This is a genomic window from Streptomyces sp. NPDC041108 (genome assembly GCF_055592645.1).
Genome location: NZ_JBVIYK010000002.1, coordinates 1 through 57,671, shown reverse-complemented (window position 1 = coordinate 57,671; position 57,671 = coordinate 1). Strand labels below are relative to the sequence as shown.

General features: G+C 72.0%; 42 protein-coding genes and 1 rRNA gene (1 of these 43 running past the window's edge). 26 read left to right on the top strand and 17 right to left on the bottom strand.

All coding sequences use genetic code 11. The features are described from left to right. From ACZ6BB_RS06220 to ACZ6BB_RS06190, 7 genes are all read left to right on the top strand, one after another. A protein-coding gene (locus tag ACZ6BB_RS06220; RefSeq protein ID WP_471614164.1) for an ABC transporter substrate-binding protein crosses the window boundary here: on the top strand, positions 1–183 show its final stretch. It extends 1,278 nt beyond the left edge of the window; 183 of the gene's 1,461 nt are visible here — the last part of the coding sequence; its start codon lies beyond the left edge, outside the window; its stop codon occupies positions 181–183. A gap of 10 nt (positions 184–193) precedes the next feature. Continuing rightward, positions 194–1,558, top strand: a complete 1,365-nt coding sequence (locus ACZ6BB_RS06215; protein WP_471614163.1) for a carbohydrate ABC transporter permease — start codon at positions 194–196, stop codon at positions 1,556–1,558. 20 nt (positions 1,559–1,578) lie between these two features. Further along, on the top strand, positions 1,579–2,442 hold the full coding sequence (locus ACZ6BB_RS06210) for a carbohydrate ABC transporter permease (protein ID WP_471614162.1): 864 nt from the start codon (positions 1,579–1,581) through the stop codon (positions 2,440–2,442). Positions 2,443–2,753: 311 nt separating this feature from the next. Further along, positions 2,754–4,994 (top strand): bifunctional glycosyltransferase/CDP-glycerol:glycerophosphate glycerophosphotransferase, encoded by a 2,241-nt coding sequence (locus tag ACZ6BB_RS06205; RefSeq protein WP_471614161.1) that lies wholly within the window; start codon positions 2,754–2,756, stop codon positions 4,992–4,994. Positions 4,995–5,105: 111 nt separating this feature from the next. Beyond that, positions 5,106–7,286, top strand: a complete 2,181-nt coding sequence (locus ACZ6BB_RS06200; protein WP_471614160.1) for a bifunctional glycosyltransferase/CDP-glycerol:glycerophosphate glycerophosphotransferase — start codon at positions 5,106–5,108, stop codon at positions 7,284–7,286. A gap of 5 nt (positions 7,287–7,291) precedes the next feature. Continuing rightward, complete coding sequence (locus tag ACZ6BB_RS06195) at positions 7,292–9,514, top strand: bifunctional glycosyltransferase/CDP-glycerol:glycerophosphate glycerophosphotransferase (protein ID WP_471614159.1); 2,223 nt, start codon at positions 7,292–7,294, stop codon at positions 9,512–9,514. Then, complete coding sequence (locus ACZ6BB_RS06190; protein WP_471614158.1) at positions 9,511–10,791, top strand: hypothetical protein; 1,281 nt, start codon at positions 9,511–9,513, stop codon at positions 10,789–10,791. Before ACZ6BB_RS06195 ends, ACZ6BB_RS06190 begins: the two co-directional genes overlap by 4 nt. Positions 10,792–10,934: 143 nt before the next feature. On the opposite strand, the gene ACZ6BB_RS06185 is transcribed toward ACZ6BB_RS06190, so the two are convergent. Next, positions 10,935–11,348, bottom strand: coding sequence for an organic hydroperoxide resistance protein (locus ACZ6BB_RS06185; RefSeq protein WP_471614157.1), 414 nt, complete (start codon positions 11,346–11,348; stop codon positions 10,935–10,937). A gap of 129 nt (positions 11,349–11,477) precedes the next feature. Here ACZ6BB_RS06185 and ACZ6BB_RS06180 point away from each other — a divergent pair, with 129 nt between their 5' ends. From ACZ6BB_RS06180 to ACZ6BB_RS06155, 6 genes are all read left to right on the top strand, one after another. After that, positions 11,478–11,993, top strand: a complete 516-nt coding sequence (locus ACZ6BB_RS06180) for a MarR family winged helix-turn-helix transcriptional regulator (RefSeq protein WP_471614156.1) — start codon at positions 11,478–11,480, stop codon at positions 11,991–11,993. 325 nt (positions 11,994–12,318) lie between these two features. Further along, entirely contained in the window at positions 12,319–13,911 is a 1,593-nt protein-coding gene (locus ACZ6BB_RS06175) for a glycosyltransferase (protein WP_471614155.1), read from the top strand. A 73-nt stretch (positions 13,912–13,984) separates the two neighbouring features. Then, positions 13,985–14,956, top strand: a complete 972-nt coding sequence (galE, locus tag ACZ6BB_RS06170; RefSeq protein ID WP_471614154.1) for a UDP-glucose 4-epimerase GalE — start codon at positions 13,985–13,987, stop codon at positions 14,954–14,956. A gap of 189 nt (positions 14,957–15,145) precedes the next feature. After that, positions 15,146–15,580, top strand: coding sequence for a DUF6507 family protein (locus ACZ6BB_RS06165; RefSeq protein ID WP_471614153.1), 435 nt, complete (start codon positions 15,146–15,148; stop codon positions 15,578–15,580). Further along, positions 15,577–18,060 carry a hypothetical protein gene (locus ACZ6BB_RS06160; RefSeq protein WP_471614152.1) on the top strand — a complete coding sequence of 828 codons (2,484 nt, stop codon included), beginning with the start codon at positions 15,577–15,579 and terminating at the stop codon, positions 18,058–18,060. Before ACZ6BB_RS06165 ends, ACZ6BB_RS06160 begins: the two co-directional genes overlap by 4 nt. 20 nt (positions 18,061–18,080) lie before the next feature. Continuing rightward, on the top strand, positions 18,081–18,710 hold the full coding sequence (locus ACZ6BB_RS06155; protein WP_471614701.1) for a hypothetical protein: 630 nt from the start codon (positions 18,081–18,083) through the stop codon (positions 18,708–18,710). A gap of 100 nt (positions 18,711–18,810) precedes the next feature. Here ACZ6BB_RS06155 and ACZ6BB_RS06150 read toward each other — a convergent pair whose 3' ends face one another. Together ACZ6BB_RS06150 and ACZ6BB_RS06145 are read right to left on the bottom strand one after the other, a co-directional pair. Beyond that, positions 18,811–19,311, bottom strand: a complete 501-nt coding sequence (locus ACZ6BB_RS06150; RefSeq protein ID WP_471614151.1) for a DUF6174 domain-containing protein — start codon at positions 19,309–19,311, stop codon at positions 18,811–18,813. 113 nt (positions 19,312–19,424) lie between these two features. Then, entirely contained in the window at positions 19,425–20,063 is a 639-nt protein-coding gene (locus ACZ6BB_RS06145; protein ID WP_319366677.1) for a TetR/AcrR family transcriptional regulator, read from the bottom strand. Between the two features lie 178 nt (positions 20,064–20,241). Between ACZ6BB_RS06145 and ACZ6BB_RS06140 the strand changes: the two genes are divergently transcribed. Both ACZ6BB_RS06140 and ACZ6BB_RS06135 read left to right on the top strand, forming a co-directional pair. Next, positions 20,242–21,189, top strand: coding sequence for an ABC transporter permease (locus ACZ6BB_RS06140; RefSeq protein WP_471614150.1), 948 nt, complete (start codon positions 20,242–20,244; stop codon positions 21,187–21,189). 16 nt (positions 21,190–21,205) lie between these two features. After that, on the top strand, positions 21,206–22,027 hold the full coding sequence (locus tag ACZ6BB_RS06135; protein ID WP_471614700.1) for an ABC transporter ATP-binding protein: 822 nt from the start codon (positions 21,206–21,208) through the stop codon (positions 22,025–22,027). A 26-nt stretch (positions 22,028–22,053) separates the two neighbouring features. On the opposite strand, the gene ACZ6BB_RS06130 is transcribed toward ACZ6BB_RS06135, so the two are convergent. Both ACZ6BB_RS06130 and ACZ6BB_RS06125 read right to left on the bottom strand, forming a co-directional pair. Next, positions 22,054–23,172, bottom strand: coding sequence for a glycosyltransferase (locus ACZ6BB_RS06130; protein ID WP_471614149.1), 1,119 nt, complete (start codon positions 23,170–23,172; stop codon positions 22,054–22,056). After that, positions 23,169–26,066, bottom strand: a complete 2,898-nt coding sequence (locus ACZ6BB_RS06125) for a bifunctional glycosyltransferase/CDP-glycerol:glycerophosphate glycerophosphotransferase (protein ID WP_471614148.1) — start codon at positions 26,064–26,066, stop codon at positions 23,169–23,171. Before ACZ6BB_RS06125 ends, ACZ6BB_RS06130 begins: the two co-directional genes overlap by 4 nt. Before the next feature lie 156 nt (positions 26,067–26,222). Here ACZ6BB_RS06125 and ACZ6BB_RS06120 point away from each other — a divergent pair, with 156 nt between their 5' ends. Together ACZ6BB_RS06120 and ACZ6BB_RS06115 are read left to right on the top strand one after the other, a co-directional pair. Continuing rightward, the gene (locus ACZ6BB_RS06120; RefSeq protein WP_471614147.1) at positions 26,223–27,272 is read left to right on the top strand and encodes a serine/threonine-protein kinase; all 1,050 of its coding nucleotides are present in this window, start codon (positions 26,223–26,225) and stop codon (positions 27,270–27,272) included. A gap of 220 nt (positions 27,273–27,492) precedes the next feature. Further along, a complete protein-coding gene (locus tag ACZ6BB_RS06115) occupies positions 27,493–29,403 on the top strand; it encodes a serine/threonine-protein kinase (RefSeq protein ID WP_471614146.1) in 1,911 nt (636 codons plus the stop codon). A gap of 58 nt (positions 29,404–29,461) precedes the next feature. Here ACZ6BB_RS06115 and ACZ6BB_RS06110 read toward each other — a convergent pair whose 3' ends face one another. Further along, entirely contained in the window at positions 29,462–34,435 is a 4,974-nt protein-coding gene (locus ACZ6BB_RS06110) for an NAD-glutamate dehydrogenase (protein ID WP_471614145.1), read from the bottom strand. A gap of 595 nt (positions 34,436–35,030) precedes the next feature. On the opposite strand from ACZ6BB_RS06110, the gene ACZ6BB_RS06105 reads away from it, so the two are divergent. After that, entirely contained in the window at positions 35,031–35,597 is a 567-nt protein-coding gene (locus ACZ6BB_RS06105; protein WP_471614144.1) for a DJ-1/PfpI family protein, read from the top strand. Positions 35,598–35,653: 56 nt separating this feature from the next. Here the strand turns inward: ACZ6BB_RS06105 and ACZ6BB_RS06100 are convergent, their stop codons facing one another. After that, positions 35,654–36,322, bottom strand: coding sequence for an HAD family hydrolase (locus tag ACZ6BB_RS06100; protein ID WP_471614143.1), 669 nt, complete (start codon positions 36,320–36,322; stop codon positions 35,654–35,656). A 91-nt stretch (positions 36,323–36,413) separates the two neighbouring features. Next, positions 36,414–36,929: a DUF6912 family protein gene (locus ACZ6BB_RS06095; protein ID WP_471614142.1), complete on the bottom strand. Its 516-nt coding sequence runs from the start codon at positions 36,927–36,929 to the stop codon at positions 36,414–36,416. 471 nt (positions 36,930–37,400) lie between these two features. On the opposite strand from ACZ6BB_RS06095, the gene ACZ6BB_RS06090 reads away from it, so the two are divergent. Then, positions 37,401–37,958, top strand: a complete 558-nt coding sequence (locus ACZ6BB_RS06090) for an Rv3235 family protein (protein ID WP_471614141.1) — start codon at positions 37,401–37,403, stop codon at positions 37,956–37,958. Between the two features lie 113 nt (positions 37,959–38,071). Here the strand turns inward: ACZ6BB_RS06090 and secA are convergent, their stop codons facing one another. Then, positions 38,072–40,918, bottom strand: coding sequence for a preprotein translocase subunit SecA (secA, locus tag ACZ6BB_RS06085; RefSeq protein WP_471614140.1), 2,847 nt, complete (start codon positions 40,916–40,918; stop codon positions 38,072–38,074). A gap of 315 nt (positions 40,919–41,233) precedes the next feature. Between secA and ACZ6BB_RS06080 the strand changes: the two genes are divergently transcribed. Together ACZ6BB_RS06080 and ACZ6BB_RS06075 are read left to right on the top strand one after the other, a co-directional pair. Then, on the top strand, positions 41,234–41,803 hold the full coding sequence (locus tag ACZ6BB_RS06080; RefSeq protein WP_471614139.1) for a GNAT family N-acetyltransferase: 570 nt from the start codon (positions 41,234–41,236) through the stop codon (positions 41,801–41,803). Between the two features lie 121 nt (positions 41,804–41,924). Continuing rightward, positions 41,925–43,088 carry a winged helix-turn-helix domain-containing protein gene (locus tag ACZ6BB_RS06075; protein ID WP_471614138.1) on the top strand — a complete coding sequence of 388 codons (1,164 nt, stop codon included), beginning with the start codon at positions 41,925–41,927 and terminating at the stop codon, positions 43,086–43,088. Positions 43,089–43,126: 38 nt separating this feature from the next. Here the strand turns inward: ACZ6BB_RS06075 and ACZ6BB_RS06070 are convergent, their stop codons facing one another. The 7 genes from ACZ6BB_RS06070 to mtnA all read right to left on the bottom strand — a co-directional run bounded on the left by ACZ6BB_RS06070 (position 43,127) and on the right by mtnA (position 51,791). Then, the gene (locus ACZ6BB_RS06070) at positions 43,127–43,876 is read right to left on the bottom strand and encodes a response regulator (RefSeq protein WP_471614137.1); all 750 of its coding nucleotides are present in this window, start codon (positions 43,874–43,876) and stop codon (positions 43,127–43,129) included. A gap of 205 nt (positions 43,877–44,081) precedes the next feature. Continuing rightward, entirely contained in the window at positions 44,082–44,774 is a 693-nt protein-coding gene (gene hpf, locus ACZ6BB_RS06065) for a ribosome hibernation-promoting factor, HPF/YfiA family (RefSeq protein ID WP_374194914.1), read from the bottom strand. 314 nt (positions 44,775–45,088) lie between these two features. Continuing rightward, complete coding sequence (locus ACZ6BB_RS06060) at positions 45,089–45,892, bottom strand: ComF family protein (protein ID WP_471614136.1); 804 nt, start codon at positions 45,890–45,892, stop codon at positions 45,089–45,091. Between the two features lie 138 nt (positions 45,893–46,030). Then, positions 46,031–47,866: an LpqB family beta-propeller domain-containing protein gene (locus tag ACZ6BB_RS06055; RefSeq protein WP_471614135.1), complete on the bottom strand. Its 1,836-nt coding sequence runs from the start codon at positions 47,864–47,866 to the stop codon at positions 46,031–46,033. Next, a complete protein-coding gene (gene mtrB, locus ACZ6BB_RS06050) occupies positions 47,856–49,946 on the bottom strand; it encodes an MtrAB system histidine kinase MtrB (protein ID WP_471614134.1) in 2,091 nt (696 codons plus the stop codon). Before mtrB ends, ACZ6BB_RS06055 begins: the two co-directional genes overlap by 11 nt. Before the next feature lies 1 nt (position 49,947). Then, positions 49,948–50,637 carry a two-component system response regulator MtrA gene (mtrA, locus tag ACZ6BB_RS06045; RefSeq protein ID WP_189823911.1) on the bottom strand — a complete coding sequence of 230 codons (690 nt, stop codon included), beginning with the start codon at positions 50,635–50,637 and terminating at the stop codon, positions 49,948–49,950. A gap of 8 nt (positions 50,638–50,645) precedes the next feature. Continuing rightward, positions 50,646–51,791, bottom strand: a complete 1,146-nt coding sequence (gene mtnA / locus ACZ6BB_RS06040) for an S-methyl-5-thioribose-1-phosphate isomerase (protein WP_471614133.1) — start codon at positions 51,789–51,791, stop codon at positions 50,646–50,648. Between the two features lie 140 nt (positions 51,792–51,931). Here mtnA and ACZ6BB_RS06035 point away from each other — a divergent pair, with 140 nt between their 5' ends. The 5 genes from ACZ6BB_RS06035 to ACZ6BB_RS06015 are packed head-to-tail and all read left to right on the top strand — an operon-like array spanning position 51,932 to position 57,515. Continuing rightward, positions 51,932–53,299: a DUF7847 domain-containing protein gene (locus ACZ6BB_RS06035; protein ID WP_471614132.1), complete on the top strand. Its 1,368-nt coding sequence runs from the start codon at positions 51,932–51,934 to the stop codon at positions 53,297–53,299. Positions 53,300–53,339: 40 nt separating this feature from the next. Then, complete coding sequence (locus ACZ6BB_RS06030) at positions 53,340–54,029, top strand: DUF4129 domain-containing protein (protein ID WP_471614699.1); 690 nt, start codon at positions 53,340–53,342, stop codon at positions 54,027–54,029. Then, positions 54,026–55,216, top strand: coding sequence for a DUF4350 domain-containing protein (locus tag ACZ6BB_RS06025; protein WP_471614131.1), 1,191 nt, complete (start codon positions 54,026–54,028; stop codon positions 55,214–55,216). Before ACZ6BB_RS06030 ends, ACZ6BB_RS06025 begins: the two co-directional genes overlap by 4 nt. Next, positions 55,216–56,205 (top strand): AAA family ATPase, encoded by a 990-nt coding sequence (locus ACZ6BB_RS06020; protein ID WP_471614698.1) that lies wholly within the window; start codon positions 55,216–55,218, stop codon positions 56,203–56,205. The genes ACZ6BB_RS06025 and ACZ6BB_RS06020 overlap by 1 nt, the downstream gene beginning before the upstream one ends. Further along, complete coding sequence (locus ACZ6BB_RS06015) at positions 56,205–57,515, top strand: DUF58 domain-containing protein (RefSeq protein ID WP_471614130.1); 1,311 nt, start codon at positions 56,205–56,207, stop codon at positions 57,513–57,515. The genes ACZ6BB_RS06020 and ACZ6BB_RS06015 overlap by 1 nt, the downstream gene beginning before the upstream one ends. Positions 57,516–57,584: 69 nt before the next feature. On the opposite strand, the gene rrf is transcribed toward ACZ6BB_RS06015, so the two are convergent. Continuing rightward, positions 57,585–57,671: ribosomal RNA gene (gene rrf / locus ACZ6BB_RS06010) — 5S ribosomal RNA — on the bottom strand; the annotation flags it as partial.

Sequence of the window (57,671 nt, the reverse complement as noted above, 5' to 3'; positions counted from 1 at the left end):
CTGCTCGCGGCGGGCGACGACTTCCGCTTCGACATGTCGGACCAGGCCCCGGCCGCCTTCGGCGGCACCCAGGGCGTCGGTGAGTGGAAGGACCTGCAGGACTTCCTGAAGGACCCCGACGACGTGGCCGGTGCCCAGAAGCAGTTGGAGACCGACGCGGCGAAGGCCTACGGGAACGGCTGACGACGACCTCATGCCGTCTGCCGTGACGAAGACGGCGGGGGGCGCCGGCGCGCTGCCGACGCCCCCCGCCGCATCGCGCAAGAGCGTGACGGGCACCCGGCTGTGGGTGGCGGTGCTGTTTCTGCTGCCCGCGCTGGTGCTGCTCGGCGCGCTCGTGGTCTACCCGATCGGGTACTCGGTCTGGCGGAGCCTGTTCGACGCGGACGGCTCGGGCTTCGTCGGCCTCGACAACTACGCGGAGATCTTCTCCGACGACTCCACCCTCGTCGCCGTACGCAACACCGCGATCTGGGTCGCGGTGGCCCCCGCGCTGGTCACCGCGCTCGGGCTGATCTTCGCGGTGCTGACCGAACGCGTCCGCTGGGGAACGGCGTTCAAGCTGATCGTCTTCATGCCGATGGCGATCTCGATGCTCGCGGCGGGCATCATCTTCCGGCTGGTGTACGAGCAGGACCCGGACCAGGGTGTCGCCAACGCGGTCGTGACGTCCGTGCACGACGTCTTCGTCGACGAGTCCGTGTATCCGAAGGCCCGGCCGAACGCCCAGGTCAGCGATCTGCGGGCGTCCGGCGGCGGTTCGTTCACCACGGAGGGCACCGTGCGGGCGGGCACGCCGGCGCTCCTCCCGCTCGTCGGTATCGCGCCCAACCGGCTGCCCGGCGACGCCCAGGACGCCAAGGCCGCCGGGCCCGGGAAGGGCGACGGCATCACCGGCACCGTCTGGCTGGACTTCCGGCTCGGCGGTGGCGGCGAGAAGGGGGCCGTCGATCCGGGCGAGAAGGCGCTGAAGGGCGTCGAGGTCGAGGCGGTGAAGGGCGGCGAGGTCGTCGCCACCGCGACCAGCGGCTCCGACGGCACCTTCAGCCTGCCGGAGTCCGCCGACGGGTCCCGGCTCAGGCTGCCCGGCTCGAACTTCGCGGCGCCCTACAACGGCATCGACTGGCTGGGCCCCACGCTCGTCACCCCCGCCGTCATCGGGTCGTACGTCTGGATGTGGGCCGGCTTCGCGATGGTGCTGATCGCGGCGGGCCTCGCCGGGGTCGACCGCAATCTGCTCGAAGCGGCCCGGGTGGACGGGGCGAACGAGTGGCAGGTGTTCCGGAAGGTCACCGTGCCGCTGCTCGCACCGGTGCTGGTCGTCGTCCTCGTCACACTGATGATCAACGTGATGAAGGTGTTCGACCTCGTCTACATCATCGCCCCCCAGCCCACCCAGGACGAGGCCAACGTGCTGGCCCTGCAGCTGTATCTGGTGTCGTACGGCGGCGGGGGCGACTTCGGTCTCGGCAGCGCGATCGGTGTGGTCCTGCTGCTGCTCGTGCTGCCGGTGATGTGGGTCAACATCCGGCGCCTCAGGAAGGAGCGCCAGCGGTGACGACTGTCGAGGAGCGCTCCATGACTGCCGAAAAACGCTCCGTCGCCGCCCGGCTCGCGAGCGGCGCGGCGGGCGGCGTGCTGCGTGTGTTCCTGCTGCTGGTGGCGCTGTTCTGGCTGGTGCCGACCTTCGGGCTGCTGGTCTCGTCGTTCCGCGACCCGACCGACATCTCCGCCTCCGGCTGGTGGACGGTGTTCTCGGCTCCGGCCCAACTCACCACCCGGAGCTACCGGTCGCTGCTGGAGAACGACGGCATCACGGACGCCCTGTTCAACACGGTCTGGATCACGGTCCCGGCGACGCTGCTGGTCGTGATGATCGGCGCGATGGCCGGATACGCCTTCGCCTGGCTGGACTTCAAGGGCCGCGACTGGTGGTTCATGGCCGTCGTGGGGCTGCTCGTGGTGCCGGTGCAGGTGGCGCTGATCCCGCTGTCCGGGCTCTTCCGCGACCTCGGGATCTTCGGCGACATCATCGGTGTCGTCCTCTTCCACGTCGGCTTCGGACTGCCGTTCGCGATCTTCCTGTTGCGGAACTTCTTCGCGGAGATCCCGCGTGAGCTGCTGGAGGCGGCGCGGCTGGACGGGGCGGGTGAGGTGCGGCTGTTCGTGACGGTCGTCCTGCCGCTGGCCGCACCGGCGTTGGCGTCCCTCGGGATCTTCCAGTTCCTGTGGGTGTGGAACGACATGCTGGTCGCGCTGGTGTTCTCCAGCTCCGACTCCCAGCCGCTGACGGTCGCGCTCCAGCAGCAGGTACGGCAGTTCGGCAGCAACATCGAGGTGCTGGCGCCGGGTGCGTTCATCTCGATGGTGATCCCGCTGGCCGTGTTCTTCGCGTTCCAGCGGCAGTTCGTGTCGGGGGTGATGGCGGGGGCCGTGAAGTAGGCACGGCCGCACGGGAGTTCGGCGGCGACGGCCGCGGTCCGGCGGGCGCGGGTGCGGGATCGGGGGCGGGCGCGGTCCGGCGGGCGCGGGTTCGGGTGCGGGATCGGGGGGCGGGTGCGGTCCGGCGGGCGCGGGATCGGGGGCGGGTGCGGGATGAGGTGCGGGGGCTGGTCGCGCAACTCACCACCGCCCGCACCCGATACACACCCGCGCGCCCCCAACTCCCCCTGAAATCCCCCGTATGGAACACGCGCCGTAACCAAATCATCCCATCGGCCGTTTCCGGGCAGTATGCCCGCGCCGACCCATGGATGTCCCTCTTGCCCAGGTTCAGTGTCATCGTTCCCGCGTACAAGGTTCAGGCGTACCTGCAGGAATGCCTGGATTCCGTGCTCTCCCAGTCCTTCACCGATCTCGAACTGATCGTCGTCGACGACGCCTCCCCCGACAACTGCGGCGCGATCGCCGACGAGACCGCGGCCCGCGACCCCCGGGTGCGGCGCACCGTGCGCCTGCGGGAGAACGCCGGCCCGGGCACCGCCCGCAACAAGGGGATGGAGTACGCGAGGGGGGACTACCTCCTCTTCCTCGACGGGGACGACACGTTCACACCGGGAGCGCTCCAGGCGATCGCCGACCGCGTCAAGGAGACCGGAGAACCGGACGTCCTCGTCCACGACTTCGCCCGCGTCTCCTGGTCGGGCGAGTCCGTCCGCGACGAACACGCCCCCCAGCTCACCGAGCGGGGCCCCGCCCCCTTCCGCCTGGGCGACCGTCCGGGCCTGCTGAACGTCCGCCCGGTGGTGTGGAACAAGGCGTACAAGCGGGAGTTCGTCGAGGACCACGACTTCCGCCTGCCGCCCGGCGTGTACGAGGACACGGCGTGGACCTACCCCGTCCTGATGACCGCCGAGTCCGTCGCCACCCTCGACCGGGTCTGTGTCCACCACCGTCGGCGCCGCCACGGCAGCCTGCTCGGGGCGACCACCCGCGCCCACTTCGACGTGTTCGAACAGTACGACCGAGTGTTCGAGTACGTCGACGGGCGACCGGAGTTGGCGCAGTGGCGTCCGATCCTGTTCCGGCTCATGGTCGACCACCTCACCTCCGTGCTGTCCGAGCGCCACCGGCTGCCGCGCGAGGCTCGCGCCGAGTTCGTGCGCACGGTCCGCGCGCACTGCGCCCGCTACCGCACCCCGGGCGCCCCCGTCCGCGCCCGCGCCCGGCTCCGGCACGCGCTCCTGCGGCTCGGCGGTCAGCGCCTCCACCGCGCCCTGTGGGCCGGGGCGCGGCTGGGCCGGGGCGCCGGACGCCTCGTGCGGGGCCTCGCCGGGCTGTTCCGCACGGCCGGGCTGCGTCTGCACTACCGCCTCCAGCGCCTCCTTCCGCTGCGTGCCGACCGGGCGGTGTTCGCCGCGTACGACGGCCGGGGCTACGAGTGCAGTCCGGCCGCGCTGGAGAACGCCTTCCGTACGTACGTCCCCCGGATGCGCACCTCCTGGGCCGCGCGCCCGGAGCACCACCACACGCTCCCGGTGGCGACCCGGCGGGTGCTCCCCGGCTCGATGGCGTACTGGACGGCGCTGGCGCGCTCCAAGTACCTGGTGAGCAACGTGGACTTCGACCGGAGCCTGGTGAAGCGCCGCGGCCAGGTCCTGCTGCAGACCCGGCACGGCACACCGCTCAAGCGCATGGGGCTCGACCTCCAGGACCGGCCGGCGGCGGCGCGCGGCACGGACTTCGGCGCCGCGCTGCGCGGCAGCGACCGGTGGGACTACGTGCTGTCCGGCAACCGCCACTCCACGCTCGTCTGGGAACGGGTCCACCCGTCCCCGTACACGACCCTCGAATACGGCTCACCCCGCAACGACGTGTTCCTGCGGGCGAATTCGACGGACGTGGCCCGGGTGCGCGAGCACCTCGGCATCCCCGAGGGCGCGGTCGCCGTCCTGTACGCCCCCACGCACCGCGACTACCGCCACTCGCAGCGCGCCCATCTGGACCTGGAGCGGGTGCTGCGCAAGCTCGGGCCGCGGTTCGTGGTCCTCGCCCGGGCCCACCACGGGTACGGCTCGCCGCTGACGGACCTGGCGCACGGCCGGCTGCTGGACGTCACCGGATACCCGAGCGTGGAGAACCTGTGCCTCGCCTCGGACGCGCTGGTCACCGACTACTCCTCCCTGATGTTCGACTACGCCAACCTCGACCGCCCGATCGTGATCCACGCGGAGGACTGGGAGGCGTACGAGGCGGCGCGGGGCACGTACTTCGATCTGCGCTCCTTCCCGCCGGGAGCGGTGGCACGCAGCGAGGACGAGCTGATCGACATCTTCGCCACGGGGCACTGGCGGGGGTCGCGGTCGGCGCAGTTGCGGGCGGCGTTCCGGGAGCGCTTCTGTCCGTACGACGACGGGCGGGCGGCCGAGCGGGTGGTGCGGCGGGTGGTGCTGGGGGACGCCGCGCCGACGGACTTCGTCCCCCTCGCCGAGCGGCACCCCGTTCCGTCGGCCGCGGCCGCCCGTCCGGCGGTGGACGGGGCGCTCGGCACATAGGCGCACCCCCTCGCGAGGAATTGCGCGACCAGCCCCACGCACCCGCACACGCCGGCGCACTTGCACCCGCACCCGCACCCGCACCCGACGAACTCGCCTTGAAAGGACAGAATGCCCCGCTTCAGCATCATCGTCCCCACGCACGGTGTCGAAGGGCGGCTGCCGCTCGCCCTGGACTCGGTCCTCACGCAACCGTTCGGCGACTTCGAGCTGATCCCGGTCCATGACGCACCGGACTCCCCGGCGGGAGCCGTCGGCGCCGCGTACGCCGACAGGGACACCCGGGTGGTCCCCGTCGAGTCACCGCCCTCGGGCGGGCTGAGCGCCGCGCGCAACGCGGGGATCGCGGCGGCGCACGGCACGTACGTGCTGTTCCTGGACGGGGACGACACGCTTGCGCCGGGCGCGCTGCGGGCGGTCACGGACCGGCTGGGCGAGGCCGGCGACCCCGACGTCCTGTACTTCGCGCACGAGCGCGCGCACTGGTGGGAGGGCGGGACGGCCGTCGTGCGTCCGGCCGGCCCGCAGACCCCGGCGTGGAGCGCGGCCTACCGCCGGGACTTCCTCGCCGAGCGCCAGCTCATGTTCCCCATCGGCCACTACACCGATCTCGGCTGGAGCGGCCTGGTCGCGCTGGCCGCCGAACGTACGGCCGAGCTGCGGGAGACGGTGTGCGTACGCCATCTGCTGCGCCGGCAGGGCAGCCGGCTGCACGAGCCGGGCGAGCACCAGCTCGAACTGCTCGACCAGGTGGAACTGGTGCTCGCCAGGGCCACGGCCGAACAGGGCGTGCCGGATGCGTTGTTCGCGCAGCTGTTCGCGGCGGTGCTGCGGAGCGCCGCGCACCCGGAGCGGCTGCCCGTCCACCACCGCCGCGCGTTCTTCCGCCGCGCCACGCACCTCTACCGCCACTACGTCCCGGCCGGGTTCCGGCCTCCCGGCGGCAGCCTCGGGGTCCAGCACCGGCTGCTCGCGTCCGGCTCGTACGCCGGTTTCCGGGCACTGAGCGCCGCCGACCGGGCGGCCGCCGGAGCGCTGGCCGCGCTTCCCCGCCCCCGCGCGCCCCTGAACCGCGCCGTGTGCGCCGTCCAGCGCCGTCTGCCGCCGGACAGGAATCTCGTCGCGTACCGCACGCACCAGGGCGGTGACATCGGCTGCGACCTCGTGGCCGTCCACGCCAAGGCCCGTGAACTCGCCCCGCGGCTGCGTTCGGTGTTCCTCGTCGAACCCGATGCGGTGGACACCGTGCCGGAGGGCGCCGAATACGCCGTTCTCGGCGGTCCGGGTCACCGGCGGGCCCTCGCCCGCGCGCGGTACGTCCTCGACGGCTCCGACGTCGAGGCGGCGGGCGCGGAGGCGGAAGCGGCCGTCGCACGGCCCGGCGGTGTCCACGTCCGGACCCAGCGGGGCACCCCGGTGACGACGACGGGCACGGACCGGGCCCCGTACCCGGTGGCGGCCGCAGCGACCGGCGGCCTCACCGGCCTCGTCGCGCACCTGGACCGCTGGGACTTCGTGCTCTCCGCCAACCGGCACTCCACGGAGACCTGGGAGCGGGCCTTCCCGGGCACGTACGAACAGCTGGAGTACGGCTCTCCCCGCAACGACGTCTACTACACGGCGACGGCCGAGGACGTGACGCGCGCCCGGCGCGTACTGGGCGTACCCGAGGGCAGGAAGGCCCTCCTCTACGCCCCCGCGCACCGCGACACCCCCTACGACCGGGTCACCGGCCCCGGCACCCGGCTCGATCCGGAGGCGTTCTGCGAGGCGGTCGGCGAGGAGTACGTGGTGCTGCTGCGGGCCCGCGACGGCCGGGGCGGCGCCCCCGCGCGCGGGAAGGGCGGCCGGATCATCGACGTCACCGCGCACCGCTCGGTCGCGGACGTCTGTCTCGCCGCCGACGCGCTGATCACCGACCACTCGTCCCTGATGTTCGACTACGCCCACCTCGACCGGCCGATCGTGCTCCACACGGCGGGCTGGGACCTCCTGCGGGAGACCCGGGGCGTCTGCCTCGACCTGCCTGCCGCGCCGCCCGGTCATGTGGCGCGCACCGAGCGGGAGTTGGCGGACCTGTTCCGCGACGGGTCGTACGCGGACATGGAGGCCGACGCCCTGCGGGCCGTCTTCCGGGAGCGGTTCTGCCAGTTCGACGACGGGCGGGCGGCCGAGCGGGTCGTCCGGCGGGTGTTCCTGGGCGAGGAGCCCCGGGCGCTGCCGCCCCTCGTGGCGCTCGCCGACCGGACCCCGGCCCCCGCGCCCGCCGCCGCGACCCTCGTGAGGAGCTGACGGTCATGCCCCGTTTCAGTGTCATCGTCCCCGTGTTCGAGGTGCGGGGCTTTCAGCGCGCGTGCCTCGACTCGGTCCTGGAGCAGTCGTACCGGGATCTGGAGGTGATCGCCGTGAACGACTGCTCGCCCGACGGCAGCGGCGCGATCCTCGACGCGTACGCCGCCCGCGACCCGCGGGTACGGGTGCTGCACCTGCCCGCGAACGTGGGCCCGGGCCGTGCCCGCAACGCCGGACTGCCGTACGCCACAGGGGACTTCGTGCTCTTCCTCGACGGCGACGACACTCTCGTACCGGGAGCGCTGCGTGCGCTGGCGGACCGCCTCGACGAGGCGGGGGACCCCGATGTGCTGGTCTTCGACCACGTCCGCGCGCACTGGTGGGGCGAGACACGGCACGCCGGCCCCGCACCCCTGCTGTCCGAGGACGGCCGGGGCACCTTCACGGTCGCGGACCGCCCGCGGGTCCTCGACCTGCCGACGGTCGTGTGGAACAAGGCCTACCGGCGGGAGTTCGTCGAGACGCACGGCTTCCGGTTCCCGCCGGGTCACTACGAGGACACGCCCTGGACGTTCCCGGTGCTGTTCGGCGCCGGGCGGATCGCCACGCTGGACCGGATCTGTGTGGCCCACCGGCAGCGGCGGCACTGCGGCCTCCTGTCCACCACGAGCCGCGGGCACTTCGACCTGCACGACCAGTACGAGCGTGTCTTCCGTCATCTGAACTCCCGCCCCGGGCCGGCGGGGTGGCGTGCCCTCGTGCGGAACCGGATGGCCGAACACTGCCTGTCCGTCCTCGCCGAGCCGGACCGGGTGCCGTCGGGCGACCGGGCCGAGTTCTTCCGGCGGACGGCCGCGCTGTACCGGAAGTACCGGTCGGACGACGGTCCGGCGACACCCGAGCACCGCGTGCTGGAGGGCGGCTGGGCGGCCTACCGCGCCCGGCGCCGCGTGACCTTGGTCCGTACCGCGCTCGGCGTACACGGGGAGCGATGGCGAGCGGCCGGCGCCGAACTGGTCGGGCGGGGCTGGTCCCTGGCCCATGAGCGGCTGCCGCTGGACCCGGGGCTGGCGCTGTACTCGGCGTTCGCGCACCGGGGCGTGCTCGGGGACCCGGCGGCCGTGTACCAGGCCGCCCGCGATCTCGCGCCGCACATCCGCGGCGTGTGGGTGGTGCGGCCGGAGCGGGTGGCGGCGCTCCCGCCGGGGGTGGAGTACGTGACGCCGGACTCGGCCGAGTATCACCGGCTGGCCGCGCGGGCGACGTACTTCGTCGGCAACACCCCCTGGCCCGGCACCCTCACCAAGCGGCCGGGCAGCGTGCACGTCCACACCCACCGGGGGACCCCGCTGAAGTTCATGGGCGCCGACCTGCTGCACAGGCCGGGTGCCCGGCTCGGTGCGGACGTGCCGGAGACGCTGCGCCGGGCCGACCGCTGGGACCACAGCCTCGTCGCCAACCGCCACTCCGAGCTGGTGTGGAGCAGGGCGTATCCGTGCGGGTTCACCTCGCTGCGCACCGGCAGCCCGCGCAACGACGTCCTGGTGAACGCCGGGCCGGACGACGGTGCGCGGGTCCGTGCACGGCTGGGCGTCCCGGCCGGGCACACGGTCGTGCTGTACGCGCCGACGATCCGCGACCACCGGCGGGGAGGCCACGTCGAACGCCTCGACCTGGCCCGGTTCGCCACCGATCTGCGGCGCAGCCTGGGCGAGGCCCACACCCTCGTCGTACGGCTGCATCCCTCGCTCGCGGACGGCCCGGCGCGTGGTTTCGGGCTCGCCGAGCTGCACCGGCGGGGTGTCGTCGTGGACGCGACCGACGAGCCGCACGCCGAGGAGGTGATGCTGGCCGCCGACGTCCTCGTCACGGACTACTCGGCCCTGATGTTCGACTACGCCAACCTGGACCGGCCGATCGTCCTCCACGCCGACGACCATGACGCCTTCGCGGCGAGCCGGGGCATGTACCTCGACATCACCGCCGACCCGCCCGGCCATGTGTCCCGTTCCTACCGGGAGTTGGCCTGGCTGTTCGACTCCGGGCAGTGGCAGGACGCGGAGTCGGCGCGGCTGCGGGCCGGGTTCCGGGAGCGGTACTGCGAGTTCGACGACGGGCGGGCGGCCGAGCGGGTCGTCCGGCGGGTGTTCCTGGGCGAGCGGGCGGTGGCGGTGCCCGCGCCGAGGACGGCCGGGCCGGTGACGAGCTCGGGCTTCGTGTTGTCATGAGGGCGCGGGCGTGGGTGCTGCTGCTCGCCGCCGGTTTCGCGCTGCTCCAGTTCGCGAGCGTCACCGGGCGCGCCACCCCCGACACCAAGAACTACGTCGCGTACGCCCTCGCTCTCGGCGGCGCGAGTCCGCGGGAGGCGGCGGCCGGGGCCATCGACCACTACTGCGGGAGCCGGGCGGCGACGGCCGAACGGAAGCAGGGTGTGGACGTGGTGCGGTTCCGCGCGCCGAGTCCGGCCGCGCGGGTCGCCGAGGAGTGCCGCCGGGAGCTGTGGCGGAAGGTGGACCGGGGACTGGCGGCCGGGCGGACCGAGGGCTTCATCCCTCCGTTCGCCGCGGAGCGGTTCCAGCGGATCTTCGAGGCGCGGCCCGGGTATCCGGTGCTGCTGGCACCGTTCGTCGCCGTGTTCGGGGTCGTGTGGGGGGTGTGGCTGGCGAGCGTGCTGATCGCGGCGACCGGGGGCGTACTGGCCTTCCTCGTCCTGCGCGCCGTCCGCGCCCCCACTCCCGTGGCCCTCACGGGGCAGGCCCTGTACTACGTCCTCCCGTGCGGGGCGACCGCCATGCGGCCCATGACCGAGGGAGTGCTGCTGGCCCTGACGCTGGCGGCGCTGTGGGGGTGCGCGCTGGCCGCGGAGGGGCGGGTGCGGGCGGGGGTGTCGCTGGTGGGCGGGGCACTGGCGGCGCTGTTCACGGTGAAGCACTCGCAGGCGCTGTTTCTGGGGGTGTGTCTGGTGGGGGCGTGCGCGGTGGTCGCCGTACGGCGCGCACGCGGTGGTGGGCACGGTGACGAACGCGCGGGGCGCGGTGCGGTCGAGCCGTGGGTGCGGGCGGTCGGGGCCGTGTCGGCGGGCGCGGTGGTGTGCACGCCGGTGCTCGCCGGACTGCTGCGCTACCCCGCGTCCACCGAGAGTCTGCAGGACCTGCTCACCGACCACTACACCCACCCCGACCGGGTCCGGCTGTGGCCGGAGTTCCTGCGGCTGGAGTCCGCGTTCTGGGTGGAGTGGGCGCGCCGGCAGCTGACCCAGCCACTGTTCCTGGCCGCGCTGGCGGCGGGCGCGTGGGGCGCGGTGCGGCAGCGGCCGGTGTTCGGGTGGTTCGTGATCGCCGGCGCGTGCACGGGGATCCTGAACCAGGCCGGGCACCCGGACATCACCATCTGGGGCGACCGGCTGATCGTGGTGGCGTGGCTGCTGCCGGTGCTGGGGCTGCCTCTGCTGCTGGAGCGCGTCACGGCCCCGCGTGGCTCGCTCGACGTGGTGACGGCGAGCTGAGCCGGGGCCCACCGGGGGCCGTTCCTCGTGGTGTGCGCCGGCGCGGATCGCTGCGGGTGCACCGCCGCGGATCGCTCCGCGGCGAGGTGGCCCGGAGCGATCCGCGCCCGGTGATGCCGGGGGGGTTGCCGGAGGTGCCGGACCTACTCGACGACCAGCTCGACGGGGATGTTGTTGCGGGTGGCGTTGGAGTAGGGGCAGACCTGGTGGGCCTGCTCGACGAGCTTGCGGCCGGTGGCCTCGTCGACGGAGTCGGGGAGTTCGACGCGGAGGGTGACCTTGAGGGCGAAGCCCTCGCCCTGCTTGCCTATGCCGACCTCGGCGGTCACGGCGGCGTCGCTGACGTCGACCTTCGCGGCGCGGCCGACGAGGCCGAGGGCGCTGGCGAAACAGGCGGAGTAGCCGGCGGCGAAGAGCTGCTCGGGGTTGGTGCCCTGGCCGTGGCCGCCCAGCTCCACCGGGAGGGCCAGGTCGAGGTCGAGCTTGCCGTCGTTGCTGACGGCGCGACCGTCACGGCCGTGGGTGGCGGTGGCGACAGCGGTGTAGAGCGCGTCCATGGGAGAACCATCCCTTTCACAGGTCATCTCACGTCCGGCGGTCCGGTCCGACCGCCGTTCACGGGCTCCAGTAGAGCACACAATTCAATTGCCCACAACTAAATGGCGGACAGGAGTTACGCTGGATCCATGACCACGAGTGCCGTTCCCACGCCCGAGGGGGTCTCCGAGGAGATCTCCGGGCAGATCTCCGAGGAGGAGTTCCTCCGTCTCGACCGGCAGATCTGCTTCTCCCTGCACGCCGCCTCACGCGCCTTCAACGGCGTCTACCGGGTGATCCTGAAGGACCTGGGGATCACCTACCCCCAGTACCTGGTGATGCTGGTGCTGTGGGAGCGGGGCGAACTGCCCGTGAAGAAGCTGGGCGAGCATCTGCGGCTCGACTCCGGCACCCTCTCGCCGCTGCTCAAGCGCCTGGAGACGGCCGGTCTGGTACGCCGGGAACGCAGCGCGCGCGACGAGCGGTCGGTGGTGGTGCGGCCGACCGAGGCGGGCACCGCACTGCGCGAGCGCGCCCTGGCGGTACCGCGCCGGATCGTCTCGGCGACCACCTTCGACCTCGACGAGATCCGCGACCTGCGCGACCGCCTGGACCACCTGACGGCCGCCCTGGACGCGGCGGCACTGCAGCAGCCGGAGAACTGACCGCCGGCCCGGCCGGGACCGGCAGAGGGGCCACGAAGGTCCGACCGAGGGGCCGCCCCATCACCCGACCGAGCCGGTCGAAAACCCGGCGACAAGCCCACCCCGAAGCCCATCCCGAAGCCCGACCGAGCCCACCCGAAGGCTCCGCGGAAGGCCCCAGCACAGGCCCCGCATGAGGGACCGTCGGAGCATCAGCCCTGGACGTACCGCCCGAATTCGACCATCTCGCACGGAACCCCAGCCCCGAGCCCCTCTTCCCCACCGGGCCACAAAGCCTCTCTTAAGGGAAGATTGCGCATATATCCCTCACAGGTGCGGGGCAACCATGGCTCTCCAGCAGGCACAGGTCTCCGTCGTCGTCATCGGGTACGACGACGCCGCCCATGTGGCGGACGCCGTCCGCTCGGCGCTCGCGCAGGGGCCGGCCGTCCGTGAGGTGATCGCGGTCGACGACGGTTCGACGGACGGCAGCGCGGAGTTGCTGGAGCGGCTGGCCGAGGCCGAGCCCCGGCTGCGGACACTGCGGCGCCGGGCCAACAGCGGCGGCTGCGGCACCCCGCGCAACGACGGAGTGGACGCCGCGGCCGCGCCGTACGTGATGTTCCTGGACAGCGACGACGTGCTGCCGCCCGGTGCCGTGGACGCGCTGCTGGGCGCCGCCCTGGAGCACGACGCGCCGGTCGCGTCGGGGCTGTGCGTGCGCAAGGAGCTGCCGTCCGGCCGGGAGACCCCGTGGCACCCCGAGCTGTACGCCCGGCGCACGCTCGTACCCCATCCCGCCCAGCGCGTACGCCTGGCGCACGACACCCTCTGCGTCAACAAGCTCTACCGCACCGCCTTCCTGCGTGACCACGCGATCCGCTTCCCCGAGGGCCGCTTCCCGTACGAGGACTTCGTCTTCGGCGCGCGCGTGCTGGCCGCGGCGCCGCGGGTCGCGCTCGTCCCCGACCGGGTGTACGTCTGGCACGTGCGCCGCTCGGCCGCCCGGCTGTCCATCTCCCTCGACCGCTCGGGCACAGCCAACTGGCGCGCCCGGACGGAGGCCGACCGCCTGTCGTACGACATCCTGCTGGGCGCCGGCGAGAAGCGGCTGGCGCGGGCGACGCGGACGCGCTTCCTCGACCACTCGCTGCGGATGTACGCGCGCGAGCTGGACCTGCGCGGCGCGGAGTACCGGCGCGCCTGGTGGGCCGTGACCCGCGCGCACCTGACCTCCTTCGACGAGGGCGACTTCGCGGCGGCGCCCGCGCCCGGCCGGGTCGTCGCCCGGGTGATCCTCGCCGCCGAGGAGCCGCGCGACCTGGCCCGCCTCAAGGAGCTCGCGGCCCGCCCGGCCCGGCTGACCCCGCCCTACGCGCGCGCGGCCGACGGTACGCCCGTCTGGTCCGCGGAGCTGCCCCAGGTGGAGCTGGAGCATCTCCTCGTCCGCCCCGTGCACCTGCTGCCGGCCGCCGTCGACGCGGAACTGCGGCCACGCGCGCGCGGGACGAGGCTCCGGCTGCGGCTCCACGAGCTGTACGGGCGGATGGCGGAGGCGGGTCCGCTGAGCGTGCGGGCGGAGTTCACCGCGCGGGAGGACGGGCGGGTGGGGTTCGCCGGCACGGCCCCCCTCGTGGCCGAGGCGGACTTCGACAGCTGGACGGCGGACATCCCGCTGGACCTGGCCGCGCTGGGCGGCGGGACCTGGGACCTCCGGCTGCGGCTGCGCTTCGCGGACGGCACCCACCGGGACACCACCGCGCACGCCGTCGCGGGCGCCGGGCTGCTGCGCCGGAGCGTACTGCCAAGCACACGCCACGGCGTGCTCCTCGCACAGCCGTACGCGACGCACGCGGGGGCGCTCGCGCTGCGCCTCGCGCCCGGTCGGCGAGGCGCGACCGACGTGGTGCTGCGTCGCCTCAGGCGCCTGCTTCACTGAGAACCGACTGATTGCACCTGCATCATCACCATGGCGTCACGCATCGCCATGGCCTACGAGGGGACGGTCGTCCATGACCTGGCTGATCACCGGTGGCGCCGGATACATCGGGGCGCACGTGGTGCGCGCGATGCTCGACGCGGGCGAGGAGACCGTCGTCTACGACGACCTGTCCACGGGGGTCGCCGAACGGGTGCCCGACGGCGTGCCGTTGGAGATCGGCTCCACCCTCGACGCGGAACGGCTGGCCCGCGTGGTCCGGGACCGGCGCATCACCGGCGTCGTCCATCTGGCGGCGAAGAAGCAGGTCGGCGAGTCCGTCGAACTGCCGCTGCACTACTACCGGGAGAACGTCGAGGGCCTGCGCACCCTGCTGTCGGCCGTCACGGACGCCGGGGTCGCGTCCTTCGTGTTCTCCTCCTCGGCCGCCGTGTACGGCATGCCCGACGTGGACCTCGTCACCGAGGAGACGCCGTGCGTGCCGATGAGCCCCTACGGCGAGACCAAGCTGGCCGGCGAGTGGCTGGTACGGGCCACGGGCCGGGCGACGGGCCTGTCGACGGCCTCCCTGCGCTACTTCAACGTGGCGGGGGCCGCGAGCCCCCGCCTGGCCGACACCGGTGTCTTCAACCTCGTCCCCATGGTCTTCGAGAAGCTCTCCGAGGGCGCCCAGCCGCGGATCTTCGGCACCGACTACCCGACCCCCGACGGGACCTGCGTCCGGGACTACATCCATGTCGTCGACCTGGCCGAGGCCCATGTGGCGACCGCGCGGCGGCTGCGCGAGGCCCCGGGCACCGACCTCACCCTCGACATCGGGCGCGGGGAAGGCGTTTCGGTGCGGGAGATGATCGACCGGATCACCGCGCTCACCGGCCACGACGTGTCTCCCGTGGCCGTCGGGCGGCGGCCCGGCGACCCCGCGCGCGTCGTCGCCTCGGCGGACCGGATCGCCGCCGAACTGGGCTGGAAGGCGCGGTACGGCGTCGACGACATGATCTCGTCGGCGTGGGCGGGCTGGCAGGTGAACCACCCCACACGGTGAGAAATCCGGGGAGAACCGTGACGGGATCGTCGTACCGTGGGAACTGTCCGGTGCCGTTTGCGCGTGTGTACTGAGGGAAGCGAACAGGGATCCGACGCACGAGCGCGCGAAGCATGCGTGAGCACGACGGGCAGCGACGGGCGAGCGACGTAAGACGTATCCGACAGGGGCGTTACGGGGGTAGCGGCGATGCCGGCATGGGACATCGATCCGATCAACGTGCAGACCACGCTGAAGTCGACCGGTGAGGCGGCGGGCGGCCTGGAGAAGGCCGCCAACTCGCTGGTGTCGAACATGGCGAGCGCGGCCGAGTCGGCCGGAACGGCCGTGCCGGGCGGGCAGTTCAGCGGGCCCATGGTGGGGCCGGTGGCGGCGGGCACCCCCCGGGTGCCGGTCGGTCCGGTCGCGGCGGCCCTGAGCAAGTACCTGCAGGAGCGGCAGCAGAAGCTGGCGTACATGGCGCAGCGGACCATCGATTCCGTGCAGGGCGCGGCCAACGCGACCAACGCCTATGTCACGGGCGACCTGGACATGGCCGCCGAGCAGCAGGCCAACGCCCTCAAGGCGACGGTGGTCCCACCGCCGCCGGGTGTCGACGGCAACGGCGGGCAGGGGCCGAAGTGAGCGACGACATCCCCGTCATCCCGGAGGAGGTCCCCGAGTTCACCGGCAACCTGGAGCTGCTCGACCAGAACATCGCGGGCGTCCGTTCGGCCGGCACCTCCCTGAAGGACTCGGGCGCGGCGATCCACACCCGCTTCGGCGGTCTCTCCGCGTACTACAAGGCCCCCGAGGCGGAGGCGCTGTTCGCGACGACGGCGCCGGTGGCCGCCAAGGGCGACGAGTTCGCCACCGAACTGGAGACCGTGGCCTCGGCGCTGGACACGTACGCCGCCGCCGTCGGCCCGCTGAAGCAGAAGTTCGACCAGCTCCGCCAGGACGCCGTCGCCTTCCGCGCGAAGATCGCGGACGACGACGAGTGGCGCGCCGACGGTGACCTCGTCGAGGAGAACAACAACCGCCGCTCGGACATCAACGCCGCGTACGCCGCGTTCCAGGCGGCCGAGCGCGACTGCTACAACAAGATCGTCGCGCTGGTCGGGGGCGAGGCGCTCGTCGTCAACGACGGCTCGAACAAAGAGAACATGTACGGCTACCGGGGCGAGGACCTGAACAACGCCGGCGGGCTGCCGTGGGGCGACCCGGTCGAGGAGTCCAACCCCTGGTACTACATCCACGAGCACGTCTGGGACTTCGCGGTCGGCTTCGTGGTCGACGGGGTGTGGGGCACGATCAAGGGCCTGGGCACGCTGGTCGGCTTCAACGGCTGGGACGCGGCGGGGCAGGCATGGGTCGGCCTCGGCAAGCTGGCGACGGGCATCGTCATCATGTCCAACCCGGTGACGGCCGCCGCGTTCTGGCTCACTCCCGACGACAAGCTGCCCTCCTGGATCCGCGATTCCCGTACGGCCGTCGTGGAGACCGGCAAGGCGCTCATCGCGTACGACGAATGGGGCAAGAACCCGTCCCGCGCGGCCGGGGCCGTCACCTTCAACGTCCTGACCACGGTCTTCACGGGCGGTGCGGGCGGCGCTGTCTCCGGCGCGGGCAAGGCGGGCGCCATCGCCAGGGCCATCTCCTTCGCGGGCAAGGCCGGCAGAATCGTCGATCCGATGACGTACATCACCAAGGGCGTCGGCGCGACGGCGGTGAAGATCAGTGACGTCATGGCGAGCCTGCGCGGCATCACCGACGGCACGCACATCAAGCTCGGCGAGGGCACGTACCAGATCGCCGATCCGCCGAACATCGCCGACGAACTGCCGTCGGGGCTCACCCCCGAGAACTCCGTCCGCATGGAGACGCCCACGGGCGAGGTCGTCTACCTCGACACCGACACGCTGATCGTGCACAACGCCGACGGCACGGTCCGGGAGTCCCTGGACGGCATCAAGCACGAGGGGACGGCCACCGAGCGGGGCGTCGATGTGGGGTCCCGGCAGCCCGAGTTGGTGGGCGCGGGGGCCAAGGTGGGCGACGGCGGCTCCGTCGTCGGACGCGACGGCGACGATCTGGGCGGGACCGGACGGGCCGGGGAAACCGGCCTGCCCGGCGGTCGCGCGGGCGATCTTCCGGGAGGCCGCGCCGACCATCTGCCCGGCGGTCGCGCCGACGACCTGGGCCGCGGGCCGTCCGGGAGCCACGAGACACCGACCGGTGGCGGCGGCCCACGGGGCGGAGAGGGCCCGACGGGCGGCGGACACGGTGAGCGCCCCGCGGGTGGGCACGGCGAGACGCCCGGCGGCGGCCACGGGGAAGGCCCCGGTGGCGGCGGGCACGGCGAAGGACCCGGTGGCGGCGGCCACGGGGACGGACCCGGCGCAGGAGGTGACGGACCCGGCGGTGGTGACGGCCCCGGCGGCGACGGAGCCGGCGGTGGAGACGGCCCCGACAGGCCCGACTTCAGCGAGGGCGACGCGACGCCCACGCCTCCCACCGGACCCATGCGGCCCGACCAGCAGGCCGACGTCGTGAACGCGCTCAACAGCGACAAGCTCAAGCTCAAGTCGCAGGACCTGGAGCGCATGCTCACCCAGCTGAACAAGAGCCCGTACGGAGCCGGTATCGCGGCGCACATCACCCGTGGGGACCTCGCGGACATGCCCGGCTACAAGGACCTCCTCCTCCAGGTCAAGCAGGGTGACATGACGCCCTCGGTGCACATGGCCATGGAGCACGCGGCGGATCTGAGCGCCCGGGGTGCCAAGGACGTGGCCTTCGAGTTCAAGGCGCCCGGCGACAAGCTGGACCTGGATGTGCTGGTCAGGGCGGGTGACAGGATCGAGTACGGCGTCCAGCTCAAGGACGTGCAGTCGGTCTCCGGCATCAACTCCGCCGCCAAGAAGATCGCCATCAAGCAGCTCGCCGGTGAGATCGCGGGCCAGAAGGTCGCCATCCTCGACATCCACGACGTGAAGGGCGCGGTCACCGATGACATCCTGAGGTCTGTCGAGAAGCACGCCAAAAGGATCAACGCCACCTTCGAACTGCGTTTCCAGGACGGCTCGATCACCATCCCGGCCAACGGCCCGACCTATCCGTGAGGAATTCCGTGTCCCTTCTCATGCGCGCCCCGAAGGAATGTGCGTCGTGGACGTGGGAGCTCGACGAGTTCGCACCCCCGGGCCTGGACTCCGCGCTGTCCGTGGCGGCCCGGATGTGCGCCGTGCTGCGCGAGCACGAACTGCTGGTACCCGACAGCCTCGAATGGGACTGGTTCGTGTACGGCAGCGGCGGCACCGGGCTCATCACCCGGATGGCGCTCCAGGGCCCCATGGACGACGAGGACGTGCCCCGGCGCATCGAGCGCAGCCGCCCCGTCGGCTTCCCCGACGCGTCGGTCGGGAGCGTGCTCGTGGTGGGTTCCGGGACCTGGATCGACGCGACGGGCGAGAAGCGCGGGGAACACCGACTGGTCGAGCTGACGGTGGCCCCCGACGCACCCGGCATCTGGGCGGAGCTGGCCCTCTTCCACGACGTCTGGGGCCCGTTCGACTTCCGGGGCGAGCCGCATCCCGAGGTGCAGAGGCAGAACGCTCCGCGCCTCGCGGCGGCCCTCCGGTCGCTCGACGCCGTCCTGGGCACCCCCGCCGAGCCCGGCGAGCCGACCTACTTCGGCTCCGCCGAGGGCCACGGCATCAAGCCCCCGGACGTCGTCGACGGCCGGGGCCCGGACCTGACCGACCTCTTCTGACCCGCGCCCGCACCAGCGCCCGCGCCCGCGCCCACCCCCGCTCTCACCCCCACAGCCCGCGCCCCGCGTCGCCGCCGAAGCCGCACCTGACGCGGGGCGCTCAGCCGGCGCCCGCCTCGAGGGCCCCGATGAGGTACTCGGCCTCGTCGTCGATCGCGTTCTCGGCCGGGTCCAGGATGATCCGCGAGGGGTGGCCGTCGGGGGCGTACTCCGCCTCCGCCGTGTCCGCCCCCTCCTGCCAGGCGGTCTCCAGCCTGTCGATCAGGTCGCCGATGCTGGGGACCCGGCCGGGCCCGTCCGCCAGCGCCTTCCTGCCGTCGCTGTCGAGACCGACGGCCCCGGCGACCTCGCCGTCCCGGACCGTCACACGGAAACGCCCGGTCAGGACCTGCGAGGTCGAGGTGAGCGTGTAGACGTACGAGGCGGGCTCCTGCCACATGACCTTGTTCGCCGCCGTGGTACCTCCCGGCGACGTGCTCTCGGTCGACTTGGGGGAGGTGATCCCACCGTCGCAGGCGGCCGTCACCCCCGTCGTGCCCGCGACCAGCGCGGCGGCGAGGAGCACGGAACGAGCACGGAAGCGTAAGCGTACGAGAGTCACGGCGACCCCATTCCTGAGCGACTGTGACCAAGACGCCGCCCGCACGGAAAACGTTCAGCCGGGCCGGCTCCCCGCGCACCCGGTGCCGCTCCCGCCCGGCCCCCTGCCCGCCCCTACAGGGCCCGCAGCGCCGCGGCCGTGGCCCGCGTCAGGCTCTCCAGATACCCCTTCGGCAGCTTCGGCGACCGCACCACCACCGACCGCCAGTACAGCGGCCCGAACATCACGTCCAGGGCGAGATCCTCGTCGGCGTCCGCCCCGACCTCGCCGCGCGCGACCGCCGCCGCGACGATCCCCGTGGCCACGCCCTGCTGGCCCTCCCGCAGCGCCTTCCGCATCGCCTCGGCGATCTCGGGGTTGCGGGCGGCCTCGGCCTGGAGGTCGGGGATGATCTGGCCGGCGACCGGGTGGCGCAGGGCTCGGGACGTGACCTCGTAGAGCAGCCGGAGGTCGCCCTCCAGCGAGCCCGTGTCGGGCATCGGCAGGCCCTGGACGGCGACCGCCGAGACGAGGTCCAGCACCAGGTGCAGCTTGGAGCGCCAGCGCCGGTACACCGCCGTCTTGCCGACGCCCGCCCGGCGCGCGATCCCCTCGATGGACATCCGGGCATAGCCGACGGCGGCCAGTTCCTCGAAGACCGCGGCCCGGATCGCCTCGGTCACGTCCTCCCGGAGCACGGCCGCCCCGGCCGGGGCCCGGCGGCGCGGCCGTGGCGGCGGCTGCGCTGCGGAGGGGCCGGCGTTCGTCGTCATGCCCCCCAGCATAGGGCGCCACGACGAAACGGTTGCGTTCCGACGTCGAATCGGCTTACTCTCGCGTTGCGACGATACGGTCCCGTCCCGACGTAAGAGCCGGGCAAGGACGGCGCAGGAAGCCCGAGCGCCCGGCAGCCGAACACGGCGGACGCCCCCACTAGCGAAAGCAGCGGATGTGAGCCAGGTCCTCCACACCCCGCCACCTCCCACGGCGGCCAACCCCCCGGCCGCCCCGGGCGGCCGGAGCACCCCCGCCGAGACCCCGGCCCAGCTCGCCGAGCGGTACGGCCTCAGCGTCAGCGGGGCCCGCCCCTCCCTCGGCGCGTACGTACGGCAGCTGTGGGCCAGGCGGCACTTCATCACCGCCTTCGCCACGGCCAAGCTGACCGCGCAGTACAGCCAGGCGAAGCTCGGCCAGGTCTGGCAGATCGCGAACCCCCTGCTGAACGCGGCGGTCTACTACCTGATCTTCGGCCTGCTCATGGGCACCAAGAAGGGTGTGCCGGACTACGTCCCGTTCCTCGTGACCGGCGTGTTCGTGTGGACCTTCACCCAGAGCTCGATCATGGCGGGCACCCGCGCCATGTCCGGCAGCCTGGGCCTCGTCCGGGCGCTGCACTTCCCCCGGGCCTCGCTGCCCCTGTCGTACTGCCTTCAGCAGCTCCAGCAGCTGCTGTTCTCCATGGCCGCGCTGGTCGTGATCCTGCTGGCCTTCGGGGTGCCGGTGGCCATGTCGTGGCTGCTGATCGTGCCCGCGCTGGCGCTGCAGTTCGTGTTCAACGCCGGCATCGCGATGGCGATGGCGCGGATCGGCGCCAGGACCCCCGACATCTCGCAGCTGATGCCTTTCGTCCTGCGCACCTGGATGTACGCCTCGGGCGTGATGTTCAGCATCGACCACAAACTCGCCGACCGGGACATCCCGGCCTTCGTGCATCTGCTGCTGGAGTGCAATCCGGCCGCCGTCTACATCGACCTCATGAGGTTCGCGCTGATCGACAGCTTCCACGCGAGCCAACTCCCGCCGCACGTCTGGGCGATCGCCGCGGGCTGGGCGCTCCTCGCGGGCGTCGGCGGGTTCATCTACTTCTGGAAGGCTGAGGAGACGTACGGCCGTGGCTGACACGATCACCCCCACCATCACCGTTCCGGACGCGCGGCACGCACCCGGGCCGGACACCGCCACCGAGCCGGTCCCCACCGTCGTCGTCGACGGCGTCGACATCGTCTACCGGGTCAACGGCACCGGTGCCGGGCGCGGCACCGCCACCGCCGCCCTCAACCGCATCCTGCGGCGGAAGAAGTCCGAGAAGGCGGCAGGCGTACGCACCGTGCACGCCGTGCGGAACGTGTCGTTCACCGCGTACCGGGGCGAGGCCATCGGGCTCATCGGCACCAACGGCTCCGGCAAGTCGACCCTCCTCAAGGCCGTCGCCGGGCTGCTCCCCGTGGAGAACGGCCGCATCTACACCGACGGCCAGCCCTCCCTGCTCGGCGTCAACGCGGCCCTGATGAACGACCTGACGGGTGAACGGAACGTCCACCTCGGCGGGCTCGCCATGGGCATGTCCCGTGAGCAGGTGAAGGAGCGGTACGAGGAGATCGTCGACTTCTCGGGCATCAACGAGAAGGGGGATTTCATCACCCTCCCCATGCGCACCTACTCCTCCGGCATGGCGGCCCGGCTGCGGTTCTCCATCGCCGCCGCCAAGGACCACGACGTGCTGCTCATCGACGAGGCCCTGGCCACCGGCGACCGCTCCTTCCAGAAGCGCTCCGAGGCGCGGATCCGCGAGCTGCGCAAGCACGCGGGCACGGTCTTCCTCGTCAGCCACAACAACAAGTCGATCCGGGACACGTGCGACCGGGTGCTGTGGCTGGAGCGCGGTGAACTCCGCCTGGACGGGCCGACGGACGAGGTGCTGAAGGAGTACGAGAGGTTCACCGGCGGCAAGAAGTAGGCGCAGTGGGCGTCGCCGCCCTCACCTCACCTCTCCAGGAAGGTGAACAGCGCCTCCCACCGGTCCAGGATCTCCTCCGTCCCGTACCGCCGGATGTTCCTTCTCGCCGTGTCGCCCATCCGGTCCCGCAGGCTCTTGTCGGTCATCAACAGATCCAGCTTGCGGGCCAGTTCACCGGTGTTGCCGGGGGCGGCGAGGAGGCCGTCCTCGCCGTCGCGGACGATCTCGTGGACGCCGGGGGCGCAGTCGAAGGCGACGCAGGGCACGCCCATCGCCATGGCCTCCATCAGCGTGAGGGGGAAGCCCTCGCCCCGGGAGGACAGCGCGAAGACCGAGCCGGCGCGCAGGGCCCCGGGCACATCGTCCGTACGGCCCCTCCAGGACACCGAGTCGTCGAGGCCGAGGGCCGTGCACTGCTTGCGGAGCAGTTCCTCGTCCTCGCCGGAGCCGTGGACGAGCAGGGTCCAGTCGGGGTGGCGGGGTGCCACCTCGGCCCAGGTGTCGAGGAGCATGTCGACACCCTTCTCGTCGCTGAGCCGGCCGATGCTGACCACGGCCTTCCCGGTGCGCGGCGAGGGCGTCCGCGGCAGCCAGGGCACGGCGTTGGGCAGGTACGAGACGTTGTTGAGGCCCTCACCGATCCACAGGTCGGCGTCCTCGCGGGTGAGGACGAGCATCCGGTCGACGTCCCGGTAGTACGTCAGGACCCGCCGGAAGCGCGAGGAGCGCCGCGAGGCCGCGAAGGACTCGTGACTCATCCCGATGACGGTCAGACCGGTGGTGTCGGCGAGCCTCACCCACTCCATCGCCCACACCTGGGTCACGATGACCACCCCGCCGGGCCGCGCGGCCCGGAAGAGCCCGGTGAGCTGGGCCGCCCTGTCCCGTCTGCTCGCGTCCCGCGCGCGACCGGGAGGCGGCGGCTGTCCCTCGTACAGCCTGGTGGTGGGGTAGGGGAGTTCGCCCAGGTCGTGCGGGTCCTCGGGGGTGGCGATCCCGATGACGTGCACCCGGTGTCCGCGCCCGGCGAGGAGGCGGGCCAGGTGGTGTGACCAGCTGGTCACACCACCCGTCTCGTCCACGCTGTTGGACACCAGGAAGACGTCCCGTGCCCCGGCGCCTCGTGTCCCGTCCGAACCGGTCACCCGCGCCTCCACTCGGAGAAGAACTGGTCGACGACGCTCTGGGCCGCCGTCCCCTTGTCGTACTCGCCGAAGTCGGCCGTGAACCGCTCGCGCGCGGCGGCGTACTTGAGCGTCTGGTCCTCCAGCGGCATCGACCGCAGGACGCAGTGCAGCTCGTCCTCCGTCCGCACGACCGGGCCCGGCGCCCGTTCCAGCAGGTCGAAGTAGGTGCCCCGGCCCTCGTGCACGTACTCCTCGTAGTCGTACGCGAAGAACAGCATCGGGCGGTCGAGCAGGGCGTAGTCGAACATCACCGACGAGTAGTCCGTGATCAGCGCGTCCGCGAGGGTGAGGAGCGGGGTCACGTCGTGGTGGGCCGAGACGTCGACGACCCGGCCCCGGACCGACGGGGGGAGCACGACATGGTCGAGGTAGTGGGCGCGGACGAGGAGGACGTACTCGTCGCCGAACGTGTCGGCGAAGCGCTCCACGTCGAAGGGGAGGGCGAAGCGGCGCTGCCCCTGGTGGCGGAAGGTGGGGGCGTAGAGCAGGATCTTCCTGTCCACCGGGATGCCCAACTCGGCCGCCAGTGGCGGTCGTTGTGAGGACGGCCGGGTCCCCCGGGCGCGCACGAGCGCGTCGTTGCGGGGGTAGCCCACCCGCAGCAGCACCTTCTCGCGCAGCCGGAAGGCCCTCGCCAGGGTGCGGACGTCGTGCTCGGAGCGGATCAGGAAGTGGTCGAAGCGGTCGAGTGTGCGCTGCTGTTCGGCCTGCTCGGCCCGGGTCTTGAGCTTCCAGCCGGGTTCGTCGAAGCCCATGCGCTTGAGCGCGGAGCCGTGCCAGGTCTGGAGGTAGGTCGTGCCGGGGCGCTTGGTCAGCTTCAGCGGGAAACTCTGGTTGTCGATCCAGAACCCGGCACGGGCCAGCGCCCGCAGATACGGCAGGGACCAGCGGCGGACGAGGGTGGCGTCGGCGGGGAAGCCCTCCGGGCGGCCGGTGTAGGACCACACCGCCTCGAAGTCGAGACCCTGGCGGCGCATCTCCTCGTAGATCGCCCGGGGACTGTCGCTGTACTGCCGGCCGAGGTGGCTCTCGAAGACCACCAGGCGCCGGCGCATCGGCAGACGTCGGAACACCTCCTCGTAGAGACGGATCTTGGTGTCTCCCGAGGTGGCTCTCGCGCGCAGCGTCCTCGCCCTGCGGTAGCCGGACTTGGCGAGCCGGCCGGGTGTGCCCCGCAGCCCTCGGGTGACGAGGGCGTGGGCCTTCTTGTCGGGGACCAGCCGGAAGGCGAGGTGGCCGCGGGCGGAGATCCGCGGCTCGATCCGGTCGGCGACCAGCCGGGTCAGGCGCGGGCGGACCGGCAACGAGCCCGTGACGAGGCCCGGTTCGGCGGCGGTGAGCCGGCTGGTGGTGCGCTCGCCGTCGACGTCCAGGTGGAGGCGTACGTCCCAGACGGCGTCCACGATGCCGAGCGGGCGCAGCGTCCTCGCGATGTCCGCGGTCGCCTCCCAGGTGAGGTACGGCCCCTCGTGCCGGACGGTCGGCACCGGCACCCGGAAGGTCTGGAGGCGCACACCGGGGCGGCGGGCGTAGAACTCCAGCTCGGCGGTGAGCCGGGCGCCGGGCGGAACGATCCCGAGGGGGTTGGTGACGCGCCCGGCGAGACGGACACCGCCCCCGCCTCCCGCGTCCTGCTCGTACCGCGTCAGCTCGTTGCGCAGGAACAGCTTGCCGACCGGGCGGGAGTGGTGGCCGAGTTCGGTGACGTCCAGGATGCGGCGCGCGAACTCCCCCTCCTCTCCCGGGGCGTCCAGGTGCTCGGCGCACCAGTAGACCCGCCCGTCGCGCTCGACGAGCGGCGCGGAGACCTTGTCGCGGTTGGTGAGCGTGTCCACGGCGGGCAGCAGGTTGTCCCAGTCGCCCCGCTGCAGGAGGAAGGCGCAGACGGCGTGCACGGGGTCGACCTCGTCGTACGCGGCCGGGTCGACCGACGTCAGATAGGCACGGGCCAGCCGGGCGAACTCCGCACGGTAGGCCGCGTCACGGAAGGGCAGGTCCCGCAGGTGCAGCACCAGGTCGTGCTTGAGGAACTTGACGTCCTTGTGGAACTTCAGTTCCCCCAGGCCCCGGTCGTCGAGGAGCCGGTCCACCCGGCGGTGGATCTCCATGCGGTGCGCGAAGTTGGCGATCTCGGCCCGCCGGTTGCTGATCGAGACCGCGGCCGTCCCCGGGTTCTGGACGACGTTCCAGTCGTAGACCCGGTTGGGGATCAGGGTGATCCGGCGGGCGGCCGCGTACGCCTGGGCGGAGAAGAAGAGGTCCTCGTAGTGGATGCCGACGGGGAACAGCAGGCCGCCCTCGACCAGGAAGTCCCGGCGGTAGCACTTGTTGGTGGACAGGGTGTCGTAGACCAGGAGGTCGGGCAGCTCGGCGACCGAGTCGAGGGTACGGGTGCGGGCGTACAGCCACGGGTACCACTTGACCTCCTTGCGGGTGCGCGTGTCCACGTGGACGCGGACGCAGAGGCCGGAGACGAGGTCGGCGCCGGTGGTCTCGGCGGCCTCCAGCAGGTTCCGGCAGGCGTCGCGCTCCAGGACGTCGTCGCTGTCCAGGAAGACGACGTACTCGCCGCGGGTCTCCCGGATGCCCGCGTTGCGGGGCGCGCCGCAGCCGCCGCTGTTCTCGGGCAGCCGGTAGGCGCGCACGCGGCCCGGGTGCTCGGCGGCGAGGCGTGCGGCCACCTCGTAGGAGCCGTCCGTGCTGTGGTCGTCGACGATCACGACCTCGACGCTCCGCAGCGTCTGCTCCAGCACCGAGCGGACGGCCGTGCGCAGCCTGGCCGCGTCGTTGTAGACGATCACGACGACGGATACGGCGGGTCGCTGGTCCACGTCCGCGCTCACCCCACTCATCCCGTTCTCATCGGTTCTTCTCCCCTCTATAGACCGTGGTGCGGCTGGGGGCCACTTGGGCAGATGTATCCGCCGGTGCACGGGTTGCCGCATCCGCCACCGCCACAGCCGTTGCGCGATACGCTCCGGAGAGAGGCTGAGCGGAGGGGGCGGTCGATGCGCGGGGTGGTACCTGAGCCGCTGCGGGTGGAGGATCCGCGGGAGATCGCCGGGTATCCGCTGTACGCCCGGATCGGTGAGGGCGGCATGGGCACCGTGTATCTCTCCCGCAGCCGGGGCGGCCAGCCGGTCGCGCTGAAACTGGTCCGCCCGGAGTACGCCGGCAGCCCCGCCTTCCGTGAGCGGTTCGCCCGCGAGGTGGCCGCCGGGCGCCGCGTCTCGGGCTACCACCTGGTGCCGATCGTCGACCACGACGCCGGGGCGGAGCGGCCCTGGCTCGCCACCCACTACGTGCCGGGTGTCCCCCTCGACCAGGCCCTGGAGACCCACGGCCCGCTCCCCGTCCCCACCGTCCTGCAGCTGCTGGCCTGCGCCGCGTACGCGCTGGACGCCGTGCACACCGCGGGGGTGATCCACCGGGACGTCAAGCCCGCGAACCTGCTGCTCGCGGCGGACGGGCCCTGGCTGCTCGACTTCGGCATCGCGCGGGCGGCGGGCGCGGCCACCCTCACCACCGCCGGACGTCTCATCGGCACCCCTCGCTACATGTCCCCCGAGCATGCCCTCGGCCGGCGGGTGACCTCCGCGTCGGACGTCTTCGCGCTCGGTCTGATCGCCGCGGTCGCCGCCACCGGCGCCCACCCGTACGGCCGGGGCAATCCGCTGGCCATCGCGACCCGTATCGCCGCCACCGACGTCGCCCCGCCCGCCCTGGACGGCATCGGCCGGCCGCTCCTCGACATCGTGCGCCGCTGTCTCACCGCCGACCCGGCGTCCCGTCCCTCCGCGGCCGCCCTGGCCGAGCACTGCGCGGGAGCGGCCCGCCGGGACGTGCGCGACTTCAGCGGCTGGCTCCCGGCCCCGGTCGCCACCTCGGTGACCATCATCGAGACGGCGTTCCGCACGCTGTCGCTGACAGAGGCCCCGACGACCCCGGCCCCCCGCCCCCTCCTGTCGGAGGCCCCGACGGCCCGCCCCCTGCCGGCGACGGCCCCGATCACGGTGCGGGACGAGGAATGGCGCCACCGGGTCCGCCGGGACCCGTGAGCCCTGAAGAAACAGGCCCTGCGGGCCTGAAGAGCACGGGGCGCAGCCCCTGCTCCTCAGGGGCGCGGGGAACTGTGCGAGAAGCCCCACCGGACCCGCACCCGCCGACGAAACAGACCCCCCACCACCCCCCGCGTCCCACAATCTCCCGGGAACCGCAACACCCATCCCAACTGTCATAAGTGCCGTATAAGCTTCGGACCGCTTCAAGTGCCCAGGCATGGCACAGGAGTTCGGCACCGCATCGGGGGAGGCTCCCATCAGCAGCAGCACTGGCGACATCCTGAGCCCGCTGGGGCCGCAGGACCCGAGAGAGACCGCCGGCTACCACCTGCACGCCCGGATCGGCGAGGGCGGCATGGGCACGGTCTATCTGTCGCACACCCGCGGCGGCCAGCCCGTCGCCCTGAAGGTCATCCGCCGCGAGTACGGCCAGGACGCCGACTTCCGCCGCCGCTTCGAGCAGGAGGTCCAGGCGGCCCGGCGCGTGCAGGGCTACCACATCGTCCCGGTGGTCGACCACGACACCACCGGCGAACTCCCCTGGCTGGCCTCGGCGTTCATCGCGGGTATCCCCCTGCACGACGCCCTGGTGGGCTTCGGTCCGCTGCCCCTGCCCGCCGTGTTCCAGCTCGTCGGCTGCGCGGCCCGTGCCCTGACCTCCATCCACGCGGCCGGCGTCATCCACCGCGACCTCAAGCCCAGCAACATCCTGCTGGGCTCCCAGGGCCCGTACGTCATCGACTTCGGTATCGCCCGCGCCGCCGACGCCACCCATCTGACCCAGTCCGGCGGTCTGATCGGCACCCCGCAGTACATGTCCCCGGAGCACGCCCTCGGCGAGCAGGTCACCCCGGCCACCGACGTCTTCTCGCTCGGCCTGATCGCCGCCGTCGCGGCCACCGGCCGCCACCCGTACGGCGACGGCGGCGCCATCACCATCGCCGCGCAGATCGCCAACACCGCCCAGCGGCCACCGAGGCTCGACGGGTACGACGAGCGGCTGCGCCCCCTGCTGGAACGCTGCCTGACCGCCGACCCGGCCGCCCGCGTCGGCACCGAGGAACTGGCGGCGCTCTGCCAGGAGTCGGCGGGCCGCGGCCTCAGCGACTTCACCGGCTGGCTCCCGGCACCGCTCACCGCCGAGATCGCCCGCCGCGAGCAGTCGGTCCAGAGCCCGCCGCAGCCGACGGCCCCCCAGATGCCCGCCGCACCCCCGACCACTCCCCCGACGACGGCCTCGGCGGCCCCCGCCACCCCGCCCCACGACCCGGCGGCCCACGCCCAGGGAACCACCCAGGGCGCGCCCCAGCCGGGCCAGCCCACCGGCTTCGGGCCGCCGGCCCAGACGCAGCCCCCCGGCTACGGCTACCCGCCGCCGGCGACGGACACCTACCACCTCACCCCGCAGCCCCGGGCGGGCCAGGCCCCCGCCTCGGCCAAGAAGAGCCGCCGAGGGCTGAAGGCGGCCCTCGTCGCCCTGGCCCTCGTCCTCGTGGCCGGCTCGGGCGCGGCAGCCGCGGTGTACGTGCTGAACAAGGACGACAAGGACGGCACCGAGGCGAGCGACACGAAGGGCAGCGGCAAGGGCGACGGCACGGCCGGGGACAAGGGCACCCCGACCCCCGCTCCGACTGACGACGACGGAAGCGGCGGGGGCGACGGACAGAACGTCACCGACCCCTCCGAGTCCGCCACCGTGTCCGCGGACACCAAGTTCACCCTGGCCTTCGAGAATCAGTCCTTCGTCCTGCGCACGCCCGCCGAGAACTACACCTACATCGACCTGGACCAACCGAGCATCGACATCAAGGCCGAGATGAGGGACGAGGCACGGGAGATGTCGATCCAGAACGGCCAGTGGAACTTCGAGACCACGATGGGCAAGAGCAAGGGCCGCACCCTCCAGCAGTGCCGCACGGGTGCGGACACCGACGCCCTGCCGTCCCTCGTGGGCCCCGACGACTTCGGCAAGGACGCGATCATCCCCGAGGGCTCCCTCCTCTGCACGGTGACCAAGGACGGCAACCTCGTCATGTACGAGATCACCAAGCTGACCCCGGGTGAGTACAGCTGGGAAGTACCGAGCGTCGAGGGCAAGCTGACGCTCTGGAAGAAGAGCAGCGAGTAGCCCTGCCCACGCACGGGGGCGCCCCACAGCCGTGGGGCGCCCCCGTCGCCGTATGCGCCTACGAGTGGCTGCGCAGCAGCGTCCTCATCGTCCGCATCGCCACCGACAGGTTGGCGAGGTCGAACGCGTCGGAGGTCTGGATCTCCTCCAGGGTCGTCCGCGCCCGGCCCAGCAGCGCGGCGTTCTTCTGCTCCCACACCTTGAAGCGCTGCTCGGGCGTGGAGGAGCCGTTGCCCGCGGAGAGGACCTCGGCGGTGAGGGACGCGTGCGCCGCGTACAGGTCCTCGCGGATCGCCGCGCGGGCCATGGACTGCCAGCGGTCGGCACGCGGCAGCTCGATGATGCGGTCCATCAGCTGGGTGATGCTCAGCCGGTCGGCGAGGTCGTAGTACACCTCGGCGACCTCCATCGGCGTCCGGCCGACCCGGTCCGCGACGGCGACGATGTCGAGCGTGGGGAAGGCCGAGGAGAAGCCCGCGACCCGCGTGGCCAGCTCCTCCGGGACCCCGGCGCCCGTCAGCTCGTCGTGGATCTCCTGGTACCACTCCAGGTCCGCGCCGCGCAGCAGCTTGGGCAGCTCGCCCCAGACCAGATGGACGCCCTCGGAGAAGAACGCGATGGTCTCGCTGAGCTGCAGCGGCTGGGGCCGGTTGTTGAGCAGCCAGCGCGTGCCGCGCTCGACGAGGCGGCGGGAGTGCAGGCGGATCCGGGTCTGGACGGCCGCCTCGACCTTGTTGTCCAGGCCCTCGACGGCGTCCCACACCTCGCCCGACCCGAAGATCGCGCGGGACGCGGTCTGCGCCCGGACGATCTCCTCCAGCGAGGCTCCGGTCTCCTCCCGCAGCCGGTGCAGGAAGCTCGTACCGCCCGTGTTCACCGTGTCGTTGACCAGCAGGGTCGTGATGATCTCGCGGCTCAGCGGGTGGCTGTCGATGTGCTCGGGGAACCGTTCGCCCAGCGCGGCCGGGAAGTACGCGTGCAGCAGCCTGCGCAGGTAGGCGTCGTCGGGCAGCCCGGTGTGCAGCAGTTCCTCGGCGACGGTGATCTTCGTGTAGGCGAGCAGGACGGCCGTCTCGGGGCCGGTGAGGCCCTGGCCCGCGTTGAGGCGCTCACGGATCTGCCGGTCGGTGGGCAGGAATTCGAGCGCCCGGTCGAGGTGGCCCTCCCTGGCCAGGTGGCGCATGAAGCGCTGCTGGGCGTGGAGCATGTCCGGGGACTGGGCGAGGGCGTTGGCGATCGCCGTGTTCTGCGCGTAGTTGTTGCGCAGGACCAGACGGCCGACCTCGTCGGTCATCTCGGCGAGCAGCTTGTTGCGCTGCTTGACCGTCATGTCGCCCTCGGCGACCAGGCCGTTGAGCAGGATCTTGATGTTCACCTCGTGGTCGGAGGTGTCCACGCCCGCGCTGTTGTCGATGGCGTCGGTGTTGACCCGCCCGCCGGTCTGCGCGAACTCGATCCGGCCCAGCTGGGTCAGGCCGAGGTTGCCGCCCTCGCCGACGACCTGGACCCTGAGCTCCCCTCCGTCGACCCGGATGGCGTCGTTGGCCTTGTCGCCGACGTCGGCGTGCGACTCGGTCGACGCCTTCACGTACGTGCCGATGCCGCCGTTCCACAGCAGGTCGACCGGGGCCTTGAGGATCGCCTTCATCAGGTCGGCCGGGGTCATCTTGGCGACCTTGTCCTCGATGCCGAGGACGTCCCGGATGTGGGCGTTGATCGGGATCGCCTTGGCGGTGCGCGGGAAGACGCCGCCGCCGGTGGAGATCAGGTCGGTGTCGTAGTCGGCCCAGCTGGAGCGGGGCAGTTCGAAGACCCGGCGGCGCTCGGCGTAGGAGGTGGCCGCGTCGGGGCTGGGGTCGATGAAGATGTGCCGGTGGTCGAAGGCGGCGACGAGCCGGATGTGCTCGCTGAGCAGCATGCCGTTGCCGAACACGTCACCGGACATGTCACCGATGCCGACGACCGTGAAGTCCTCGGACTGCGTGTCGACGCCCACCTCCCGGAAGTGCCGCTTGACCGACTCCCAGGCACCGCGGGCGGTGATGCCCATGCCCTTGTGGTCGTAGCCGGCCGAGCCACCGGAGGCGAAGGCGTCCCCGAGCCAGAAGTTGTAGCTCTCGGCGACCTCGTTGGCGATGTCGGAGAAGGTCGCGGTGCCCTTGTCGGCGGCGACGACCAGGTAGGTGTCGTCCTCGTCGTGCCGGACGACGTCGGCGGGCGGCGTGACCTCACCGGCGACCATGTTGTCGGTGATGTCGAGCAGCGCGGAGATGAAGGTCTTGTAGCTGCGGATGCCCTCGGCGAGCCAGGCGTCGCGGTCCACCGACGGGTCCGGGAGCTGCTTGGCGACGAAACCGCCCTTGGCGCCGACGGGCACGATGACGGTGTTCTTGACCATCTGCGCCTTGACCAGGCCCAGGATCTCGGTGCGGAAGTCCTCCCGCCGGTCCGACCAGCGCAGCCCGCCGCGGGCGACCTTCCCGAACCTGAGGTGCACACCCTCGACGCGCGGCGAGTACACCCAGATCTCGTACGCCGGGCGGGGTGCCGGCAGATCGGGGATGGCCTGCGGGTCGAACTTCATGGAGACGTAGTCGTGGGGCCTGCCGCCGGCAGCCTCCTGGAAGAAGTTCGTGCGCAGCGTCGCCTTGATGACGGTCAGGAACGACCGCAGGATGCGGTCCTCGTCGAGGCTCGCCACCTGGTCGAGCGCCGCGTCGACCTCTTCGAGGAGCGCGTCGACGATCTCCCGCCCGGCCCGCTGCCGGTCCGGCGACATCCGCGCCTCGAACAACGACACGAGCAACCGGGTGGTGTGGACGTTGTTGCGGAGGGTGTCCTCCATGTAGTCCTGGCTGAACGTGGATCCGGCCTGCCGCAGGTACTTGGCGTACGCGCGCAGCACCATGGCCTGCCGCCAGGTGAGGCCGGCGCTCAGCACGAGCGCGTTGAACCCGTCGTTCTCGGCCTGTCCGGTCCAGGTGGCGGCGAAGGCATCCTGCACCCGCTCCCGGGCGTCGTCCCCCGCGTAGTCCGCGCTGCCGGACTGCTGCCTCGGCATCCGCAGCCCGAAGTCGTAGATCCACGCGGTGGTCCGGTCCGCGCAGCGCAGCTCGTAGGGCCGCTCGTCGATGACCTCGACGCCGATGCGGTTGAGGACGGGCAGCACCGCGGAGAGCGAGACCGAGCCGCCCTTGCGGTAGATCTTGAACCGGCGCTCGTCGGGCGCGGCGCCGACCGGCTCGTACAGGCTCAGCTCGAAGTCCTCGTCCTGGTCGAGCGCTTCGAGGCGGACGAGGTCCGCGACGGCCGAGCGGGGGTTGTGGTCGGCCTTGTACCCCTCGGGGATGGCGTGGCCGTACTTGCGCAGCATCTCGGCGGCGCGCTCCTCGCCGACCTCGGCGTTGAGCGCCTCGGCGAACCCGTCCGACCAGGACCGGGCGGCCTCGACGAGCTTGGCCTCCAGGCGTTCCTTGTCGGCGTCGCTGAGGTGCGGCAGTTCGGTGCCGGGCTGGACGCGGACCACGAAGTGCAGCCGGGAGAGGATCGACTCGGTGTTCCAGGCGGTGAAGTCGACGCTGATGCCGTCCAGTTCCTCCTTCAGGATGTCGATGATCCTGAGGCGTACGCCGGTGGTGTAGCGGTCGCGCGGGAGGTAGACGAGGGCGGAGTAGTAGCGCCCGTACTCGTCCTGGCGCAGGTAGAGCCGCAGCCGGCGGCGCTCCTGGAGGTAGAGCACGGAGGTGACGATGGACCGCAGTTCGTCGGCCGAGGTCTGGAACAGCTCGTCGCGCGGGTAGGTCTCCAGGATCTGCAGGAGGTCGCGCCCGTCGTGGCTGTTGGGCGAGAATCCGGCGCCGCGCAGGACGTCGTCGACCTTGCGGCGGACGACGGGAACCCGGCGCACGGACTCGGTGTAGGCGGCCGAGGAGAACAGGCCGAGGAAGCGCCGCTCGCCGATCACGTTGCCCTCGGCGTCGAACTTCTTCACGCCCACGTAGTCGAGGTAGGACGGCCGGTGGACGGTGGCGCGGCTGTTGGCCTTCGTGAGGACGAGGATCTTGTGCTCACGGGCCTTGGCACGGGCGTCGGCGGGCAGCCGCTCGAAGGAGGAGCTGACGGGGTGCCGGTCCTGCCCGGCGTGGTGCGGGTCGGAGCGCAGGATGCCGAGCCCGGTGCCGGCGACGGCGGCGAGGGAGTCGTCCTCGCGCAGCTCGTACTCCCGGAAGCCCAGGAAAGTGAAGTGGTCGTCGGCGAGCCAGCGCAGCAGCTCGCGGGCCTCCTCCACCTCCTCCGCGCGCAGGTCGTCGGCGGTGTGTTCGGCGGGCAGCCCGTCGGCGATCCGGACCGCCGCGTCGCGCATCTTCTCCCAGTCCTCGACGGCCTCACGGACGTCGGACAGGACACGCAGCAGGTCGTTGTTGATCTGCTTGAGGTCCGCGCGGTCGGTCTCGCGGTCGATCTCGACGTGGATCCAGGACTCGATGTGCGCGTCGTGCGGCAGCGTCTCCCCGGCGGCCACGGCCGCGGCCGCCGCGGCGACGGCGGCCGGCTCGGTGACCAGCTCGACGAGCTTGCCGGTGACGTCCCGTCGCACGACGACCTGGGGGTGGATGACGACATGGATGCCGCGCCCCTGCCGTGACAGCTCGTTGGTCACGGAGTCGACGAGGAAGGGCATGTCGTCGGTGACGACCTCGACGACGGAGTGGCTGCACGTCCAGCCGTTCTCCTCGACGGTCGGGGTGTGCACCCGTACGTTGGCCGTGCCCTGGGGGCGGTTCTCGGCCAGCCGGTAGTGGGAGTGGGCGGCTCCGAAGACGTCGACCGGGTCACGGCCGCTCAGGTCCTCCGGGGCGGTGTGCAGGTAGTAGCGCTGGAGGAACGCGAGCACGGTCTCCTGGTCCGGGATGTCGGACGTACTCTCGCTCGTCGTCCCAGTCGGTAGATACCCCCCGACCGGGCTGTTCTCAGCTACCCGGGCGGCCCGTTCGAGCAGCTCGGCCTTGGCTTCGTCCAGCTTGGTCTGCATTGTCCTCTGGCTCCTGTCGCGCGCCGTTGCGTGACGTAGAAGGAAGTACGAACTCGTGCCCTCCGACGCGCCACCACGACACGGGGTGTCCGGTCTGCTTCGACGCTATGCCGCAGGGTGAGACGAGCGGGGGGTAATCAGCCATTCTCGGCACCCGACGGGGATGTGACGCTGCTCTCGGCGGCGTGCCGTCCGTGGGTGCACCCGGCGTCCCGGGAGCCCTGGTGGCTCCCTCCCGCCCGCGAGGACCAGCGACCGCCGCCCGGACACGGATGTCGTCCGTGCTCACCGGGCGCAGGGCAGGGACGACGACGTCCCCGCGAACTATCGCGCTGATCACGCCACAAGGCTATCCCTCCGGACGGGGGGCACGTCATGAGCCGTATGTGTACAAAACAGGGGGTGGAAGTTTGACGTTCTGCACAGTACCCCTCGCGCACTTTTGAGCCTACCTCCGCGCAACCGAGCCTATACGCGCTTTCGCCCGGCCCGGGAATCCGCCCACCCCCTTGGCAGATCCGCACCCCGGATGCACGTTGCCCAGGAGGCCATAGCCTGACGAAGGAAGCCCTGCGGCACCGAGGGGAGCCCCACCATGACGCCCAAGATCCTGATCGTGACCGGCGACGCGGCGGAGTCGCTGGAGGTCCTGTACCCCTACCAGCGCCTCCGCGAGGAGGGGTACGAGGTCGATATCGCGGCCCCCAGCCGCAAGAAGCTCCGGTTCGTCGTCCACGACTTCGAGCCGGGCTACGACACCTACACCGAGAAACCCGGCTACTCCTGGCCCGCCGACCTGGCCTTCTCCGAGGTCGACCCCGGCCGGTACGCCGCCGTCGTCGTCCCCGGCGGCCGGGCCCCGGAGTACCTGCGCAACGATCCCGAGCTGCGCAAGATCCTCAAGTCCTTCTTCGACACCGACAAACCGGTCGCCCAGATCTGCCACGGCCCGCTGCTGACCGCCGCCGTGGACGCGCTGTCGGGCCGCCGCGTCACCGCGTACCCCGCCCTCGAACTCGACATGCAGGCCGCCGGCGCCGCCTTCCAGGACGCCGAGACGGTCGTCGACGGCAACCTCGTCTCCGCCCGCGCCTGGCCGGACCACTCCGGCTGGATGCGCGCGTTCCTCACGGTGCTGCGGGCGAAGGCGCCGGTGACCTGAGCGGCGGGACGAGGAGGCGGGGCGGGGCGCGAGGAGTGCCGGGCCCGTGGCGGGCGCTAGGCGGCCAGCCGCTCGGCCTCGGCGACGGCCTCCTCCAGGGTGTCCACGACGGGCACCCCGACCCACTCCAGGCCGGCCCTGCTGTGGGAGCCGCCGGTGTAGAGCACGGCCTGCGCTCCCACGTGCCGGGCGGCGACGGCGTCGTCGGCTGCGTCCCCGATCACGACGGTCCGTCCCGGCTCCACGCCCACGAGCCGGCGCAGATGCCGGACCATGTGCTCGGCCTTGCTGCCCCCGGAGGGGCCGGTGCGCCCGTCGACCCGGACGAAGTGCGGCTCGATCCCGAAGCCCCGGACCAGCGGGACCAGTTCCTCGTGCACGTACATGCTGAGGATCGACTGGCTGCGGCCGGCCGAGAGCCACTGCGTGAGCAGCCCCGGCACACCGTCGGTCAGCCCGCAGGCGACCCGGTGCTCGGCGTAGTACCGGTGGAAGACCACGTCCATGGCCTCCCACTCCTCGTCCGACGGCAGCCGCCCGATCAGCCGCTCGTAGAACTTCGGCACCGGTACGCAGTACAGCTCCCGGTACCGCTCCAGCGTGATCGGCTCGATCCCCAGCTCCGCGAACGCCGCGTTGGTCGCCCCGATGATCGCCTCGTTGTCGTTCAACAAGGTCCCGTTCCAGTCCCAGACGATATGCGCCCCGGCTCCGTTCATCCCCATACCCAGAACGTACCCCTCACCACCGACAACGCATTCCCACCACCCCCGGGCGCGGCCCTGGGCGCGGCGGCGCCGGCAGGCGCCGGCCGGATCAGCCGCCCAGCCCCACGAGGTTCGGGATCTCCTGCGTCGCGTACCAGAGCAGCTCGTGGTCGTCCGCCCCGTCCACGATGAACTGCGCGTCGTCGTCCCCCTGATCCGCCGCCCCCAACGCGTCCGCGGCCTCCCCCACCTCCTCCTCGGCCTCCACCGAGTCGACATGCACAGCCGCCGCCTTGCTCAACGGCACGGGCCCGGCCACCCGCACCTCACCGAGCGCCACCGGATCGAGGCCCCGGTCGGGATCGGCCACCGCGTCCCGGTCGGCCACGTCCACCGCCACGACGACCCGCCGCCGCACGGCCCCCGGATCCACGGCCACCAGCCGCAGCGAGGCGTGCGCCGCCCGGTTCAGCGCCGCGTACTCCAACTCCTCGATGTCGTCGGACAGGTACCACTCCCGCAGAGCCGGGGTGACGGCGTACGCGACGAACGCCCCCTCCCCCAGCTCACCCGTCTTGTACGCCTCGGCGAGCCCGGGAAGGGTCAGGGGGACGTAGACGCGCATGGCAGGCCGCTTTCGTAGTCGTGATCTCGGTCGTGCTCTCGGTTCATGTTCTCGGTTCGCGCTCCGGTTCGTGCTCCGGTTCGTGCTCCGGTTCGTGCTCTCGGGCCGGTCCCGGAGCGTCCGGAGCACGCCGGCGGTCCGTCGCCACGGTCCGTTCCCGCGATGCGTCCCGGTCCGCCGCGAAGGCCCCGCGAAGCCTCCGGAGGCCCTTCAGGATACGTGCGGGCGTCCCCTTTCGAGCGCCCGCCCGGCGCTCCGGACGCGTCCACCCCAGGCCCGTCCTCTCACCCGGTACACCCGCGCCCCGCCGGGCCCGAACCCCCTCGCCGTCACCCTGATAGGTGAACATCCCCCGGCCCCCGGCAGCGGCCCACGCCTCCTTGCCACGGCCCCCTCCGGCCTCGTACAAGATCCCCATCGCCAAGTTACCGACTGGTACCCGGCGGCCTCACCGACGAACGGGGATTTCCGATGAACAAGGTCATGACCAGGACCAGGCGCACCCCCGGCACCCGCCCGCCCGTCCGCCACGACACCCGCCGCCCGGGCCGCACCCCGGCCCGTACGGCCCCGGGGGACGGCCGCCCGTCGACACCCCGCTCCACGACCGCGGCGCCCGCGATCCAGCCCCCGCCCCGCACGGCCCCCACGCGCCCCGCCACGGCCACCGGGCTCACCCCTCACCCTCGCCCCACCGACCGCTTCGCCGACCTCCTCCTCGCCGTACTCAGCGGCCGGCGCCCGGTCCACAGCATGCTGCGCCACACCGCCGGGCGGGCCTACGACGAACTGGCCTGGCTGGCCGAGCACGGCACGCTGCGCATCCCCCACGGCACCGACCCGGTCGTCCGCGACATCGGCTACTACGTGGCCGGACCGGGCGCCCTGGAGGTCTTCGCCCGCATCGGCGCCGGCGACCGTCTCCGCGCCATGGCCTTCCGCCTGGAACACGGCCCCGACCACCGCTGGCGCTGCACCGCGGTGGAACTCGGCGGCCCGAGGTTCCCCCACCCGGACGACGTGGACTGAACGGCGGCCACGACGCGCGAAGGGCCGGGCACCCGAAGGTGCCCGGCCCTCACAGCCTCACGGCCCGCGTCCCACCACCGCGCCCGGCGCAGCGGTGTCGCGCCGCGCGCCCCCTACTTCTTGCGGCGGCGGCTGGTCTTCGCCTGCTGCTTGCGGCGCTCCGCGCGGGTGAGACCGTCCGCCTCGGAGCGGACGGGCTCGTCGTCGGGGAGGTCGCCCTCCACGATGCCGCCCTCGCCGTCGACGGTGGGCGCGGAGAAGTGCAGGCGGTCACGGCGCTGCGGGGCCTCCAGGCCCTTGGCGCGGATCTCCGGCCGGGACGCGCCCGCCTGGGCCGGCACGGCGTCGCCCTTGTCCAGGGACGGCTTCGTGTCCTCGACCGGGACCTCCTCGACCTGCTGCTCGACCTGGACCTCCAGGTTGAACAGGTAGCCGACGGACTCCTCCTTGATGCCCTCCATCATGGCGGTGAACATGTCGAAGCCCTCGCGCTGGTACTCCACCAGCGGGTCCTTCTGCGCCATCGCGCGCAGGCCGATGCCCTCCTGGAGATAGTCCATCTCGTAGAGGTGCTCGCGCCACTTGCGGTCCAGCACCGACAGCACCACCCGGCGCTCCAGCTCGCGCATGATCTCGGGGCCGAGCTGCGTCTCACGCGCCTGGTACTGCTCGGTGATGTCGTCCTTGATGGACTCGGCGATGAACTCGGCGGTCAGCCCGGCCCGGTCCCCGGCGGCCTCCTCCAGCTCCTCGACGGTGACCTTCACCGGGTAGAGCTGCTTGAAGGCGCCCCACAGCCGGTCGAGGTCCCACTCCTCGGCGAAGCCCTCGGCGGTCTCGGCGGTGATGTACGCGTCGATGGTGTCGTCCATGAAGTGCTGGATCTGCTCCTGCAGGTCCTCGCCCTCCAGGACGCGGCGCCGCTCGCCGTAGATGACCTCGCGCTGCCGGTTGAGGACCTCGTCGTACTTGAGGACGTTCTTCCGGGTCTCGAAGTTCTGCTGCTCGACCTGCGACTGCGCCGAGGCGATCGCGCGGGTGACCATCTTGTTCTCGATCGGGACGTCGTCCGGCACGTTCGCCATGGACATCACGCGCTCGACCATCTGGGCCTTGAACAGCCTCATCAGGTCGTCGCCCAGCGACAGGTAGAACCGGGACTCACCGGGGTCGCCCTGACGGCCGGAACGACCGCGCAGCTGGTTGTCGATACGCCGGGACTCGTGCCGCTCGGTGCCGAGGACGTAGAGGCCGCCGAGTTCCTTGACCTCCTCGAACTCCGCCTTGACCGCTTCCTCGGCCTTCGCGAGGGCCTCGGGCAGGGCGTGGGCCCACTCCTCGATGTGCTCCTCGGGGTCGAGGCCGCGCTGGCGCAGCTCCGCCTCGGCGAGGTCGTCGGGGTTGCCGCCGAGCTTGATGTCCGTACCGCGGCCGGCCATGTTGGTGGCGACGGTCACGGCGCCCTTGCGGCCGGCCTGGGCGACGATCGTCGCCTCCCGGTCGTGCTGCTTGGCGTTCAGCACCTCGTGCTGGACGCCGCGCTTGCTCAGCTGCTGCGAGAGGTACTCGGACTTCTCGACCGACGTCGTACCGACGAGGATCGGCTGGCCCTTCTCGTGCTTCTCGACGATGTCGTCGACGACCGCCTCGAACTTCGCGACCTCGGTGCGGTAGATCAGGTCGGACTGGTCCTTGCGGACCATCGGCCGGTTGGTCGGGATCGGGACGACGCCGAGCTTGTAGATCTGGTGGAACTCGGCGGCCTCGGTCATCGCCGTACCGGTCATGCCGCAGAGGCCGGGCCGTTCCTTGCCGTTGTGGTCGTGGCGCTTGTAGAGGCGGAAGAAGTTCTGCAGGGTGATCGTGGCGAGTGTCTGGTTCTCGTCCTTGATGTCCACCCCTTCCTTCGCCTCGATCGCCTGGTGCATGCCCTCGTTGTACCGGCGGCCGGCGAGGATACGGCCGGTGTGCTCGTCGACGATCATGACTTCGCCGTCCATGACGACGTAGTCCTTGTCCTTCTTGAAGAGCTCCTTGGCCTTGATGGCGTTGTTCAGGTAGCCCACCAGAGGGGTGTTCACCGACTCGTAGAGGTTGTCGATGCCCAGCCAGTCCTCGACCTTGGAGACGCCGGACTCGTGGATGGCGACCGTGCGCTTCTTCTCGTCGACCTCGTAGTCGCCGGTCTCCTCGATGCCCTTGAGGGGCTGGCCGGGCTCGCCCTTCTTCAGGCGCGTGACCAGCTTGGCGAAGTCGCCGTACCACTTGGTGGCCTGGTCGGCCGGGCCGGAGATGATCAGCGGTGTACGGGCCTCGTCGACGAGGATCGAGTCGACCTCGTCGACGATCGCGAAGTTGTGGCCGCGCTGGACGAGCTCGTCCTTGGACCACGCCATGTTGTCGCGGAGGTAGTCGAAGCCGAACTCGTTGTTCGTGCCGTAGGTGATGTCGCACGCGTACTGCTCGCGGCGCTGGGCCGGCGTCATGTTGGCGAGGATGCAGCCGACGCTCAGACCCAGGAACTTGTGGACGCGGCCCATCATCTCGGAGTCGCGCTCGGCCAGGTAGTCGTTGACCGTGATCAGGTGGACGCCTTCGCCGGACAGCGCGTTCAGGTACGCGGGCAGGGTGCCGACGAGGGTCTTGCCCTCGCCGGTCTTCATCTCGGCGACATAGCCGAGGTGGAGGGCGGCACCGCCCATGATCTGCACGTCGTAGTGGCGCTGGCCGAGGGCGCGCTTGGCGCCCTCGCGCACGGTGGCGAACGCCTCGGGGAGCAGGTCGTCGAGGGTCTCACCGTCGGCGTACCGCTGCTTGTACTCCTCGGTGAGGGCGCGCAGCTCGGCGTCGGAGAGGTCGACGAAGTCCTCTTCGATGGAGTTGACCTGGTCCGCGATGCGGTGCAGCTTGCGCAGGATTTTGCCTTCGCCTGCACGCATGATCTTCGAGAGGACGGACACGGGGGTTTGTCTCCTTGCCGGTCGGGCCTGGGGAGGGTCGGTTTCAATGACAGTTGACAGTCTTCAATCACAGCTTGAGCAACGGCCATCGTAAGCGAGGACCCCGCCGTGCCGGGAGGTCTGGCGGTGACAGCTCACCAGGACAACGGGCAGGCGTCGCGGATGGTGCCGCGTTCCGCCCCCCAAATGCGCAAATCGTGACCGTGTCCTCACACGCCGCGCCTCCGTGCCGGGCGCTCCCCCTGGCGACGAAACCCGGACGGATCGGCCTCCCACGGGATGGCGCCCCCGCGTTCCACCGAGCAGAATCGCCCGATGGAACCCGTCACCCTGACCACCGAGCGCCTGCTGCTGCGCACCGTGGACCGGCGCGACACCGCCACGGTGTACGCGGCCGCGCAGGACCCGGACATCCAGCGCTGGACCACGATCCCCTCGCCGTACCTGCGGGAGCACGCCGAGGGTTTCGTCGAGCGGGCCGTTCCCGAAGGCTGGGCCGACGCCTCGATGTTCACCTTCGGCCTCTTCCTGCCCGCCGGGGAGCTGGCGGGGATGCTCGGCATCACCATGCGCCTGCCCGGCACCGGCGAGATCGGCTTCTGGGCCACCAGGGAGCACCGCCGCAACGGCTACGTCACCGAGGCCACCCGCGCCGCCGCCCACTGGTCCTTCACCGTGCTCGCCCTCGACCGCCTCGAATGGCGCGCCGAAGTGGGCAACGCCGCCTCCCGCGCGGTGGCCGAACGCACCGGCTTCGTCTTCGAAGGCACCCTCAGATCCGGCCTCGACAACAACGGGGTCCGCCGCGACTGCTGGATGGCCTCCCTGCTCCCCTCGGACCTGGGCCTGCCCTCCACGACGCCGTACGTGCCGGCGCGGTCCTGACACCCCGCCACCGTGACGCCCCCCCCGAGCCAGGCCCCCGGACGTGCGCCGGCTCCCGAGGCGGTGGTCCGTATCCCCAGCTCAGCCCCGCCTGTCAGTCCCCTCCCCTACCCTGCGGAGCATGACCTCCCTTCCGCGCCCCAGCACAGAACTCACCGCAGACGAGGCCCGCAGAATCGCCCTCCGGGCGCAGGGCTTCCTCGGCGCCCCGGACCGCAGGTCCGGCGTCCGGGGCGTGCTGCGACACCTGGGCGCGGTCCAGCTCGACACCATCTCGGTCCTCGCCCGCTCGCACGAACTCATCCCGTACGCCCGCCTCGGCGCCGTGGGCCGCTCCACCGTCGACAGCGCCTACTGGACGGACACGCACGCCTTCGAGTACTGGTCCCACGCCGCCTGCATCCTCCCCATCGAGGAGTGGCCCCACTTCGCCTTCCGCCGTCGCGCCTACCGCTCCCGCCCCCAGTGGAACCACCAACTCCCGGACGGCGCCTACGAGCGGGTCATCAAGCAGCTCCGCGACGAGGGCCCCCTCACGGCCACGGAGCTGGGCGGTGCGAAGCGCACCAGCGAGTGGTGGGACTGGTCCGGGGAGAAGGTCGCCGTCGAACGCGCCCTGATGCACGGCGAGGTGGTCTGCGTGGAGCGCCGCGGCTGGAAGCGGGTGTACGACCTCGCCGAGCGCGCGATCCCCGGGGACCTCCTCCATGACGAGTTGGACGACACGGAGTGCGTACGCCGCCTGGTCCGCCTGGCCGGTGAGGCCCTGGGCGTCGGAACCCGCGCGGACATCGCGGACTACCACCGTCTCAAGGGCGAGCAGTTCGACGCGGTGGTCGCCGACTCGGGCCTGGTCCCGGTGACGGTGGCGGGCTGGGCCAAGCCGGCCTGGGCCGACCCGGCGGCGCTGGCCACGCCCCCGCGCGGCCGCCACCGCACCACGCTCCTGTCCCCGTTCGACTCCCTGATCTGGGAGCGGGCCCGCACGGAGCGCATCTTCGGCTTCACCCACCGCCTGGAGGCCTACGTCCCCAAACAGAAGCGGGTCCACGGGTACTTCGCCATGCCGGTCCTGTCCGGCGGCCGGCTCGTCGGCCGCGTCGACCCCGCCCGCGACGGCCGCACCCTGGTCGCCAAACAGGTCACCCTCGACGGCCCGAAGGCGGTCCCGGCCGTGGCCCAGGCCCTCCTGGAAGCGGCGACCTGGGTGGACTGCACGGACGTGCGCGTGGAGCGGGTCGACGTCCCGGAACTACGGGAGCCGCTGGTGCGCGCCCTGGCATGATTCAGGGTGGGCGCCGCCCGGGGCCCTTCTGAAGGGCCCTAGCGGATTTCGAGGATCTTCTCCCGCATCGCGTAGACCACGGCCTCCATCCTGGAGTGCAGCTGCAGCTTCTCCAGGATGTTGCGCACATGGTTCTTCACGGTGTTCTCGGAAATGAACAGCTCCTTGGCGATGTCCCGGTTGTTCATGCCGGTCGCCACGAGCTTGAGCACTTCCAGTTCCCGGTCCGTCAGCCGCGGCGCCGGCACGAGGCGCCGCTCGTCGGTCCGCTGGATCATGGACTTGAACTCCGTGAGCAGCTTCGACGCCATCGAGGGACTGATCTGCGACTGCCCGTCGGCGACGGCGCGGATGGCCGTGGCCACCTCGTCCGTGGAGATCTCCTTGAGGAGATAGCCGGTCGCCCCCGCCTTGATCGCGTCGTAGAGGTCGGCCTCCTCGTCGCTGATCGTCAACATGATGATCTTCGCGCTGGGGGCCACCTCCTTGATGGAGGTGCACGCCTCGATACCGCCGCGCTTGGGCATCCGTACGTCCATCAGCACGATGTCGGGCAGCAGGTCCGCGGCCTTGTCGACCGCCTCCGCCCCGTCACCGGCCTCGCCGACGACCTGGATGTCCTCCTCGGCGGCGAGCACGATCTCCAGGCCGCGGCGGAAAAGCGCGTGATCGTCCACGACGAGGACCCGGATCGGCTCCTTGCGCGAGGAGCCCGTGGCGGAGTCCATGCCGGCGGACCCGCCGTCGGCATTCACGTCACGCATCGGTCCGAAACTGCTGTCCGCCATCGTTCCTCCCCCTGAAGGCCGTGGCCCTGTGTTTCTGTGCCATTGCCAATCCAAGGCAACGGCCCCCCGGTTGGGGCCGGTTCGGCCATGATTTCATGCCCGGCCCACCCTGCGGTGACAGAGCGGGCCTCAAGGGGTCGCACACCGGTGCCCCTGGGGGCGCACAAACGCTCCAGGGGCACCGGTCGGCTGTCACCCGGCGCGCTCAGCCGCCGAGCGCGCCGCCCGCGGCGTCCGGATGCGCCTGGGCGACCATCGGGTCCGTGCTGAGGTGGATGACGCCGTAGTCGTAGGCGTGGCGCCGGTAGACGACACTCGGTTCCTTGGTCTCGGAGTCGACGAAGAGGTAGAAGTCGTGCCCGACCAGCTCCATCTCGTAGAGAGCCTGGTCGAGGGTCATCGGGGATGCCACGTGGGTCTTCTCGCGGACGATGAGGGGACCTTCGCCCTTCACCTCCAGCGAACCGATCTTCTTGGTGGGAACGCCCTCCGCCTTCTCCTCGTCGGCGACGTACCCATTGCCGTTGAGCGTGGCCACGCCGGGGACGTGGTCGGCGACCTCCGCGGCCGTGAGACGGCGCGCGCCACGGCGCGTGTAACGCTTGTCGTGCTGCTTGCGCAGCCGGGCCTCCAGCTTGTCCGCCGCCAGGTCGAGCGCCGCATACGGATCGCTTGCCGCTGCCTCGGCCCGGATCACCGGCCCGCGCGAGTGGAGCGTGATCTCCACCCGGTCGCTACGGTCGGCCTGTCGGGGGTTGGGCTCCTTGGACACCTCGACGTCGAGGCTGATCACCTTGCCGTCGAGCTTCTGGATCTTCTCCAGCTTCAGCTTCTCGGCCACGTGCTTGCGGAACCGCTCGGGCACCTCGGTCTTGCGGCCCTTGACGACGATGTCCACGCAGAACTCCGTTCCCGGATCGCTCCGCTCCACTGGCGGAGCATCTCCCTTGTGCACCAGGTTCCGGTGGCTCCCGGAACCGCGGACTCGGTGACTTCCACCTCCTCCTCCCCCGTGGACAAGATCTCCACCCACCGGCACGGGGTGATTCGGAAAAGCCGCAGCGCAGCATTCAGATATGTGGTGAACGGCCGGGGCCATTCCCTCACAACCGAACATATCTCGCCCGGCCGGATGTCGTCACCCTCTACTGGGGCGTACCTCCGTTCAGGTGAATTGGCCCTTTCATTACCTGCAACGATGCAAGTTCTCTGTCAGTTCCGGTTTATTTCGAAAGAGTCGGGTGGTGCGGCGACCACCGCCGCGCTGATCGTGTCCTCGAGACCGTTCCCACCCGTCGTTCCCGTCACCCCCCGTGTTCGCACCGCCTCCTCCGGCTTTCCTCTCGCAACGAACTCCCCCGCCCACGCCGCATGCCCGCCCCGCGCCGTCCGAACCGCCCGGGCCGCCTCCGCGAGCGAGGCACCCGTCGTCATCAGGTCGTCCACGAGCACGATCGCGCCGCCCTCCAGCAGGGGGGTACCCCCTGCGGCCACCTCCAGAGCACCCGCGAGGTTCTCCAGACGCCGCCGGGCGTCCAGCCCCGACTGGTCGGCCACCGCCCGCCGCTGCCGCAGCACCCCGGCGACCCGGGCCGGCGACCCGGTGCGCCGCAGCTCCCCGGCCGCCGCGAGCGCGATCCGCCGCGCGGGGTCGTGCCCCCGCGCCCGCACCGCCCGCCGCGCCGACGGCACCGGGACCAGCAGCACCGGCCCGTCACCACCCGCCCGCACCGCCGCCCGTACGGCCCCCGCCAAGGCCGTGCCGAGCGGTCCGGCGAGCGCCAGCGCACCCCGTTCCTTGTGCGCGATCAGCGTGGCCCGCACCGCGTCCTCGTACGGCGCCGCCGCGTGCACCACGGGCAGCCCCGACGGCTCCGGCACCGGTCGCACCCGGCACGGCGCGGCTCCGGTCAGGGCCGCGCGGCACTCCGGACAGAGCACCGCGCGAGGCCTCCCGCACCCCCCGCACTCGGCCGGCAGCACCAGATCCGTGAGGTCCCGCCACCACCCCCGCATGCCCTCCACTGTGCCAACGCACACGAAGCTCTGCCACCCTTGTGGACAACCGCCTGTGGACAACTCATCGCAACCGCAGAGGGGTTGTCACCCACACGAATGACGGGCGCCGGAAGACCGGCGTGCCCCGCCCCGCCCTCACCCCGGATAGACCGGCGCCGACCCTTCCTTGACCACCGTCTGCCACTGCGCCCCCGGCGACAGCCGGACGATCCCGTCGGCCGAGTGCGCGACCAGCGGCTGGCGCTCGTCCTCGGACGCGGCGATCTCCTCCACCCCGGTGAGCGCGGAGGGCCCGGAGCCGGGCGTCGGGGACCCGTCGACACGGACGTACCGCATCTGCTGCACGCCGCCGGATTCGCGCCCCACGACCACGAGCTGGCTGTCACCGGCCCACGACATGGCGGTGACGTCCTCCAGGTCCGGTGTCACGGACCGCAGTTCGACGATGGAGACGGTGGTGCTCTCCGCGTCGGCGTCCCGCTCGATGCGGCCGATGTACAGCGCCCGCTTCCCCTCGCTGCTCAGGATCAGCGCCACCCGCACCCCGTCGGCGGCCACCCGCACCGCCTCGATGCGCCCGTCGAGACTGGGCGTCCTGACTTCGAGCGGGTCGCCCATGCCGTCCGCCAGGACCAGCAGACGGGGGTCGTCGGGGTCACGGTCCGCCACCCACAGGTCGCCCCGGCCGTCCCAACTGGGTGTCGTCAGCCGGTCCTTCGCGGTGGCACCGGAACTGTGCAGCACCGGCTCGCCGATCGTGCCACCCGCCGTCAGCGGCGACACGTACAGGTCGCTCCCGTCGGCCGACACACCGGCAGCCCGCGCCTCGTCCCGCGAGACGGCGGCCGACCGCAGCTGTTTCTCACCGTCACCGAGCGCCCCGGGAACGGCCGTCGGCGTGGTCACCGCGCCCTGCCCGGACAGCCGTGCGAGCTTGCGGTCGCCGTCGATGAAGTACTCGAAACTCGCGGTCCTGCGGAAGCCGTGCGAGGCGACGGTGTCGGCCTGGCTCTCGCTCAGCGCACACAACTGCGCGCCGGTCGACCCCTGCAGCTCCACGTCGGTCACACCCGTGGGCATGTAGTCCTGCAGGGTGAACAACAGCTGGGCGGCCATCTCCTTGCACCTGCTCGCCGAGACGCGGTCGGCCTTCTTGTTCAGCGGCACCACCAGGCTGTTCTGGTCGTCGGGCGTCAGCGACCGGGTGCCCTTCCTGAGGGCCGTACCGGAGGGGAAGCTCGTCCTCGCCACCGGGTTCAGCCAGCTGGTGGGGCCCTGCAGCAGGTCGCGGACCACCTGGGTCACCGGGTCGACCTGGCTGCGCACGTAGACGGGGTCGGCGACGGTGCCCGGCTCACCGGCCTGTGCGGCGGAGGTGAAGTAGTACTTGTTGATGGACTTGTAGGTGCGCTCGAAGTCGGACCTGCCGAGCACCACCCCCGACGGCAGTCTGTCGATGCGCCACTGCCGGGTGTCCTTCACGCGCGTGAGGTGCACGGTCCTGCGGTACTCGCCGCTCGTGGGCGTGTACGCGTGCTGCTCGTCGACCCGGGCGACCCGCTTGCCCGACAGCTCGAACCGGTAGTCGTCGGCGTCGGGGCGGTCCCCCGTCACGGCGGTGTAGGGGGTCGGGGCCTCGGCGAGGACCGTGGTCGACTCGTTCGGGTCCCACTCCTTGGCCGCGTCGCCGGTCAGATACTTGCGAGCGGTCTCGTATCTGAGGTCGTCGCTGGTCAGGGCCTCCAGGAAGCCCCGCACGATCTCCTGCGGCTCGGCGTCGTCGGCGGGCGGCAGCGCGACGACCCGCACCTTCGAGTCCTGCCTCGGGGTGGACTCGACATCGCGCATGTCACCGCCGTCCGGCATCGACGCGCACCCCGCCAGCAGAACGGCGCACACGCCGGCACTCCCGATCCGCAGGGCCGCCCGCACCGGACGCCTACGGCCGCCTTCCGCGCGGTCAGCGCCCACGGAATGCCTCCCCCTGCTCGTGCTGTTCGGCACCACTGCCGGCCGGCTTCTCCGCGGCCTCGTCCGCACCGCCGTCGGGCCGCCGCGCGGGCGGTGCCGGCGGTGGTGTCGCGGGCGGTCCGGCCGGCCGGGGCACCACGCGCGCGCCGTTGCCCGGCAGCGCCGTCGGATCCGCCGTGGGAGCCTGTCCGGCGCCCGGCCGGGGCCCTATGGCCGCCCCCCTGGCCCCTCCGTGCTCACCGGCCTGGACCGGCACCGTGGCGAGCTTGCCGCCGCCCCCGAGCGGCAGACCGGCGTCGTTGAGTCCGCGATGGCGCCGGGAGTCCTTGGGCTCCAGAGGTATCGGGGACCCGCGCAGCGGCTCGTCCGCCGTCCTCGGCAGGGTGAGCCGGAACTGCGAACCGCCGCCCGGCTCACCCCACGCCTGCAGCCAGCCCCCGTGCAGCCGGGCGTCCTCCAGGGCGATGGACAGCCCCAGTCCCGTACCACCGGTCGTACGCGCCCGTGCCGGGTCCGCACGCCAGAAGCGGCTGAAGACCCGCGTCGCCTCCCCCGGCTTGAGGCCCACGCCGTAGTCGCGCACCGCCACCGCGACCGCGCCGCCCGCCGCCGCGAGCTTGACCAGCACGTCCTTGCCCTCGCCGTGCTCCACGGCGTTGACCACGAGGTTGCGCAGCACCCGCTCCACCCGCCGGGCGTCGGCCTCGGCCACCACGGGCTGCTGGTTCCCCAGCACCCGTATCCGGGTCCCCTTGCGCTCCGCGAGGGGCTCCGCTCCGCTGACGACCTTCCGCACGACCTCACGCAGGTCTATCGGCTCGGCCTCCAGGGCCGCCGCGCCCGCGTCGAACCGGCTGATCTCCAGCAGGTCCGCGAGCAGCGACTCGAACCGGTCCAGCTGGTCGGCGAGCAGCTCGGCCGACCGCGCGGTGATCGGATCGAAGTCCACCCGCGCGTCATGGATGACGTCCGCCGCCATCCGTACGGTCGTCAGCGGCGTACGCAGCTCGTGCGACACGTCGGAGACGAACCGCCGCTGCATCCGTGACAGGTCCTCCAGCTGCTGGATCTTCAGCTGCAGGTTCTGCGCCATCTTGTTGAAGGCCTCGCCGAGCCGCGCGATGTCGTCCTCGCCGCTGACCTTCATCCGTTCCTGCAGCCGCCCGGCGGACAGCCGCTCGGCGATCCCGGCCGCCATCCGCACGGGCGTGACGACCTGCCGCACCACGAGCCAGGCGATCGCCCCGAGCAGCACGACGACGAACAGCCCGGCCGTCGCCAGGGTCCCCTTGACCAGGCTCAGGGACTTCTCCTCCTGCGTGAGCGGGAAGAGGTAGTACAACTGGTACGGCTCGCTGTTGGGAGCGCTGACCTGTTTGCCGATGATCAGCCCCGGCTGGGAATCCTGGCCGTTGTCGTAGTGGATCCGCGTATAGCTCTGCACGGCGCCGGTGCCCTCACCGACCCGCTCACGCAGCTCCTCGGGCACGCTGAGGTCCCAGCTGACGCCTCCGGAGACACGCGGGCCGAGGCTCCCGGAGTCACCGTCGGCGGAGGCCGGGCTGAGCGTCACCACGTCGAACGCGCCCTGACCGCCGCTGGCGAGCGAATTCACCAAGGTGGTCACCCACTCGCTCACGCTCTGCACCTGGTCGCCGTCCGGGTCCGTCGCGTTGTCGTTCCCGGCCGCGCTCGCCTCGCTGTCGGCCCTCTGCTCGGCGACCGAGAAGCCGCCGGTGGCCTGGCTCTGCGAGGCCTTCACCTTGGCGTCCAGCAGTCCGTTGCGGACCTGCCCGATGACGACGAAACCCAGCAGCAGCACGACGCTGAGCGACATCAGCAGTGTCGTCACGACGATCCTGAGCTGGATGTTGCGCCGCCACAGCCGCATCACGGGCAGCAACGGGCGGCGCACCCAGCGCATGAACAACCTCAGGATCGGGCTGCCCTGGACTCCGCCCTGAAGCAACCCGCCCTCCAGCAGACGCCTCCAGCCAGAACCCGGCGTCCTCCGGCCGACAGGCCGCTCCGCGCGGGTCCCCGGCTGGCCGGGCGCCGAAGCGGCACTGTCACCGGACATGTCAGCTGGGTCCTGCCTTGTATCCGACGCCACGGACGGTCACCACGATCTCCGGCCGCTCCGGGTCCTTCTCGACCTTGGAGCGCAGCCGCTGCACATGCACGTTCACCAGACGGGTGTCCGCCGCGTGGCGGTACCCCCAGACCTGCTCCAGCAGGACCTCCCGAGTGAACACCTGCCACGGCTTGCGCGCCAGCGCGACCAGCAGGTCGAACTCCAGCGGCGTCAGCGCGATCGACTGTCCCTCACGCTTCACCGAGTGCCCGGCCACGTCGATGACCAGGTCACCGATGGCGAGCTGCTCCGGCGCCGGCTCCTCCGACCTCCTCAGGCGCGCCCGGATCCGGGCCACCAGCTCCTTCGGCTTGAACGGCTTCACGATGTAGTCGTCCGCGCCCGACTCCAGGCCGACCACCACATCGACGGTGTCGCTCTTGGCCGTGAGCATCACGATCGGCACCCCGGACTCCGCCCTGATCAGGCGGCACACCTCGATCCCGTCGCGGCCCGGCAGCATCAGATCCAGCAGCACCAGATCCGGTTTGGCCTCGCGGAACGCGGCCAGCGCCTTGTCGCCGTCGGCTACGAAAGACGGCTCAAAACCTTCACCACGCAACACAATGCCGAGCATCTCGGCCAGTGCGGTGTCGTCGTCGACGACAAGGACTCGTCCCTTCATGAATGCCATCATCCCATTAACTAAATCGTTACCTGGCGTGACCTGTCACACAGCTCTGCGAGCGCCTCAGCGGTCACGGGTGACACAACCCCCTCCTCGGTGACGATCGCCGTCACCAACTCGGGCGGTGTCACGTCGAACGCGGGGTTGTACGCCTGGGTCCCCAGGGGTGCCACCGCGATCCCGCCTCCCGCTTCGGCTCCCGCCGACGGAACCTGAGGTGCCGTGATCTCCGTCACCTCATGCCCCGCGCGCTGTTCCACCTCGATGGACGCCCCGTCCGGGGTGTCCGCGTCCACCGTCGTCAGCGGCGCCACCACGATGAACGGCACGTGGTGGTACCGGGCGAGCACCGCGAGCGGATAGGTCCCGACCTTGTTCGCCACCGATCCGTCGGCGGCGATCCGGTCGGCTCCCACCAGCACCGCGTCCACCTCTCCGGCCGCGAACAGCGAGCCCGCGGCATTGTCCGTGAGCAAGGTGTACGCCATTCCGCTGCGCGCCGCCTCATAAGCGGTCAGCCTGGCCCCCTGCAGCAGGGGACGCGTCTCGTCCACCCACAGCCGGCGCAGCCGCCCCACCCGGTGCGCCGCGAGCACCACCGCGAACGCCGTGCCCTCACCGCCCGACACCAGCGCCCCGGTGTTGCAGTGGGTGAGCACCCGGTGCCCGCCACCCGGCAGCAGCTCGTCCAACAGTGCCAGACCGTGCGCGGCCATACGGGAGCTGGCCTCGGCGTCCTCCCGGTGCAGCGCACGCGCCGCGGCGAGCGCCGCCTCGGCGGCCCGCTTCTGGTCGCCCGTCCGGACCAGCTCGGCCCGGTGCGCGGCCCGCGCCCGGCGCACACCCACCGCGAGGTTCACCGCGGTGGGCCGGGCGCCCTCCAGTGCCCCGGCGGCGTCCTCCACGTCGAACCCGCGCGCGGCGGCGAGCGCGACGCCGTACGCCCCGGCGATCCCCAGCAGCGGCGCCCCGCGCACGGCGAGCGAACGGATCGCCTCCACCAGCGCGGGCGCGTCCGTGCACACCATCTCGACCTCCTCGGCCGGCAGTCTCGTCTGGTCGAGGAGGACCAGGACGGGGCCTTCGGGGGGCTCGTCCCATCGGATCGCGGGTATCTCGGTCGGCCGGGTGTCGTCGCCGGATCGCGCGTACTGATCAGCCATGCGGTCAGTCTGCCCCGTATCCGTCGGACAATTGAAGGTACGCAGCGGATACGGCCCCCGGTCACTTCGCGCGGACCGCGTGGCACGATGGGCGCCAACCTGCCGCCGCGACCGCGGACGAGCACCGTGAAGGAGCGACGATGAAGGACACTCCGGGCTGGGCCTCGCCCGGATCCGCCCCCTCCGGCGGCCAGGAGCCGGACCCCCAGGGCTCCGCACGGCCCGAGGACCGGACCGACGCGGACCCCGCACAGCCCGCGGACCAGCCGGACGCCGGCCGGACGCCGCAGCAGTCCAAGTGGTCCAAGGAGCAGCCGCCCGCCCAGTGGTCCGCTCCCACCCCGCAGGCACCCGGCCAGACCCCGCCCCCACCACCCGGCCCGGGCTGGGGCGCCCCCACCGGTCCCCAGCACCCCGGCCCCGGCGGCTACGGCCCGCCCGGCGGCCCCGGAGCCCCCGGCAGCCGGCCCGGCTACGGTCCTCCCGGCTGGGGCGGCGGCTGGGCCGGCCCCCCGCCCGCCGCCAAGCCCGGTGTGATCCCGCTGCGCCCGCTCGGCATCGGCGAGATCCTCGACGGCGCGGTCTCCACCATGCGCACGCACTGGCGCACGGTCCTCGGCATCTCCCTGGCCGTCGCGGTCGTCACCCAGATCGGCGTCATCCTGCTCCAGGGCTTCGTCCTCGACGACACCGCGAGCGCCGACGCCCTCAACGACCCCACCGCCACCCCCGGCGAACTGGGCCGCGCCCTGCGCGACACCCTGCTGAGCACCTCCGTCGTCATGGTGATCTCCCTGCTGGGCACCATCATCGCGACGGCCCTGCTCACCACCGTGACCAGCCGCGCCGTCCTCGGCAGGTCGGTGACCACCGCCGAGGCCTGGCGGGACGCCCGCCCCCAGCTCCTCAGGCTGGCAGGGCTGACCGTCCTCCTGCTCGTGGTCGCCGTCCTGATCATGACCGTCGGCGTGCTGCCCGGCATCCTCCTCGCCACCGGCGGCTCCACCGGCGGAGGCGTCCTCCTCGCCCTGTTCGGCGGGCTCGGCGCCTTCGTCCTCACCGTGTGGCTGATGATCCGCTTCTCGCTCGCCTCGCCCGCGCTGATGCTGGAGAAGCAGGGCGTCCGGAAGTCCCTGGGCCGCTCCGTCAAGCTGGTGCGCGGCTCCTGGTGGCGGGTCCTCGGCATCCAGCTGCTCGCCGCGATCATCGCCTACATCGTCGCGTCGATCGTCGTGATCCCCTTCTCCTTCGTGGGCGCCGCCCTCGACGGGGACGGCATCTCCGGCCTCCTCGCCACCGGCGGCACCACACTCGGCTGGACCTACCTGGTCATCAGCGGCGTCGGCGCGGTGATCGGGTCCACACTCACCTTCCCGATCAGCGCGGGCGTCACCGTGCTCCTCTACATCGACCAGCGCATCCGCCGCGAGGCCCTCGACCTCGAACTGGGCCGCGCCGCCGGCCTCCAGGGCTACGGCGACGCCCCGGGCGCCACCCCGGGGAGCTGACGGGGTGAGCCTGGCGGGGGGAGCACTGACAGCCGTACCGATGTCGTGGCGCTCGGCGGACGAGCCGCCCCTCACCGTCCCGCGCGACCCCGCGCGGGAGGCGGCCCGGCGCGAGCTGTCCAAGGGCATGTACCACCAGAACGACCCCAGTTGGTACGAGCGCGCCATGGACGCCTTCTGGGAGTGGCTCGACAAGGTCTTCGGCGCCGCCTCGGCCGCCACCCCCGGCGGCACGCTCGGCCTCGTCGTCATCGTCCTGGCCGTACTGGCCCTGCTGGGTGCCCTGTGGTGGCGCCTCGGCACCCCACGCCGCGCCCCCGCCTCGTCCGCCGTCCTCTTCGACGACCGCCCCCGCAGCGCCGCCGAACACCGGGCGGCCGCCGAGGCGCAGGCCGCCCAGGGCCACTGGAACCAGGCCGTACAGGAACGCATGCGTGCCGTGGTCCGCTCCCTGGAGGAACGCGCCCTGCTCGACGTACGCCCCGGCCGCACCGCGGACGAGGCGGCCTCCGAGGCGGGCACGTCGCTGCCCGCCCACGCGGACCGACTGCACACCGCCGCCCGGGACTTCGACGACGTCACGTACGGCGGCCGGTTCGCGGCCGAGGAAACGTACCTCCGGCTCGCCTCCCTCGACACCGACCTGGAACGCGCCAGGCCCGCACTCGCGAGCAGCACCCCCGACACCGCGAGCACCACCCGCAGCACCCGCCCGGGAGCCGCCGAATGACCGCCGAGGCCACGCGTCCGTCCACCTCGGTCTCGCCCACGGCCCGCCAGGTGTGGACCCGCGCGCGCGGTGTCGTCCTCGCTGCGGTGATCCTCCTGGCGGCCGCCGCCGTCATCGCCGTGATCCGCTCCGGCGCCGAACACGGCCGCCTGGATCCACGCTCCGCCGACACCGACGGCAGCCGCGCCGTCGCCGAACTCCTCGACGAGCGGGGCGTGTCCACCCGGCTGGTCACCACCCTCGACCGGGCGAGCACCGCGGCCGGCCCCGACACGACCCTGCTGGTCGCGAACCCGGACCTGCTGACCGACTCCCAGCAGAACCGCCTCCGCGCGGCGAGCGAGGACTCCGGCGGACGCACGGTGCTGGTGGCCCCCGGCGCCCCGTCCGTGAGCACCCTCGCCCCCGGCGTCTCCGCCGACGCCGCCCTCAGCCTGGACTCCACGCTCAGGCCCCGCTGCGAACTGCCGGCCGCCCGCCGCGCGGGCAGCGCCGACACCGGCGGAATCCGCTACGACGTCACCGCGGGCGCGGCCGACACCTGCTACCCCGAGAACGGCCTGCCCACCCTGGTGCGCGTCCCGGCAGCCGAGGGCAAGGGCGACACCGTCGTCCTCGGCTCCCCCGACATCCTCCTCAACAGCAGCCTCGACGAGCAGGGCAACGCCTCCCTCGCGCTTCAGCTCCTCGGCTCGCGCCCGCATGTGGTCTGGTACCTCCCCTCGCTCTCCGACTCCGCCCCCGACACCGGCGACCGCGGCTTCCTAGACCTGCTCCCCTCGGGCTGGTTCTGGGGCACCCTGCAGCTCTTCCTCGCCGGCGCCCTGGCCGCCTTCTGGCGGGCACGCCGGTTCGGCCCCCTGGTGCCCGAGAAACTCCCCGTCGCGATCCGCGCCTCCGAAACCGTCGAAGGCCGCGCCCGCCTCTACCGCAAGGCAGACGCCCGCGACCGCGCGGCCGCCGCTCTTCGCTCCACCACCCGCACCCGCCTCGCCCCCCTCGTCGGCGTCCCCGTCTCCCGGGCACACACGCCCGAGGCCCTGCTCCCCGCCCTGTCCGCCCACCTCCACGGCGACGGACAGCCCCTGCACCCCCTGCTCTTCGGCCCGCCGCCCGGCGACGACGCGGCCCTCATCGCCCTCACCGACCAACTCGACGCCCTCGAAAGAGAGGTACGCCGTTCATGATGGACCCGACCACTGACAACGCCGGGACCACCGGGGACCCGGGCACCGCCCGCGCCTCCCTGGAGGCCCTGCGCGCCGAGATCGCCAAAGCCGTGGTCGGCCAGGACCCCGCCGTGACCGGCCTCGTCGTCGCCCTCCTCTGCCGCGGGCACGTCCTGCTGGAAGGAGTCCCCGGCGTCGCGAAGACCCTGCTCGTCCGCGCCCTCGCCTCCGCACTCGAACTCGACACCAAACGCGTCCAGTTCACCCCGGACCTCATGCCGAGCGACGTCACCGGCTCCCTCGTCTACGACACCCGCAGCGCGGAGTTCTCCTTCCAGCCCGGCCCGGTCTTCACCAACCTGCTCCTCGCCGACGAGATCAACCGCACCCCGCCCAAGACCCAGTCGTCCCTCCTCGAAGCGATGGAAGAACGCCAGGTCACGGTCGACGGCACCCCTCGCCCGCTCCCGGACCCGTTCCTGGTGGCCGCGACCCAGAACCCGGTCGAGTACGAGGGCACCTACCCCCTCCCCGAAGCCCAACTGGACCGCTTCCTCCTCAAGCTGACGGTGCCGCTCCCGTCCCGCGAGGACGAGATCAACGTCCTCACCCGTCACGCCGAGGGCTTCAACCCGCGCGACCTGCGCGCCGCCGGCGTACGCCCCGTCGCGAACGCGGCCGACCTCGAAGCCGCCCGCTCCGCCGTGGCCAGGACGACCATCTCCCCCGAGATCACCGCCTACGTCGTGGACATCTGCCGCGCCACCCGGGAGTCCCCCTCCCTCACCCTCGGCGTCTCCCCGCGCGGCTCCACGGCCCTCCTCGCGGCCTCCCGCGCCTGGGCCTGGCTGACGGGCCGCGACTACGTCATCCCCGACGACGTCAAGGCGCTCGCCCTGCCGACCCTCCGCCACCGCGTCCAACTCCGTCCGGAGGCGGAAATGGAGGGCGTGACGGCCGACGCGGTCATCAACGCGATCCTCGCCCACGTCCCCGTCCCCCGCTGATGGCCCCCACCGGACGCGCCGCGCTCCTCGCGGCCCTCGGCACCCTGCCCGTAGGCATCTGGGAACCCAGCTGGACGGGCATCCTCGCCGTGAACGCTCCCCTGGCACTGGCATGCGCCTGCGACTACGCCCTCGCCGCTCCCGTGCGCCGCCTGAACCTCCTGCGCTCCGGCGACACCTCCGCACGCCTGGGCGAGACCGCGGACGTCACCCTCACGGTCACCAACCCCACCAACCGTCCTCTCCGCGCCCACCTCCGCGACGCCTGGCCGCCCAGCAGCTGGCTCCCCGGCTCCGAGGTGTCCGCCTCCCGCCACCGCCTGGCGATCCCTCCGGGCGAACGCCGCCGCGTCACCACCCGGCTGCGCCCCACTCGCAGGGGTGACCGCCAGGCGGACAGGGTCACGATCCGCTCCTACGGCCCCCTCGGCCTCTTCGCCCGCCAGGGCAGCCACCGGGTCCCCTGGACCGTACGTGTGCTGCCCCCGTTCACCAGCCGCAAGCACCTGCCGTCCAAGCTGGCCCGGCTGCGCGAACTCGACGGCCGCACCAGCGTCCTGACCCGGGGCGAGGGCACGGAGTTCGACAGTCTTCGTGAGTACATCCCCGGCGACGACACCCGTTCCATCGACTGGCGTGCCACGGCCCGCCAGTCGTCGGTGGCGGTACGCACCTGGCGTCCCGAACGAGACCGCCACATCCTCCTCGTGCTGGACACCGGCCGCACCTCCGCGGGCCGCGTGGGCGACGCCCCTCGTCTCGACGCCTCCATGGACGCGGCTCTCCTCCTGGCCGCACTCGCCTCCCGCGCGGGCGACCGGGTGGACCTTCTCGCCTACGACCGCCGCGTCCGGGCCCTCGTCCAGGGCCGCTCGGCGGGTGACGTCCTTCCGTCCCTGGTCAACGCCATGGCCCCGCTCGAACCGGAGCTCGTCGAAACGGACGCCCGGGGCCTCGCGGCCACCGCACTTCGTACGGCCCCCCGTCGCGCCCTCATCGTCCTGCTCACCACTCTCGACGCGGCCCCCGTGGAACAGGGCCTTCTGCCCGTCCTGTCCCGCCTCACCCAGCGCCATTCGGTCCTCGTCGCCTCGGTCGCCGACCCGCACATCGCCCGGATGGCGGGCGCACGAGGCACCACGGACGCCGTCTACGAGGCCGCGGCGGCTGCTCAGTCCCAGGCCGAGCGCCACCGCATCGCCGACCAGCTTCGCCGCCACGGCGTCACGGTGGTCGACGCGACTCCGGACAACCTGGCGCCGGCCCTCGCGGACGCCTATCTGGCACTGAAGGCGGCTGGGCGCCTCTGATCGGAGGTTGAGGTCCCCCGGAAACGCAGAAAGGCCCACACCATAAGGTGTGGGCCTTTCCCAATATTTGTTCGGCGGCGTCCTACTCTCCCACAGGGTCCCCCCTGCAGTACCATCGGCGCTGTAAGGCTTAGCTTCCGGGTTCGGAATGTAACC

Excerpts from the sequence above, each read along its gene's own strand:
- ACZ6BB_RS06115 (WP_471614146.1), top strand. The coding sequence starts at position 27,493 with ATGGCACAGGAGTTCGGCACCGCATCGGGGGAGGCTCCCATCAGCAGC.
- ACZ6BB_RS06035 (WP_471614132.1), top strand. The coding sequence starts at position 51,932 with ATGAAGGACACTCCGGGCTGGGCCTCGCCCGGATCCGCCCCCTCCGGC.
- ACZ6BB_RS06155 (WP_471614701.1), top strand. The coding sequence starts at position 18,081 with ATGCGCGCCCCGAAGGAATGTGCGTCGTGGACGTGGGAGCTCGACGAG.
- ACZ6BB_RS06105 (WP_471614144.1), top strand. The coding sequence starts at position 35,031 with ATGACGCCCAAGATCCTGATCGTGACCGGCGACGCGGCGGAGTCGCTG.
- galE (WP_471614154.1), top strand. The coding sequence starts at position 13,985 with ATGACCTGGCTGATCACCGGTGGCGCCGGATACATCGGGGCGCACGTG.
- ACZ6BB_RS06185 (WP_471614157.1), bottom strand. The coding sequence starts at position 11,348 with ATGGACGCGCTCTACACCGCTGTCGCCACCGCCACCCACGGCCGTGAC.
- ACZ6BB_RS06060 (WP_471614136.1), bottom strand. The coding sequence starts at position 45,892 with ATGCGGGGGTGGTGGCGGGACCTCACGGATCTGGTGCTGCCGGCCGAG.
- mtrB (WP_471614134.1), bottom strand. The coding sequence starts at position 49,946 with ATGTCCGGTGACAGTGCCGCTTCGGCGCCCGGCCAGCCGGGGACCCGC.
- ACZ6BB_RS06080 (WP_471614139.1), top strand. The coding sequence starts at position 41,234 with ATGGAACCCGTCACCCTGACCACCGAGCGCCTGCTGCTGCGCACCGTG.
- mtrA (WP_189823911.1), bottom strand. The coding sequence starts at position 50,637 with ATGATGGCATTCATGAAGGGACGAGTCCTTGTCGTCGACGACGACACC.
- mtnA (WP_471614133.1), bottom strand. The coding sequence starts at position 51,791 with ATGGCTGATCAGTACGCGCGATCCGGCGACGACACCCGGCCGACCGAG.
- ACZ6BB_RS06180 (WP_471614156.1), top strand. The coding sequence starts at position 11,478 with ATGACCACGAGTGCCGTTCCCACGCCCGAGGGGGTCTCCGAGGAGATC.
- ACZ6BB_RS06190 (WP_471614158.1), top strand. The coding sequence starts at position 9,511 with ATGAGGGCGCGGGCGTGGGTGCTGCTGCTCGCCGCCGGTTTCGCGCTG.
- ACZ6BB_RS06145 (WP_319366677.1), bottom strand. The coding sequence starts at position 20,063 with ATGACGACGAACGCCGGCCCCTCCGCAGCGCAGCCGCCGCCACGGCCG.
- ACZ6BB_RS06090 (WP_471614141.1), top strand. The coding sequence starts at position 37,401 with ATGAACAAGGTCATGACCAGGACCAGGCGCACCCCCGGCACCCGCCCG.
- ACZ6BB_RS06210 (WP_471614162.1), top strand. The coding sequence starts at position 1,579 with ATGACTGCCGAAAAACGCTCCGTCGCCGCCCGGCTCGCGAGCGGCGCG.
- ACZ6BB_RS06125 (WP_471614148.1), bottom strand. The coding sequence starts at position 26,066 with ATGAGTGGGGTGAGCGCGGACGTGGACCAGCGACCCGCCGTATCCGTC.
- ACZ6BB_RS06120 (WP_471614147.1), top strand. The coding sequence starts at position 26,223 with ATGCGCGGGGTGGTACCTGAGCCGCTGCGGGTGGAGGATCCGCGGGAG.
- ACZ6BB_RS06020 (WP_471614698.1), top strand. The coding sequence starts at position 55,216 with ATGGACCCGACCACTGACAACGCCGGGACCACCGGGGACCCGGGCACC.
- ACZ6BB_RS06030 (WP_471614699.1), top strand. The coding sequence starts at position 53,340 with ATGTCGTGGCGCTCGGCGGACGAGCCGCCCCTCACCGTCCCGCGCGAC.
- ACZ6BB_RS06195 (WP_471614159.1), top strand. The coding sequence starts at position 7,292 with ATGCCCCGTTTCAGTGTCATCGTCCCCGTGTTCGAGGTGCGGGGCTTT.
- ACZ6BB_RS06215 (WP_471614163.1), top strand. The coding sequence starts at position 194 with ATGCCGTCTGCCGTGACGAAGACGGCGGGGGGCGCCGGCGCGCTGCCG.
- ACZ6BB_RS06025 (WP_471614131.1), top strand. The coding sequence starts at position 54,026 with ATGACCGCCGAGGCCACGCGTCCGTCCACCTCGGTCTCGCCCACGGCC.
- ACZ6BB_RS06175 (WP_471614155.1), top strand. The coding sequence starts at position 12,319 with ATGGCTCTCCAGCAGGCACAGGTCTCCGTCGTCGTCATCGGGTACGAC.
- ACZ6BB_RS06200 (WP_471614160.1), top strand. The coding sequence starts at position 5,106 with ATGCCCCGCTTCAGCATCATCGTCCCCACGCACGGTGTCGAAGGGCGG.
- ACZ6BB_RS06205 (WP_471614161.1), top strand. The coding sequence starts at position 2,754 with ATGTCCCTCTTGCCCAGGTTCAGTGTCATCGTTCCCGCGTACAAGGTT.
- ACZ6BB_RS06095 (WP_471614142.1), bottom strand. The coding sequence starts at position 36,929 with ATGCGCGTCTACGTCCCCCTGACCCTTCCCGGGCTCGCCGAGGCGTAC.
- ACZ6BB_RS06165 (WP_471614153.1), top strand. The coding sequence starts at position 15,146 with ATGCCGGCATGGGACATCGATCCGATCAACGTGCAGACCACGCTGAAG.
- ACZ6BB_RS06100 (WP_471614143.1), bottom strand. The coding sequence starts at position 36,322 with ATGGGGATGAACGGAGCCGGGGCGCATATCGTCTGGGACTGGAACGGG.
- ACZ6BB_RS06110 (WP_471614145.1), bottom strand. The coding sequence starts at position 34,435 with ATGCAGACCAAGCTGGACGAAGCCAAGGCCGAGCTGCTCGAACGGGCC.
- ACZ6BB_RS06015 (WP_471614130.1), top strand. The coding sequence starts at position 56,205 with ATGGCCCCCACCGGACGCGCCGCGCTCCTCGCGGCCCTCGGCACCCTG.
- ACZ6BB_RS06070 (WP_471614137.1), bottom strand. The coding sequence starts at position 43,876 with ATGGCGGACAGCAGTTTCGGACCGATGCGTGACGTGAATGCCGACGGC.
- ACZ6BB_RS06075 (WP_471614138.1), top strand. The coding sequence starts at position 41,925 with ATGACCTCCCTTCCGCGCCCCAGCACAGAACTCACCGCAGACGAGGCC.